Source organism: Streptomyces bungoensis, assembly GCF_001514215.1.
Classification (GTDB): Bacteria; Actinomycetota; Actinomycetes; order Streptomycetales; family Streptomycetaceae; genus Streptomyces; species Streptomyces bungoensis.
Genome location: NZ_KQ948853.1, coordinates 428,220 through 485,890 on the forward strand (window position 1 = coordinate 428,220; position 57,671 = coordinate 485,890).

Annotated in this window: 48 protein-coding genes and 1 tRNA gene (2 of these 49 cut by a window edge); 27 read left to right on the plus strand and 22 right to left on the minus strand. The window is 72.3% G+C overall.

The features are described from left to right. Together AQJ66_RS09535 and AQJ66_RS09540 are read right to left on the minus strand one after the other, a co-directional pair. Positions 1-1,381: the 5' portion of a penicillin-binding transpeptidase domain-containing protein gene (locus tag AQJ66_RS09535; protein WP_061919085.1), read on the minus strand. The gene continues 260 nt to the left of window position 1, outside the view; 1,381 of the gene's 1,641 nt are visible here — the first part of the coding sequence; it begins with the start codon at positions 1,379-1,381; its stop codon lies beyond the left edge, outside the window. A gap of 147 nt (positions 1,382-1,528) precedes the next feature. Beyond that, positions 1,529-1,975, minus strand: a complete 447-nt coding sequence (locus AQJ66_RS09540) for a MarR family winged helix-turn-helix transcriptional regulator (RefSeq protein ID WP_061919087.1) — start codon at positions 1,973-1,975, stop codon at positions 1,529-1,531. Positions 1,976-2,083: 108 nt separating this feature from the next. Between AQJ66_RS09540 and AQJ66_RS09545 the strand changes: the two genes are divergently transcribed. Next, positions 2,084-3,013 (plus strand): alpha/beta hydrolase, encoded by a 930-nt coding sequence (locus AQJ66_RS09545; protein WP_061919089.1) that lies wholly within the window; start codon positions 2,084-2,086, stop codon positions 3,011-3,013. A 24-nt stretch (positions 3,014-3,037) separates the two neighbouring features. Here AQJ66_RS09545 and AQJ66_RS09550 read toward each other — a convergent pair whose 3' ends face one another. Beyond that, positions 3,038-4,783 (minus strand): dolichyl-phosphate-mannose--protein mannosyltransferase, encoded by a 1,746-nt coding sequence (locus AQJ66_RS09550; RefSeq protein ID WP_061919091.1) that lies wholly within the window; start codon positions 4,781-4,783, stop codon positions 3,038-3,040. Positions 4,784-4,889: 106 nt separating this feature from the next. Between AQJ66_RS09550 and rsmI the strand changes: the two genes are divergently transcribed. The 10 genes from rsmI to AQJ66_RS09600 all read left to right on the plus strand — a co-directional run bounded on the left by rsmI (position 4,890) and on the right by AQJ66_RS09600 (position 17,494). Then, positions 4,890-5,747: a 16S rRNA (cytidine(1402)-2'-O)-methyltransferase gene (gene rsmI / locus AQJ66_RS09555; protein ID WP_061919093.1), complete on the plus strand. Its 858-nt coding sequence runs from the start codon at positions 4,890-4,892 to the stop codon at positions 5,745-5,747. A 277-nt stretch (positions 5,748-6,024) separates the two neighbouring features. Continuing rightward, complete coding sequence (locus AQJ66_RS09560; RefSeq protein WP_061919095.1) at positions 6,025-6,432, plus strand: hypothetical protein; 408 nt, start codon at positions 6,025-6,027, stop codon at positions 6,430-6,432. A 50-nt stretch (positions 6,433-6,482) separates the two neighbouring features. Then, the gene (locus AQJ66_RS09565) at positions 6,483-7,412 is read left to right on the plus strand and encodes a TatD family hydrolase (RefSeq protein WP_061919097.1); all 930 of its coding nucleotides are present in this window, start codon (positions 6,483-6,485) and stop codon (positions 7,410-7,412) included. A gap of 139 nt (positions 7,413-7,551) precedes the next feature. Further along, on the plus strand, positions 7,552-8,904 hold the full coding sequence (locus tag AQJ66_RS09570) for a resuscitation-promoting factor (RefSeq protein WP_061919099.1): 1,353 nt from the start codon (positions 7,552-7,554) through the stop codon (positions 8,902-8,904). A gap of 88 nt (positions 8,905-8,992) precedes the next feature. Then, positions 8,993-9,862, plus strand: coding sequence for a 16S rRNA (adenine(1518)-N(6)/adenine(1519)-N(6))-dimethyltransferase RsmA (rsmA, locus tag AQJ66_RS09575; RefSeq protein WP_061919101.1), 870 nt, complete (start codon positions 8,993-8,995; stop codon positions 9,860-9,862). Next, positions 9,859-10,755, plus strand: a complete 897-nt coding sequence (locus AQJ66_RS09580) for a 4-(cytidine 5'-diphospho)-2-C-methyl-D-erythritol kinase (protein WP_061919104.1) — start codon at positions 9,859-9,861, stop codon at positions 10,753-10,755. The genes rsmA and AQJ66_RS09580 overlap by 4 nt, the downstream gene beginning before the upstream one ends. Positions 10,756-10,872: 117 nt before the next feature. Next, complete coding sequence (locus AQJ66_RS09585; protein WP_061919105.1) at positions 10,873-12,681, plus strand: ABC-F family ATP-binding cassette domain-containing protein; 1,809 nt, start codon at positions 10,873-10,875, stop codon at positions 12,679-12,681. Between the two features lie 270 nt (positions 12,682-12,951). Beyond that, the gene (locus AQJ66_RS09590) at positions 12,952-14,739 is read left to right on the plus strand and encodes an outer membrane protein assembly factor BamB family protein (RefSeq protein WP_061919108.1); all 1,788 of its coding nucleotides are present in this window, start codon (positions 12,952-12,954) and stop codon (positions 14,737-14,739) included. Between the two features lie 64 nt (positions 14,740-14,803). Next, the gene (locus AQJ66_RS09595; RefSeq protein WP_061919110.1) at positions 14,804-16,609 is read left to right on the plus strand and encodes an outer membrane protein assembly factor BamB family protein; all 1,806 of its coding nucleotides are present in this window, start codon (positions 14,804-14,806) and stop codon (positions 16,607-16,609) included. 198 nt (positions 16,610-16,807) lie between these two features. Beyond that, on the plus strand, positions 16,808-17,494 hold the full coding sequence (locus tag AQJ66_RS09600) for a helix-turn-helix transcriptional regulator (RefSeq protein WP_079060153.1): 687 nt from the start codon (positions 16,808-16,810) through the stop codon (positions 17,492-17,494). Positions 17,495-17,539: 45 nt separating this feature from the next. Here the strand turns inward: AQJ66_RS09600 and AQJ66_RS09605 are convergent, their stop codons facing one another. Beyond that, on the minus strand, positions 17,540-17,890 hold the full coding sequence (locus AQJ66_RS09605) for a hypothetical protein (protein ID WP_061919113.1): 351 nt from the start codon (positions 17,888-17,890) through the stop codon (positions 17,540-17,542). Positions 17,891-17,911: 21 nt separating this feature from the next. Beyond that, positions 17,912-19,603, minus strand: a complete 1,692-nt coding sequence (locus tag AQJ66_RS09610; RefSeq protein ID WP_061919115.1) for a sodium:solute symporter family protein — start codon at positions 19,601-19,603, stop codon at positions 17,912-17,914. A gap of 178 nt (positions 19,604-19,781) precedes the next feature. Here AQJ66_RS09610 and galT point away from each other — a divergent pair, with 178 nt between their 5' ends. From galT to galK, 3 genes are read left to right on the plus strand one after another with little or no spacing between them, the layout of a single operon-like run. Then, positions 19,782-20,840 (plus strand): galactose-1-phosphate uridylyltransferase, encoded by a 1,059-nt coding sequence (galT, locus tag AQJ66_RS09615; protein WP_061919117.1) that lies wholly within the window; start codon positions 19,782-19,784, stop codon positions 20,838-20,840. Continuing rightward, positions 20,840-21,802, plus strand: coding sequence for a UDP-glucose 4-epimerase GalE (gene galE / locus AQJ66_RS09620; protein ID WP_061919120.1), 963 nt, complete (start codon positions 20,840-20,842; stop codon positions 21,800-21,802). Before galT ends, galE begins: the two co-directional genes overlap by 1 nt. Continuing rightward, positions 21,802-22,956: a galactokinase gene (galK, locus tag AQJ66_RS09625; protein ID WP_061919122.1), complete on the plus strand. Its 1,155-nt coding sequence runs from the start codon at positions 21,802-21,804 to the stop codon at positions 22,954-22,956. The genes galE and galK overlap by 1 nt, the downstream gene beginning before the upstream one ends. 216 nt (positions 22,957-23,172) lie before the next feature. Here the strand turns inward: galK and AQJ66_RS09635 are convergent, their stop codons facing one another. Further along, complete coding sequence (locus tag AQJ66_RS09635; protein WP_208611320.1) at positions 23,173-23,628, minus strand: GNAT family N-acetyltransferase; 456 nt, start codon at positions 23,626-23,628, stop codon at positions 23,173-23,175. A gap of 262 nt (positions 23,629-23,890) precedes the next feature. Here AQJ66_RS09635 and AQJ66_RS09640 point away from each other — a divergent pair, with 262 nt between their 5' ends. Continuing rightward, positions 23,891-24,670: a LuxR C-terminal-related transcriptional regulator gene (locus AQJ66_RS09640; protein WP_061919126.1), complete on the plus strand. Its 780-nt coding sequence runs from the start codon at positions 23,891-23,893 to the stop codon at positions 24,668-24,670. Here the strand turns inward: AQJ66_RS09640 and AQJ66_RS09645 are convergent. After that, positions 24,629-25,126 (minus strand): MarR family winged helix-turn-helix transcriptional regulator, encoded by a 498-nt coding sequence (locus AQJ66_RS09645; protein WP_061919128.1) that lies wholly within the window; start codon positions 25,124-25,126, stop codon positions 24,629-24,631. The two genes, AQJ66_RS09640 and AQJ66_RS09645, sit on opposite strands and share 42 nt — an antisense overlap. 89 nt (positions 25,127-25,215) lie before the next feature. On the opposite strand from AQJ66_RS09645, the gene AQJ66_RS09650 reads away from it, so the two are divergent. After that, positions 25,216-26,040 (plus strand): trans-aconitate 2-methyltransferase, encoded by an 825-nt coding sequence (locus tag AQJ66_RS09650; protein ID WP_061919130.1) that lies wholly within the window; start codon positions 25,216-25,218, stop codon positions 26,038-26,040. Between the two features lie 2 nt (positions 26,041-26,042). After that, a complete protein-coding gene (locus tag AQJ66_RS09655) occupies positions 26,043-26,426 on the plus strand; it encodes a VOC family protein (protein ID WP_061919132.1) in 384 nt (127 codons plus the stop codon). A 16-nt stretch (positions 26,427-26,442) separates the two neighbouring features. Here the strand turns inward: AQJ66_RS09655 and AQJ66_RS09660 are convergent, their stop codons facing one another. Continuing rightward, positions 26,443-27,120: a TetR/AcrR family transcriptional regulator gene (locus AQJ66_RS09660; protein ID WP_061919133.1), complete on the minus strand. Its 678-nt coding sequence runs from the start codon at positions 27,118-27,120 to the stop codon at positions 26,443-26,445. Further along, complete coding sequence (locus AQJ66_RS09665; RefSeq protein WP_061919135.1) at positions 27,117-28,124, minus strand: acyl-CoA desaturase; 1,008 nt, start codon at positions 28,122-28,124, stop codon at positions 27,117-27,119. The genes AQJ66_RS09660 and AQJ66_RS09665 overlap by 4 nt, the downstream gene beginning before the upstream one ends. A gap of 308 nt (positions 28,125-28,432) precedes the next feature. On the opposite strand from AQJ66_RS09665, the gene ppc reads away from it, so the two are divergent. After that, positions 28,433-31,165 carry a phosphoenolpyruvate carboxylase gene (gene ppc / locus AQJ66_RS09670; RefSeq protein WP_061919137.1) on the plus strand — a complete coding sequence of 911 codons (2,733 nt, stop codon included), beginning with the start codon at positions 28,433-28,435 and terminating at the stop codon, positions 31,163-31,165. 109 nt (positions 31,166-31,274) lie between these two features. On the opposite strand, the gene AQJ66_RS38800 is transcribed toward ppc, so the two are convergent. From AQJ66_RS38800 to AQJ66_RS09705, 8 genes are all read right to left on the minus strand, one after another. Beyond that, the gene (locus AQJ66_RS38800) at positions 31,275-31,442 is read right to left on the minus strand and encodes a hypothetical protein (RefSeq protein WP_159052552.1); all 168 of its coding nucleotides are present in this window, start codon (positions 31,440-31,442) and stop codon (positions 31,275-31,277) included. A 163-nt stretch (positions 31,443-31,605) separates the two neighbouring features. Continuing rightward, positions 31,606-32,109, minus strand: a complete 504-nt coding sequence (locus tag AQJ66_RS09675) for a hypothetical protein (protein WP_107118902.1) — start codon at positions 32,107-32,109, stop codon at positions 31,606-31,608. 52 nt (positions 32,110-32,161) lie between these two features. Then, positions 32,162-32,764, minus strand: coding sequence for an aminoacyl-tRNA hydrolase (gene pth / locus AQJ66_RS09680; protein ID WP_061919139.1), 603 nt, complete (start codon positions 32,762-32,764; stop codon positions 32,162-32,164). 75 nt (positions 32,765-32,839) lie between these two features. Further along, on the minus strand, positions 32,840-33,436 hold the full coding sequence (locus AQJ66_RS09685; protein WP_061919141.1) for a 50S ribosomal protein L25/general stress protein Ctc: 597 nt from the start codon (positions 33,434-33,436) through the stop codon (positions 32,840-32,842). A 208-nt stretch (positions 33,437-33,644) separates the two neighbouring features. Beyond that, entirely contained in the window at positions 33,645-34,625 is a 981-nt protein-coding gene (locus tag AQJ66_RS09690; protein WP_061919143.1) for a ribose-phosphate diphosphokinase, read from the minus strand. A gap of 95 nt (positions 34,626-34,720) precedes the next feature. Continuing rightward, positions 34,721-36,169 (minus strand): bifunctional UDP-N-acetylglucosamine diphosphorylase/glucosamine-1-phosphate N-acetyltransferase GlmU, encoded by a 1,449-nt coding sequence (glmU, locus tag AQJ66_RS09695; protein ID WP_079060154.1) that lies wholly within the window; start codon positions 36,167-36,169, stop codon positions 34,721-34,723. A gap of 116 nt (positions 36,170-36,285) precedes the next feature. Beyond that, positions 36,286-36,356, minus strand: a tRNA-Gln gene (locus AQJ66_RS09700). An 11-nt stretch (positions 36,357-36,367) separates the two neighbouring features. Then, positions 36,368-37,240 (minus strand): hypothetical protein, encoded by an 873-nt coding sequence (locus AQJ66_RS09705; protein WP_061919147.1) that lies wholly within the window; start codon positions 37,238-37,240, stop codon positions 36,368-36,370. 167 nt (positions 37,241-37,407) lie between these two features. Between AQJ66_RS09705 and AQJ66_RS09710 the strand changes: the two genes are divergently transcribed. Beyond that, a complete protein-coding gene (locus AQJ66_RS09710; protein ID WP_061919149.1) occupies positions 37,408-38,712 on the plus strand; it encodes a sensor histidine kinase in 1,305 nt (434 codons plus the stop codon). Positions 38,713-38,730: 18 nt separating this feature from the next. Here AQJ66_RS09710 and AQJ66_RS09715 read toward each other — a convergent pair whose 3' ends face one another. Beyond that, the gene (locus AQJ66_RS09715) at positions 38,731-39,258 is read right to left on the minus strand and encodes an SUKH-3 domain-containing protein (protein WP_061919151.1); all 528 of its coding nucleotides are present in this window, start codon (positions 39,256-39,258) and stop codon (positions 38,731-38,733) included. A gap of 74 nt (positions 39,259-39,332) precedes the next feature. Continuing rightward, positions 39,333-39,845 (minus strand): YwqJ-related putative deaminase, encoded by a 513-nt coding sequence (locus AQJ66_RS09720; protein ID WP_061919153.1) that lies wholly within the window; start codon positions 39,843-39,845, stop codon positions 39,333-39,335. Between the two features lie 263 nt (positions 39,846-40,108). Here AQJ66_RS09720 and AQJ66_RS09725 point away from each other — a divergent pair, with 263 nt between their 5' ends. The 3 genes from AQJ66_RS09725 (at position 40,109) to AQJ66_RS09735 (ending at position 45,074) form a co-directional block, all read left to right on the plus strand. Continuing rightward, entirely contained in the window at positions 40,109-41,104 is a 996-nt protein-coding gene (locus AQJ66_RS09725; RefSeq protein ID WP_061919156.1) for an SMI1/KNR4 family protein, read from the plus strand. A gap of 10 nt (positions 41,105-41,114) precedes the next feature. Beyond that, the gene (locus AQJ66_RS09730; RefSeq protein WP_061919158.1) at positions 41,115-43,973 is read left to right on the plus strand and encodes an SUKH-4 family immunity protein; all 2,859 of its coding nucleotides are present in this window, start codon (positions 41,115-41,117) and stop codon (positions 43,971-43,973) included. 213 nt (positions 43,974-44,186) lie between these two features. Further along, entirely contained in the window at positions 44,187-45,074 is an 888-nt protein-coding gene (locus AQJ66_RS09735; protein ID WP_061919160.1) for a DivIVA domain-containing protein, read from the plus strand. A 76-nt stretch (positions 45,075-45,150) separates the two neighbouring features. Here AQJ66_RS09735 and AQJ66_RS09740 read toward each other — a convergent pair whose 3' ends face one another. Together AQJ66_RS09740 and AQJ66_RS09745 are read right to left on the minus strand one after the other, a co-directional pair. Continuing rightward, positions 45,151-46,779: a sodium/solute symporter gene (locus tag AQJ66_RS09740; protein ID WP_061919162.1), complete on the minus strand. Its 1,629-nt coding sequence runs from the start codon at positions 46,777-46,779 to the stop codon at positions 45,151-45,153. Further along, a complete protein-coding gene (locus tag AQJ66_RS09745; protein WP_061919164.1) occupies positions 46,776-47,183 on the minus strand; it encodes a DUF485 domain-containing protein in 408 nt (135 codons plus the stop codon). Before AQJ66_RS09745 ends, AQJ66_RS09740 begins: the two co-directional genes overlap by 4 nt. A gap of 517 nt (positions 47,184-47,700) precedes the next feature. Between AQJ66_RS09745 and AQJ66_RS09750 the strand changes: the two genes are divergently transcribed. The 4 genes from AQJ66_RS09750 (at position 47,701) to AQJ66_RS09765 (ending at position 55,862) form a co-directional block, all read left to right on the plus strand. After that, positions 47,701-48,489 carry an ABC transporter ATP-binding protein gene (locus AQJ66_RS09750; protein ID WP_061919166.1) on the plus strand — a complete coding sequence of 263 codons (789 nt, stop codon included), beginning with the start codon at positions 47,701-47,703 and terminating at the stop codon, positions 48,487-48,489. Then, on the plus strand, positions 48,486-51,065 hold the full coding sequence (locus AQJ66_RS09755) for an ABC transporter permease (RefSeq protein ID WP_061919168.1): 2,580 nt from the start codon (positions 48,486-48,488) through the stop codon (positions 51,063-51,065). The genes AQJ66_RS09750 and AQJ66_RS09755 overlap by 4 nt, the downstream gene beginning before the upstream one ends. A gap of 246 nt (positions 51,066-51,311) precedes the next feature. Beyond that, complete coding sequence (mfd, locus tag AQJ66_RS09760; RefSeq protein ID WP_061919170.1) at positions 51,312-54,845, plus strand: transcription-repair coupling factor; 3,534 nt, start codon at positions 51,312-51,314, stop codon at positions 54,843-54,845. Between the two features lie 225 nt (positions 54,846-55,070). Then, positions 55,071-55,862, plus strand: a complete 792-nt coding sequence (locus AQJ66_RS09765) for an HNH endonuclease family protein (RefSeq protein ID WP_079060156.1) — start codon at positions 55,071-55,073, stop codon at positions 55,860-55,862. A gap of 87 nt (positions 55,863-55,949) precedes the next feature. Here AQJ66_RS09765 and AQJ66_RS09770 read toward each other — a convergent pair whose 3' ends face one another. Beyond that, entirely contained in the window at positions 55,950-56,675 is a 726-nt protein-coding gene (locus AQJ66_RS09770) for a hypothetical protein (RefSeq protein WP_061919172.1), read from the minus strand. A gap of 450 nt (positions 56,676-57,125) precedes the next feature. Here AQJ66_RS09770 and AQJ66_RS09775 point away from each other — a divergent pair, with 450 nt between their 5' ends. Next, positions 57,126-57,671: the 5' end (the start) of an N-6 DNA methylase gene (locus AQJ66_RS09775; protein WP_061919174.1), read on the plus strand. It continues 1,638 nt past the right edge of the window; the window shows 546 of its 2,184 coding nt (coding positions 1-546); the start codon lies at positions 57,126-57,128; its stop codon lies beyond the right edge, outside the window.

Here is a 57,671-nt window from a genome sequence, read left to right on the forward strand (position 1 = left end):
GCAGCCCGCGCGCCTGTGCCGGTGCGCGGTCGTCCAGGCTCAGCGGCACGATGACCGGCTGCCGGAAGACGCCGGTCTTCGCGGTCGCGGTCGCGGAGGCCATGTCCAGCGGGCTCATCTGGACCTGGCCCTGGCCGATCAGGTTCGCCGCCGTGTCCGGTCCGCCGGAGGCCGGCACCCGGCCGTCGAAGGACGGCACGCCGATCTTCCAGTCGTCGCGCCCCAGCCCGAACCGGTCCTGCGCCTCCTTGGTGAGGGCGTCCACGCCGAGGTCGTCGGCGAACTTCACGAACGCCGTGTTGCACGAGCGGGCGAAGCTCTCCGAGAGGGTGGCGTTCTCGTTCGGGGCCAGGTCCTTCATGTTGTGGAACGTCTGGCTCTGCCAGACGGCGGACGGCGGGCAGGGTGCCTTGCCGTTCGCGCTGGTCAGACCGGTGTCGATGAGGGCCGCCGCGCTGATGATCTTCATGGTGGAGCCGGGCGGGCGCTCGCCGGACAGGGCCGCGTCGAAGCCGTCGTCGCGGTGGTTGGCGACGGCCAGGATCTCGCCCGTGCTGGGCTGCACGGCCACCACGGACGCGTCCTTGTACGTGCCCACCGCCGCCTCGGCCGCCGCCTGGGCGCCGGCGCTGAGGGTCGTGCGCAGCCTGCCCGCCCTGCCCTTGGCGAGGGTCAGGAGCGTGGTGTCGGCGGCCTGACTGCCGTCCGCGCCCGCCTCGTGACGGATGGCCAGCTCCACGCCGGGCCGGCCGCCGGCCCTGCCGCCGTACCGCTTGCGCAGCTCGTCCAGGATCGGGCCGAGGGAGGGGTACTTCGCGGCCGTCAGCACCTTCCCGTTGCGGTCCACGGCCTCGATCGGCGGCGCCTCGGCCTCGCCGGTCACCAGGGTGTCCCCCTTGCGCAGCCTGGGGTGCACGACGGAGGGGTCCCAGTCGACCAGCGCGCGGTGCGAGGTCTGCCCGCGCACCACGGTCAGCCGGCTCCCGTAGCCGATCGGCTCCGACCTCCCCCCGTACGACACCACCGCCCGGACCGTGAACGGCACGGTCCGCCCCACGGGCGCACCGGGCTTGATGCGCACCTTGGTGATGTGCGCGTCGTCGCCGTACGCCGCCAGCAACTGCTCGGCCGCCTCCCGGTAGTTGGTGTAGCCCGCCGCGGCCGGGGCGTCGCCCTTCTCCCACGCGGCGAAGAACGCGCCGCTCGTCTCCGCGACCTCACCGGCACTCGGCGGCCCCGTCCTCGCGGCCTCGGTGCTCCCGCTCGCCGTGCCGCCGTCACCGTTCAGCGCGGACGCGATGTTGTAGAGCCCGTACCCGGCCCCGCTCAGCATCACCGCACACACGCCGCCGACGACGGCGACCTTGACCCCCTTGCCCATGGGCAAGTCCTCCCCGTATCCCCGTGTTTCCCCCACCTGGTCAGGTTCTGAACATGTTCAAAAGTGGGGGTGCGGAAGCACTGTATGCGCTTGCTGCGGCGCTTGGCCACGGGGTGACGCAACCGTGACGTGGGTGCGGAAGTCCCCTCACCCCGGCCGGCCGTGGGAGCCCGCCTCGAGGGCGGCGCGGAGGGTGGCCAGGGTCGAGGCGACGCGTGCCAGGTCGTCAGGGGCGACCGCCCCGGTCAGGGAGGTGAGCTCCGCTTCGACGACGGGGCGGGAAGCGGCCAGCTGTTCCTCGCCCGCGGGCGTGAGGCGGAGGACGGACGAGCGGCGGTCCTGGGGGTGCGCGACCCGCAGGCACCAGCCGGCGGCCACCAGCCGGTCGACCGCCTTGCTGACGGCCCCCACGGTGATCGCCAGTTCGCCGACGATGTCGAGCACGCGGCACCCTGGTACGCGGTCGATGATCTCCAGGAACTCGAACTGCCCCAGCCCCAGACCTCGTTCGGCGCGCAACCGGGCGCTCACCGCGTTGTAGAGCCGGGTCTCGACGCGGACCAGATCGGTGAAGACCGGGGTGACGTGACTCACATTAACCTCCGATAGATTCCCGGGAATCATCTTCCGTGGAATCTGGTTGGGGTCGAGCAGGTGGATTCCCAGGAATCCATCCTCGCACCCCGACCCTTGGAGGCCCCCATGTCCCGTCAGCAGCGCGAAGCCCTGGACGCCATGCTCCGTTCCGCCCCTCGCCGCGAGACACCGCCTACTCCCGAGGAGCAGCGCGACGGCTTCACCGCGGCTCTCACCCGGCCCGCGCCGGAGGGCGTGGTCACCCGCAGGACCGTCCTGGGCGGACGGCCGGCCCTGGAGCTGGAGCCGGCCGGAGCCTCCGGCCGCGGCCGACTGCTCTATCTGCACGGCGGCGGCTACGTCGTCGGCTCACCGGACACCCACGCGGGGCTGGTCGGTGAACTGGCCCGCCGCGCCGGGCTGCGCGCGACGTCGGTGGACTACCGGCTGGCGCCCGAGCACCCCTTCCCCGCGGCGGTCGACGACGGCCTCGCGGCCTACCGCGAGCTGCTGGCGTCGGGCACCGACCCGCGCGACCTCGTCCTGGCCGGTGACTCCGCCGGCGGCGGACTGAGCCTCGCCACGCTGCTCGCCGCCCGGGAGGCCGGGCTGCCGCAGCCGGCCGCCGTGGTCGTCTTCTCCCCCTGGGCCGACCTCACCCTCGCCGGCGCAAGCATCCGCTCCAAGGAGAGCGCCGACCCCATCTTCACCGAGGCCGACGTACGCGCCTACGCCGATCTCTACGTCGGCGCGGGCGACCGGGCGCATCCCCTGGCCAGCCCGGTGTTCGCCGACCTCACCGGACTGCCCCCGCTCCTCGTGCAGGTCGGGGCGAACGAGGTGCTCCTCGACGACGCGGTCCGGCTGGCCGGCCGCGCGGGCGCCGACGGCGTCGAGGTCACGCTCGAGGTCGGGCCCGGCCTCCCCCACGTCTTCCAGCACCACTACGGCCGCCTCGACGAGGCGGACGCGGCACTGGACCGCGCCGCCCGCTTCCTCACCGCCCACCTGAGCGCCGGGCACCCGGACGCCGGCGCTCTCGCACCGGTCCACTGACGAGGGACGGCCGTGTGTGGCCGGCTAGATCCACGTATCCAGCCACATCCGCGACCGCCAGCTGTCGATCGGGATCGCCGTCCCCGTGTACAGCGGCCAGAAGTAGATGAAGTTCCAGGCGATCAGCAGGACCAGGACGCCCGCCGCCGAGGCGCCGATGACGCGGCGGGTGTCCGTGGAGTTCGGGGGGCCGATGATCGCGCCGATCAGCATGGCCAGCGCCAGGCACAGGAACGGGACGAAGACGACCGCGTAGAACAGGAAGATCGTGCGCTGCTGGTACATGAACCAGGGCAGGTAGCCCGCCGCGATGCCGCAGGCGATGGCCCCGGCCCGCCAGTCGCGGCGGAACGCCCAGCGCCACAGGACGTACAGGAGCGCGATGCAGGCCGCCCACCACAGCAGCGGCGTGCCGATGGCCAGGACCTCCCGGGCGCACTTCTGGCCCGCGTCGGACGGGCAGCCGTCGACGCCGGGCGCGGGCGACTCGTAGAAGTACGACACCGGGCGGCCCAGCACGATCCAGCTCCACGGGTTGGACTGGTAGGTGTGCGGGGACGACAGCCCGATGTGGAACTTGTACACCTCGTGCTCGTAGTGCCACAGGCTGCGCAGCCAGTCCGGCAGGAAGGTCCAGTGGCCGCCCTTGCCGTCGGTCGCCGCCCAGTTGCGGAAGTAGCCGCCGGAGCCGTCGGTGGGGGAGAGGATCCAGCCGAGCCAGGAGAGCAGGTAGACCGCGATCGCCACGGGGACCGTCGCGAGGAACGTGATCCCGGTGTCGTGGCGCAGGGCCCCGGCGTACGGGTGCCGGGCGCCGGCCACCTTGCGGGCGCCGACGTCCCACAGCACGGCCATCACGCAGAACGCGGCAAGGATGTACAGGCCGTTCCACTTGGTGCCGAGGGCCAGGCCCAGCAGCAGCCCGGCGCCCCAGCGCCAGGGCCGCAGGCCGAAGCGGAAGGTGTCCGCCACGTCCGCGTCCGGCCGCACCCGGCCGTCCGCGTCGACCGGCAGCGCGGCGGCGAGTCTCGCGCGCGCCCGGTCCCGGTCGATCACCAGGCACCCGAACGCGGCGACCACGAAGAACATGAGCACGCCGTCGAGCAGCGAGGTCCGGCTCATCACGAAGTGCAGGCCGTCGACCGCCATCAGCGCGCCCGCCAGGCAGCCGAGGAACGTCGAGCGGAAGATGCGGCGGCCGATCCGGCACAGCAGGAGGACGGACAGCGTGCCCAGCAGCGCCGTCATGAACCGCCAGCCGAACGGGTCGAACCCGAACACCAGCTCGCCCAGGCCGATGACGTACTTGCCCACCGGCGGGTGCACCACGTAGGCCGCGTCCGTGGGGATCGCCAGGTGGCCGTGCGTCTGGAGCACCAGGTCGTTGGCGTTCTTGTCCCAGTTGACCTCGAAGCCGCGGTGGACGAGCGCCCAGGCGTCCTTGGCGTAGTACGTCTCGTCGAATATCACCTTGGCCGGGCTGCCCAGGTTCCAGAACCGCATCACGCCGGCGAGCAGCGTCACCAGCAGCGGGCCGCCCCAACCCGCCCAGCGGGCGATCCGGTCGGCCAGGACCGGCGGCAGGCCCAGCACCTGCCACAGGCGCGGGCTCGGCTCGGCGTACGGCGGCACCAGGCGGCTGCGCACGTCGCCGGGGGCGTCCTGGGCGGGCGTGTAGCCGAATCGGCGCAGCCGCTGCTGCCACGACGGCCGCTGGTCTTGCGGTGCCTGGCCCTGCCGGAGGTCCGTGGAGGACGCGGTACTGGTCACCGCGCCATCGTAGGGAACCGTTCTGTGTGCGTCCCGTGCATGACCGTTCCCGGTCGCCGTTGCGGGCGTTTTCCCCGCTCCGGGGGAGCCCTGGGAGGATGGGGGCGTGACTGGAACCCTTGTGCTGGCAGGTACCCCCATCGGCGACATCGCGGACGCGCCGCCCCGGCTGGCCGAGGAGCTCGCGGGCGCCGACGTGGTGGCCGCCGAGGACACCCGGCGGCTGCGCCGGCTCACCCAGGCCCTCGGCGTGACCGTCCGCGGCCGCGTGGTGTCGTACTTCGAGGGCAACGAGTCGGCCCGCACGCCCGAGCTGGTCGAGGAGCTCGTCGGCGGCGCGCGGGTGCTGCTCGTGACGGACGCGGGCATGCCGTCGGTCTCCGACCCCGGCTACCGGCTGGTCGCGGCCGCGGTGGAGCGGGACGTCAAGGTCACCGCGGTCCCGGGGCCCTCGGCCGTCCTCACCGCGCTCGCCCTGTCCGGGCTGCCCGTCGACCGGTTCTGCTTCGAGGGCTTCCTGCCCCGCAAGGCCGGGGAGCGGCTGTCCCGGCTGCGGGAGGTCGCCGGGGAACGGCGCACGCTGGTCTACTTCGAGGCCCCGCACCGGCTCGACGACACCCTCGCCGCCATGGCCGAGGTCTTCGGCGCGGACCGGCGGGCCGCCGTCTGCCGCGAGCTGACCAAGACGTACGAGGAGGTCCGCCGCGGTCCGCTCGCCGAGCTGGCCGAGTGGGCCGCCGAGGGCGTCCGGGGTGAGATCACCGTCGTCGTCGAGGGAGCCCCGGAGACCGGGCCCGAGGAACTCGACGCGGGGGAGCTGGTCCGCCGGGTGCGCGTGCGGGAGGAGGCGGGCGAGCGGCGCAAGGAGGCCATCGCGGCGGTCGCGGTGGAGGCCGGGCTGCCCAAGCGGGTGGTGTTCGACGCGGTCGTCGCGGCCAAGAAGGACGCCCCGCAGGGGGCGTGACAGAGGGCGCAACATGCCTCTGAGCAGGGCTCTTCTCTACTGAGCGCGCGCCCCATGGGTGGGCAAAAGGGCGGCGCCGAAGGCAAAGCGCGGACCGGCGATCCGGGGCGATTGGGCAAGCGCGGTCCAAATCGCCTCCAACACTCGACAGGCCCGCTGCGCAACCGCTGGTGGAGGCGTCCACTGGTCACAGGGACGCACCTGTCCCGCGCCCCAGGGGGATGTCCGGGGGGAGTCCCCCCGCGGGGCGCCTGTCCAGCGGACAAGAGGAGCTGGCATGACTGAGATCGCAGGGCAGCCCGGCCTCCGCGGCACGGCCGCCGCCGTCGTTCACGAGTCGTACGCGTTCGCCTGCATGCGGTGCGGGCACGGCTGGGAGCAGTCGTACGCGATAGAACACCACACGGACGCCGAGGGCCAGGAGTTCGTCATGTACGTGGCCGAGGGCCGGGTCGTGCCGTCCCCGTTGAGCCGGCCCGCGTGCGTGAACTGCGACGGGCACGTCGTACGGATCATGCGCGCGGGCCAGGTGTCCTCGGTGCGCAGCGCGGCCGAGCGCCACCACCGCGTGCCGCAGGCGGGCCCGGTCGAGGCGCCCCCGGTGCCGGGGCAGGCGGCCCCCGAGCCGCACCACTGGCACCTGTCCGACCTGCTGCACCCCTTCCAGCGCAGGGCGGCGGGCTGAGCGCCTCCTCGCCCGCGTCCGGTGGCGTGCCCCTTTCGTAGGATCGGGGCATGCCTTCGAACGCCGACAAGAGCGCTGCACCGCCGCTCCCGCCGCCGCTGCGGGTGCCCGTGGCCGACTCCCACACCCACCTCGACATGCAGTCCGGCACCGTCGCGGAGGGACTCGCCAAGGCCGCCTCGGTGGGCGTGACCACGGTCGTCCAGGTCGGCTGCGACATCAAGGGCTCGCGGTGGGCCGCCGAGACGGCCGCCGCGCACGACGCCGTCCACGCCACCGTCGCCCTGCACCCCAACGAGGCCCCGCGCATCGTCCACGGCGACCCCATCGAAGGGGCGTCGCGAAGCGACTCGGACAAGGGTGGTGGTGGGCGACGGGCGGGATGGTCGCGGCAGGGCGCCCGGGAGCCGGGCGGTGACGCCGCGCTGGACGAGGCGCTCGCCGAGATCGACCGGCTGGCCGGGCTGGCCCAGGTCAAGGGCGTCGGCGAGACGGGGCTCGACTTCTTCCGCACCGGGCCCGAGGGCAAGGACGCGCAGGAGCGGTCCTTCCGCGCCCACATCGAGATCGCCAAGCGGCACGGCAAGGCCCTCGTCATCCACGACCGCGACGCCCACGCCGACGTGCTGCGCGTGCTGAAGGAGGAGGGCGCCCCCGAGCGCACCGTCTTCCACTGCTACTCCGGCGACGCCGAGATGGCGCGGATCTGCGCCCGCGCGGGCTACTTCCTGTCCTTCGCCGGCAACGTCACCTTCAAGAACGCCCAGAACCTGCGCGACGCCCTGGCGGTGGCCCCGCTGGAGCTGCTGCTCGTGGAGACCGACGCGCCCTTCCTGACCCCGGCGCCCTACCGGGGGCGGCCCAACGCGCCGTACCTGATCCCGGTCACCGTGCGCGCGATGGCCGCCGTGCGCGGCATCGACGAGGACACGCTCGCCACCGCCCTGGCCGCCAACACCGCACGGGCCTTCGACTACTGAGCGCCGACCCCTCGGCCCGTTGAACGCGCGTTCGAGGTCGCGACAGTGCGTAGTCGAGCCGCTTTGGAGAGTGACACTCGCTCCGCTAGGTTCTGGGGGCCCGATTCCGGACCCCTCTGGCTCCCTGGAGCGTGTCGGCGTGAGCAAGTCGCAGGACGAGACGTACCGGCCCCACGGCCACGGCGCCTCCGTGCACGACGCGGAGACCCTGCCGTACGGCCTGTACGAGGACACCTACCGGCCCGCCTACGAGGCCGAGGCGTACTTCGTCACCGAGCCGGAGCCGCCCCGGCCGCCGGTGGGCGCGCCCCCGCCACCGGTGGACGCGGTCGAACCCGAGTACGAGCCGGCCGGCGGGCGGGCCGCGCGCCGGCGCCGGGCGCGCTACACCGAGCGCCCGGACTCCGCCGTACGCCGCCTGCTGCCGCAGGCACTGGTCGTCGCGTTCCTCGCCGGCGGCACCACCGCCTTCGTCGCCAACGACAAGGCGGTCGAGCTGAGCGTCGACGGCAGGCCGCGCACCCTGCACACCTTCGCCGACAACGTGTCCGAGCTGCTCGCCGAGGAAGGCGTGCCCGTCGGGGCGCACGACATGGTCGCGCCCGCCCCCGGCACCCCCCTCGCCGCCGGCGACGAGGTCGCGGTGCGCTACGGCCGCCCCGTCCGCCTCACGCTGGACGGCCGGCAGCACGAGGTGTGGACGACGGCGAAGACGGTGGACGGGGCGCTCCGCGAGCTCGGGGTGCGCGCCGAGGGCGCGTACCTGTCGGCCTCGCGCTCCCAGAGCATCGGGCGCACCGGCCTCGCGCTCGACGTCCGCACCGAGCGCACCGTCACGATCATGGCCGACGGCCGCAGCCGCACCATCCGCACCAACGCGGCCACCGTCCGCGAGGCACTCCAGGAGGCCGGCGTCACCCTGCACGGCCAGGACACCACCTCCGTCCCGCCGGGCGGCTTCCCGCGCGACGGACAGACCGTGACCGTGCTGCGGGTGCGCGGCTTCCGCGAGGTCCGCGAGGAGCAGATCCCGTTCGGCGTCCACCGGACCGCGGACCCCGCGCTCTTCCAGGGCACCGAGGTCGTCGACCAGCCCGGGCAGCCCGGACTGCGCCGGGTCACCTACTTCCTGCGCACCGTCAACGGCGTGCGGGAGAAGCCGCGCCGGGAGGAGTCCGAGGTGGTGCGCCGGCCGCGCGAGCAGGTGGTGCGGGTCGGCAGCAAGCCCCGGCCGCACTCGGTGCACGGCGCCGACCACCTCGACTGGAAGAGCCTCGCCGCCTGCGAGTCGGGCGGCCGCCCGAACGCCGTGGACGCCTCCGGGACCTACGGCGGGCTCTACCAGTTCGACGCCCGCACCTGGCAGAGCCTCGGCGGCAGCGGACGCCCGCAGGACGCCCCGGCCGAGGAGCAGACGTACCGCGCCAAGAAGCTGTACCAGCAGCGCGGGTCCACTCCCTGGCCGCACTGCGGGACGCGGCTGCACGGGTGAGCACCGGGCGGGTGCGGCGATGCGCGCGGCGGCCCGGTCCGCCGGGCACCCGGCGAACCCCCCGGGAACACCCCCGTACCCTTGTGCCGTGACCAGCCCCCTCCCCGACGCCCTCCTCGGCCCCGCCGACATCCGTGAGCTCGCGGCAGCGCTCGGTGTCCGCCCCACCAAGCAGCGCGGCCAGAACTTCGTGATCGACGCCAACACCGTCCGCCGTATCGTCCGCACCGCCGGGGTCCGCCCCGACGACGTGGTCGTCGAGGTCGGGCCGGGGCTCGGCTCGCTCACCCTCGCGCTGCTGGAGGCCGCCGACCGGGTCACCGCCGTGGAGATCGACGACACCCTCGCCGCAGCGCTGCCCGCCACCATCGCCGCCCGCATGCCCGGGCGTGCCGACCGGTTCGCGCTGGTCCACTCCGACGCGATGCACGTCACCGAGCTGCCCGGTCCGGCGCCGACGGCCCTGGTGGCGAACCTGCCGTACAACGTGGCCGTCCCCGTGCTGCTGCACATGCTGGACACCTTCCCCAGCATCGAGCGGACGCTGGTGATGGTGCAGTCCGAGGTCGCCGACCGGCTCGCCGCCGCGCCCGGCTCCAAGGTGTACGGCGTGCCCTCCGTGAAGGCGAACTGGTACGCCGAGGTCAAGCGGGCCGGGGCCATCGGCCGCAACGTGTTCTGGCCCGCGCCGAACGTCGACAGCGGCCTGGTGTCGCTGGTCCGGCGGACCGAGCCCATCAGGACGACGGCGTCGAAGAAGGAGGTCTTCGCGGTCGTCGACGCCGCCTTCGCCCAGCGCCGCAAGACCCTGCGGGCCGCGCTGGCCGGCTGGGCGGGCTCCGCACCGGCGGCCGAGGCGGCGCTGGTCGCGGCCGGCGTCCCGCCGCAGGCGCGCGGGGAGTCGCTGACGGTGGAGGAGTTCGCGCGGATCGCGGAGTGCAAGGAGAGCGGCGAGTGAGCGTCACGGTACGCGTCCCGGCCAAGGTCAACGTCCAGCTCGCGGTCGGCGCCGCCCGCCCGGACGGGTTCCACGACCTCGCCAACGTCTTCCTCGCCGTCGGCCTGTACGACGAGGTCACCGTCAGCCCGGCGGACGAACTCCGGATCACCTGCGAGGGCCCGGACGCCGCCCAGGTCCCCCTGGACCGCACCAACCTCGCCGCCCGCGCGGCCCTCGCCCTCGCCGGACGCCACGGCATCGAGCCGGCCGTGCACCTGCACATCGCCAAGGACATCCCGGTCGCCGGCGGCATGGCGGGCGGCAGCGCAGACGGCGCGGGCGCGCTGCTCGCCTGCGACCGGCTGTGGGGCACGGGCGCCTCTCAGGCCGAACTCCTCGACATCTGCGCCGAACTGGGCAGCGACGTCCCCTTCAGTCTGCTCGGCGGCGCGGCACTCGGAGTGGGGCGCGGCGAGCGGCTGACGGCCCTGGAGGTCGGCGGCACCTTCCACTGGGTGTTCGCGATGGCCGGGCGGGGGCTGTCGACCCCGGCGGTGTTCCGCGAGTTCGACCGGCTCGCCGAGGGCCGCGACATCCCGGAGCCGGTGGCCTCGGCGGAGCTGCTCCGGGCGCTGGCGAAGGGCGACGCGGACGCACTGGCCGCCGCCGTCTCCAACGACCTCCAGCCGGCCGCCCTGTCCCTGTTCCCGGAACTGGCGGACACCCTGGACGCCGGACGCGGGGCGGGCGCGCTCGCCACCCTCGTCTCCGGCTCCGGCCCGACGACCGCCTTCCTCGCCCGCGACACCGAGTCCGCCGAGAAGGTCGCCGAGACCCTGCGCGCCTCGGGGACGTGCCGGTCGGTGCGGACGGCGGCGGGGCCGGTGGCGGGGGCGACCGTCCTGTCGTAGCGCACCCGGAACCGGTGCGGACGCCGCCGGGTATCCGCACCGGTCCGCGCCAGGAGGACGACGGCCGGCCTCCGACTACTCTGGACGGGCGATCCATCCCCCGCGCACAGGAGTGAAATGGCCGTCAACCTGGTCAATGTCGAGAACGTCAGCAAGGTCTACGGCACCCGTGCCCTGCTGGACGGCGTCTCGCTCGGTGTGTCGGAGGGGGACCGAATCGGGGTCGTCGGGCGCAACGGCGACGGCAAGACCACCCTCATCCGGATGCTGGCCAAGCTGGAGGAGGCCGACACCGGGCGGGTCACGCACTCGGGCGGGCTGCGGCTCGGGGTGCTCACCCAGCACGACTCCCTCGACCCCGCCGCCACCGTCCGCCACGAGGTGATCGGCGACATGGCCGACCACGAGTGGGCCGGCAACGCCAAGGTCAGGGACGTGCTGACCGGGCTGTTCGGCGGGCTCGACCTGCCGGGGTTCCCCAAGGGGCTCGACACCGTCATCGGGCCGCTCTCCGGTGGTGAGCGGCGCCGGATCGCGCTCGCCAAGCTGCTCATCGAGGAGCAGGACCTCCTCGTCCTGGACGAGCCCACCAACCACCTCGACGTCGAGGGCATCGCCTGGCTCGCCCGGCACCTGCAGGCCCGGCGCTCGGCGCTGGTGTGCGTGACCCACGACCGGTGGTTCCTGGACCAGGTGTGCACCCGCATGTGGGACGTGCAGCGCGGCACCGTCCACGAGTACGAGGGCGGCTACTCCGACTACGTCTTCGCGCGCGCCGAACGCGAGCGGATCGCCGCCACCGAGGAGGCCAAGCGGCAGAACCTGATCCGCAAGGAGCTGGCCTGGCTGCGGCGCGGGGCGCCCGCCCGCACCTCCAAGCCGCGCTTCCGGGTCGAGGCCGCCAACGAGCTGATCGCGGACGTGCCGCCGCCCCGGGACAGCAGCGAGCTGATGAAGTTCGCCTCCTCCCGGCTCGGCAGGACGGTGTTCGACCTGGAGGACATCACCGTCCAGGCCGGCCCCAAGGTGCTGCTCAAGCACGTCACCTGGCAGCTCGGCCCCGGCGACCGGATCGGCCTCGTCGGCGTCAACGGCGCCGGGAAGACCTCCCTGCTGCGGGCCATGGCCGACGCGGCCCGGACGGAGGGCGAGGCGCAGCCCGTAGGCGGCCGGATCGCCGTGGGAAGGACCGTCAAGCTCGCCTACCTCTCCCAGGAGGTCGGCGAACTCGACCCGAACCTGCGGGTCCTGGAGGCCGTGCAGCGGGTGCGCGAGCGCGTCGACCTCGGCAAGGGGCGCGAGATGACCGCCGGGCAGCTGTGCGAGACCTTCGGCTTCACGAAGGAGAAGCAGTGGACGCCCGTCGGCGACCTCTCCGGTGGTGAGCGGCGCCGGCTCCAGCTCCTGCGGCTCCTCATGGACGAGCCCAACGTCCTCTTCCTGGACGAGCCCACCAACGACCTCGACATCGAGACCCTCACCCAGCTCGAGGACGTCCTCGACGGCTGGCCCGGCTCGATGATCGTCATCTCCCACGACCGGTTCTTCGTGGAACGCACCACGGACCGGGTCTACGCCCTCCTCGGCGACGGCACCCTGCGCATGCTGCCGCGCGGCATCGACGAGTACCTGGAGCGGCGGCAGCGCATGGAGGAGGCGGTCGCCGCGCAGACGGCCGCCGCGGCGCCCAAGCCGGCCACGCAGGACCGCAGCGCCGCCGACCAGCGCGCCGCCAAGAAGGAACTCCAGCGGATCGAACGGCAGCTGGACAAGGTCTCCGAGAAGGAGTCCAAGCTGCACGCCCGGATCGCCGAGAACGCCACCGACTTCGCGAAGGTGGCCGAACTGGACGCCCAGTTGCGCGAACTGACCGGGGAACGCGAGGAACTGGAGCTGCGCTGGCTGGAGCTGGCGGAGGACGCGTAGCCGCGTCGGTACGAGAGCGCCCGGCGCGCGCGGCTGGATTCCGGCCGCGCGCGCCTGTGTTGCGCGCGCCGCGTGAAGGGGGCGTGAAGGCGCGTAACGGCGGCATCACAGCCCGGTCCTCCGTTGGGAACAGGCGCGGAACCGAAGCCCTGGAGCGTCGGTGCCGGGTGATAGAAAGAGCGGTCTGAGAACTGTCTGAGTACGACCTTGGGTCCGCGAGCGAACCTCGGGGCGTGGCTAAAAATCAGTGAACGAGGGGGAAGAGCGCTGATGACTCAGCCGCCCAACCAGCCGCCCAACCAGCCACCGCAGGGCGGTTTCGGCCCGCCGCAGGACCAGCCCGCGCACGGCGGCGGATTCGGCGCCCCGCAGCCCCCTCCGCAGTCCCCGCCCACGCCCCCGGCCCAGCCGCCGCAGCCCCAGCCCGGCTACGGCTACCCGCAGCAGCCCGGCCCCTACGCCCAGCCCGGCCCGTACGGCGCGCCGCCCGCCGGCCCCGGCGCCCAGGGCCCCTACGGCGCCCCGCAGCCCGGCCCGAACGCCCCGCAGCCGGGGTACGGCTACCCGCAGCAGCCGCAGTACCCGGGCGGCCCCGGCATGCCGCCGCCCGCCGGCGGCCCCGGCGGCGGCCCGGCGGGCAGGGGCCGCACCGCGCTGATCATCGGCGCCGCCGCGGCCGCCCTGCTGGTCATCGGCGGCACGGTGTACGCCGTGACGAGCGGGGACGACGGCGGCCAGAAGAAGCCGGTCGCCCAGCAGAGCGGCGACGGCAAGCACTCCGCCTCCGACGCGCCGGTCAACCCCGGTGACGGCAGCGGCGACGGCGGCGCCGACCCCGAGAACCTCAACGACGGCCGCAAGCCCGGCGAGTCGAAGGTGCTCTGGTACAAGACGGCACCCGACGCGCCCGGTTCCGGCGCCGACGCCCCCGGCATGTGGATCACCGGCAGGACGGCGGTGAAGGCGGCGTACAAGCAGCTCTTCGCCTACCGGGTCGGCAACGGCGACCCCGCCTGGGACCCCATCGGCTTCCCGCAGAAGATCTGCGCGGTCAGCCCGCAGTCGGACGACGGCAAGATCGTCGTGGCGTACATGAGCGGCGTCAGCGACCGCGCCAAGTGCAACCAGCTCCAGCAGGTCGACCTCGACACCGGCAAGAAGGGCTGGAGCGGCCAGGTCGGCGAGGGCGCGCTGTTCGACAGCACGCTCAGCCTCGAACTGACCGTCAGCGGCCGGACCCTGATGGTGGGACGCTCCCAGTCGGGCACGGCGTACGACGTCGACAGCGGCAAGAAGCTGTACGACAAGAAGAAGTACGGCTCCGCGTGCTTCCCGACCGCGTTCGCGGGCGGCTCGGGCCGGCTGGTCCAGGTCGCCTCCTGCGGCGCCGGCACCGGCACCGAGCACGACGAGATCCAGGAACTCGACGCGGCCACCGGCAAGGTGAAGTGGACGCAGCCGGTCAAGAAGGGCTGGACGGTCGCGCGGACCTACTCCCTCAACCCGCTCGTGGTGTACCTGACCAACGAGAAGAAGAAGGCCTGGAACATCTCCGCCTTCACCGACGCCGGCAAGTTCCGCTCCGAGGTCAAGGTCGACGAGAAGTTCGCCCCCGGCTGCGGCTGGGCGATCCTGGAGCGCGACCTGCAGGGCTGCAACGGCGTCACGGTCGACGCCGACACCCTCTACCTGCCCACGGCCGCCACGACGGGCCCCAACGAGATCGTCGCGATCAGCCTCGCCACCGGCAAGGAGAAGTGGCGGGTCAAGTCGCCCGCGGACGAGTCGATGTCGCCGCTGAAGACCGAGGGCGGCCGTCTCATCGCCTACGTCCAGCCGTCGTACGACAAGGGAGGCCAGGTCGTGGCCGTCCCGACCGCCGGCGGCTCGCACACGCCGGTGAAGCTGCTGCAGAACCCGGCCGGCACCGCGCAGATAGAGAACTCGTTCTTCGACGGTGCCGTCGCCTGGGCCGACGGGCGCTTCTTCATCTCCTCCACCCGGCTGTCCGGCAACGACGACGCGAAGGAGAAGCTGATGATGGCCTTCGGCAAGTGAGCCCCGGTCCGTCCTCCGTCGTCCCCCCGCCGCCCGGCCCGAGCTCCACCGAGGTACCTCCGTCATGACCCAGCCGCCCGAGCCGCCGAACCAGCCCCCGCAGCAGGGCGGTTTCGGCCCGCCCCAGGACCAGCCGCCGACCCCGCCCGCCACCCCGCCGGGCCTCCGGAAGAACCCCCCGCCGCAGCCGCCGCCCGGCTACGGCTACCCGCAGCAGCCCCCGGCGCCCCAGCCCGGTTACGGCTACCCGCAGCCCCCGCAGCCCCAGCCGGGCTACGGATACCCCCAGGCGCCGCAGCCCCAGCCCGGGTACGGCTACCCGGGCGCGCCGCAGAACCCGTACGCCCAGCCGACGCCGCCCGCGGGCGCGTACGGCTACCCCGGCGGGCCCGCCGGGCCGGTGCCGCCGCAGTACGCGCAGCCCGGCGGCGGCCGGAACAACACCGCGCTCGTCGTCATCGTCGCCGCGGTCGTCGTCATCGCCCTGATCGTCGGCGGCGGCATCTGGTACGCCAAGTCCTCCGGCGGCGACGGCAAGAAGCACGACACCGCGAGCTCCAGTGGGGGCACTGGCGGCAAGAACGGCCAGGACGGCTCCGGCGGCACCTCCTCCGGCGGCACGGAGAAGGCTCCGTCGAACCCGGCCGCCAAGCTCCTGTTCAAGGTCCCGATGCCCGGCACCAAGGACACCGTCGCGACCACCGGCTCCTGGCTGACCGACAAGGTGTACGCCAAGAGCGGCGTCGCGCAGATCGTCGGCTACGACCCCGCCACGGGCGCCAAGCTGTGGACGGTCAAGCTGCCCGGCCCGGTGTGCGCGGCCAGCAAGTACGTCACCGCCGACGACAAGACGGCCGTCGTCTTCCAGCCGAAGACGCCCGCCCAGGACAACGGTGCGGCATGCAGCCAGGTCGCCGCCATCGACCTCGGCAAGGGCACCCGCCTGTGGACCAAGACGGTCAAGAACGGCGACTACGCGGGCAACCTGGAGAACGTGACGGTCTCCCAGCACACCGTCGCGGTCGGCAGCACCAACGGCGGCGCCGCGTTCGACATCGACACCGGCAAGGTCCGCTGGCAGCCCAAGCCGGAGGACTCCTGCTACGACGCCGGGTACGGCGGCGGCCCCAAGCTCGTCGCGGTGCGCAAGTGCGGCAGCTACGACAACCGCCAGCTGCACATCCAGACCATCGACCCGGTGTCCGGGAAGGTGATCTCCGACTACAAGATGGGCGCGGGCATCGAGTACGCCAGCGTCGTCTCCAGCGACCCGCTCGTCGTCGCCGCCGACATCGGCGACAGCGCCAAGGACGGCAGCGGCATCTCGGACTACTTCTCCATCGACAACAAGACCGGCAAGCTGCTCGCCCGCATCTCCGCGCCCTCCGACCGCTACGGCGGCCGGTGCGACGGCGTCACGCGGATCGAGGACTGCCGGGAGGTCGTCGCCGGCAACGGCAGGCTGTACGTGCCGACCGAGGAGCAGGACGGCAACGGCACCTACGGCAGGACCAACGAGATCATCGCGTTCGACCTGGCCACCGGGAAGCAGACCGGCCAGCGGGCCGAGGCCGGCGACGGCTACACCTTCTCCCCGCTGCGCATGGACGGCGGCAACCTGATCGCCTACAAGCACCCGCCGTACGACAAGGGCGGCCAGGTCGTCAGCATCGACGGCGGCTCCTTCAAGGTCACCGAGCTGCTGGAGAACCCGGCCGCGCGGGACGTACGGCAGGCGGAGACCAGCATGCTCCCGGAGTACGCGGAGATCCGCTTCGGGCACGGCCGGCTCTACATGTCGTCGGTGTTCGCGCACAAGGTGTCGTACGGCAAGGAGTACCTGCTGCTCGCTTTCGGCGCGGGCGCCTGAGCGCACGCCCCCGTGCGCTTCCGGGCGCCGGGGGGTGAACGCCAGGTATTACCAGGGAGTGCCCCGGATGTCATCGATCCGGGGCACTTCTCTTTCAAGGGGCAGCGCGACGTCGAACAAGCGTGTAGCTTCCGGGGGCATGAAGACGGGGTGCCGGGGGGCCTTCCGTCGTGGTGGGGGGACTGGGGGGTTGCTCTGATGGGGGTACGGCTCATGGTCGTCGACGACCATCGCCTGCTCGCGGAGGCGCTGGCCTCGGCGCTGAAGCTGCGCGGGCACCGGGTGCTCGCGGCGGCGGCGCCGGCGGCGGGCGCGGCGGACCTGGTGATCGCGCGGGCACCGGAGGTGTGCCTGCTCGGTACGGCGGCGCCGGCCGAGCCGGGGGCCTTCGACCCGGTGGTGCGGATCAAGCGGGAGCGGCCGCAGGTGGCCGTGCTGGTGCTGGGGCCGGTGCCGTCCCCGCGGGGCATCGCGGCGGCGTTCGCGGCGGGGGCCTCCGGCTACGTACGGCACGACGAGCGGATCGAGGGCGTCGAGCGGGCGATCATGAAGGCCCGGGCGGGCGAGGCGGCGGTGGCTCCCCAGCTGCTGCAGGGCGCCTTCGGTGAACTGCTCAATCCCGCCGCCCAGCCCGACGACGAGGGCCGGCGGCTGCTGCAGATGCTGACGCCGCGCGAGGTGGAGGTGCTGGTCCGGGTCGCCGACGGCGAGGACACCCGGCTGATCGCGGCCGGCATGGGCATCGCCCCCAGCACCGCCCGCACCCACGTCCAGCGGGTCCTGATGAAGCTGGGCGTGGGCTCCCGCCTGGAGGCGGCGGCGCTGGCCGCGCGGACAGGCCTGCTGGACCGCGCGGGGCGGCGCCCGGCGGACGAGGACGTCTAGGCCGGCCCCCGGCCCACCGCCCGCACCCGGCTCACGACCGCACGTTCAACGGCCCTCCTCCGAGTCCGCGGACTCCTCGGGCGGAGCCGGCGGCGTAGGCCTCAGCTTCAGCCACACCAGGAAGAAGACGCCCAGGACCAGCATGCCGATCCCGGTCCACAGGTTGATGTTGACGCCCTGCGCCTTGTCGATCGCGGCCTGTGAGTCGGTGATCCCGGTGATCGTGACGATGACGCCGTACAGGACGAACAGGCCGCCGATGATGCGGCGCAGGTCGAAGATGCGGGCGGCGGTCGCCGACTTGGTCTCCAGGTCGGAGACCTCCTCCGCGACGTCCGCCTCGGTGTAGTGGTGGTGCCGGCCGGGGTGGTCGGGGTGTCCGGGCTGCTCGGTCATGGTTTCCTCGATCCTCCCGCGTCAGAGCGAGAACGGGATGTAGCAGGCGGCGGCCAGGACGACCGCGCCCCAGCCCAGCAGCGCCGGCCTGCGGTACCACGCGTCGTCGCCGGGGGCGGGCGGTTCGGCCATGCCGGGGGAGCGGGTGCCGTAGACCAGCCCCTGCAGCTCCTCCGCCGGCTTCGGCCGGGTGAACAGGGACACGGCGACCATCACCACCGCGCCGGCTACGAAGCCGGCGATCGCGGAGACGAAGTTGGCGCCCTGGTCGCTGGGGATGGAGACGATCCCCTTCTTGTAGAGGACGAAGTAGTTGATCATCGCGGTCGTGGTGCCGGCGAGCAGGCCCCAGAAGCCGGACTTGGCGGAGGCGCGCCGCCAGAACATGCCGACGATGAAGACGACGAACATCGGCACGTTGAAGAAGGAGAACAGGGTCTGCAGATAGGCCATGATGTTCGAGAACGACGAGGCCAGGAACGCCGTGCCGATGGACGCGCAGACACCGACGATGGTGATCAGGCGGCCGAAGCGGACGTAGTACCCGTCCTCGCGGCCCGGCACCACGTACTTCTCCCAGATGTCGGTGGTGAACACCGTGTTGAACGACGACACGTTGGCCGCCATGCCGGCCATGAAGGCCGCGAGCAGGCCGGTGACCGCGATGCCGAGCACGCCGTTGGGCAGCAGCTCCTGCATCAGGTAGGGAATGGCGTCGTTGTACTGCAGCCCCGAGGCGGAGCCGCCGATCTTCGGCACGAGCGCGGCGGCGACCAGGCCCGGGATCATCACCAGGAAGACGATGAAGATCTTCGGGTAGGCCGCGATCAGCGGGGTGCGCTGCCCGGCGGAGAGGTTCTTGGCGGACAGGGCGCGCTGCACCTCGGCGAAGTTGGTGGTCCAGTAGCCGAAGGACAGCACGAAGCCGAGGCCGAGGACGATGGTCAGCCAGTTGGCGCCGAGCGGGTTGGCGCTGCCGATGCCGGTGCCGCCCCAGGCGGTGGTGAAGTTCGGGCCGTGGGTGGCGGTGAGCTTGTCGGTCAGGCCGCCCCAGCCGCCGACCTTCCGCAGGCCGAGCACGGTGATCGGGATGAGCGCGGCGAGGATGACGAAGAACTGCAGCACCTCGTTGTAGATCGCCGAGGACAGGCCGCCGAGCGTGATGTACGCGAGCACGAAGGCGCCGGCGACGACGATGGCGACCCACTGCGGCCAGCCGAGCAGGGCCTCGACGACGATCGCGAGGGCGTAGAGGTTGACGCCGGCGATCAGGATGGCGGCGAACGCGAACAGGATGGAACTGAGCAGGTGGGCGCCCCGGTCGAAGCGCAGCAGCAGGAACTCGGGGACCGAGCGGACCTTGCTGCCGTAGTAGAAGGGCATCATCACCAGGCCCAGGAAGACCATGGCGGGGATGGCGCCGATCCAGTACCAGTGCACGGTGTACGCGCCGTACTGGGCGCTGTTGGCGGCCATGCCGAGGATCTCGGTGGCCGCCAGGTTCGCCGAGATGAAGGCGAGACCGGTGATCCAGGCGGGCAGCGAGCGTCCGGACAGGAAGAAGTCGAGGCTGGTCTTGACGGAGCGGCGGGCCGCGAAGCCGATGCCGAGGACGACGACGAAGTAGATCGCCAGGATCGTGTAGTCGAGCCAGTTGGTGGGGAGACGCAGCTCCACCGCCAGATACGTGGGGGCGTATGTGGGGGTTTGCATGAGAACTCGCTTCGTTGCGCGAACTGGTCCGGTGCGGAACCTACGCCTCCGTGTTCAGTTGTCGAACACGTCGGGTGGTGTTCTTTGTGCGATCGTGATGCTTCAAGGTGTTGTGGAGTTGTGGTCTGTTATGTTTGTTTGTGTTGAGTGATTGCTGCGGGACATTGAGGAGTCCGGCGTGAAGAAGACCTCGACCCGGCTGGCCGACGGTCGTGAGCTGATCTACTACGACCTCCGGGACGACACCGTGCGCGACGCGGTGGACCGCCGCCCGCTGGACCGAACGGTCACCACGTCCGAGATCCGGCGCGACCCGCTGCTCGGCGACCGGGTCGCCGTCGCCTCGCACCGCCAGGGCCGCATCTATCATCCGCCCGCGGACGAGTGCCCGCTGTGCCCGACCGAGGGCGAGCGCCTCAGCGAGATCCCGGACTCCTGGTACGACGTCGTCGTCTTCGAGAACCGCTTCCCCTCGCTCGCCGGCGACTCCGGCCGCTGCGAGGTCGTCTGCTTCACCTCCGACCACGACGCCTCCTTCGCCGACCTCACCGAGGAACAGGCGCGACTGGTGCTGGAGGCGTGGACGGACCGCACCTCGGAGCTGTCGCACCTGCCCTCCGTGGAACAGGTGTTCTGCTTCGAGAACCGGGGTGCCGAGATCGGCGTCACCCTGGGTCACCCGCACGGACAGATCTACGCCTACCCCTTCACCACGCCCCGCACCGCACTGATGCTCCGCTCGCTCGCCGCCCACAAGGAGGCCGCCGGCGGGGAGAACCTGTTCGACGCCGTCCTGGAGCAGGAACTGGCCGGTGAGCGGGTCGTCCTCGAGGGTGAACACTGGGCGGCCTTCGTGCCGTACGCCGCGCACTGGCCCTACGAGGTCCACCTCTACCCGAAGCGCCGCGTGCCCGACCTGCTCGCCCTGGACGAGGCCGCGCGCACAGAGTTCCCCCAGGTCTATCTGGAACTCTTGAGGCGCTTCGACCGGATCTTCGGCGAGGGTGAGCCTCCGACCCCGTACATCGCGGCCTGGCACCAGGCCCCGTTCGGCCCGCTGGAGGAGTTCGACGGCGTCACGCGGGACGACTTCGCGCTGCACCTCGAGCTTTTCACCATCCGCCGCACTTCCGGCAAGCTGAAGTTTCTCGCGGGTTCCGAGTCCGGCATGAACGTGTTCATCAACGACGTGCCGCCGGAGCGCGCGGCCGAGCGACTGCGAGAGGTAGCGAGTTGATGAAGTACCTGGTGACGGGCGGCGCGGGTTACGTCGGCAGCGTGGTGGCCCAGCACCTGCTGGAGGCCGGCCACGAGGTCACCGTCCTCGACAACCTCTCCACCGGCTTCCGCGCGGGCGTGCCCGCCGGTGCCGCGTTCGTCGAGGGCGACATCCGCGACGCCGCCAAGTGGCTCGACCCCTCCTACGACGGCGTGCTGCACTTCGCGGCGTCCTCCCAGGTCGGCGAGTCGGTGGCGAAGCCGGAGAAGTACTGGGAGAACAACGTCGCGGGCTCCCTGGCCCTGCTCGGCGCGATGCGCGAGGCCGGCGTCCGCACGCTGGTCTTCTCCTCCACGGCCGCCACGTACGGCGAACCGGAGCAGGTCCCGATCCCGGAGACCGCCCCGACCCGGCCGACCAACCCCTACGGCGCCACCAAGCTCGCCGTCGACCACATGATCACCAGCGAGGCGCACGCCCACGGGCTGGCCGCGGTCTCGCTGCGCTACTTCAACGTGGCCGGCGCCTACGGCACCCACGGCGAGCGCCACGACCCGGAGTCGCACCTGATCCCGCTGGTCCTCCAGGTCGCCCAGGGCCGGCGCGAGGCGATCTCCGTCTTCGGGGAGGACTACCCGACCCCGGACGGCACCTGCGTGCGCGACTACATCCACGTGGCGGACCTGGCCGAGGCCCACCTGCTGGCGCTGACGGCGGCGGAGCCCGGCCGGCACCTGATCTGCAACCTCGGCAACGGCAGCGGCTTCTCCGTGCGCGAGGTGATCGAGACCGCCCGCAAGGTCACCGGCCACCCGATCCCCGAGGTGGTCGCCCCGCGCCGCGGCGGCGACCCGGCCGTCCTGGTCGCCTCGGCCGGCACGGCCCGCGAGAAGCTGGGCTGGAACCCGTCCCGCACGGACCTCGCGGGCATCGTCGCGGACGCCTGGGAGTTCGCGCAGCACATCACAAGGGAGCAGTAGTGGGGGCACAGCAGGTCCGGGAGCGCTTCGCCGAACTGTACGGAGCCGATCCCGAGGGAGTCTGGGCGGCGCCCGGCCGCGTCAACCTGATCGGTGAGCACACCGACTACAACGACGGCTTCGTGATGCCCTTCGCGCTGCCGCACCAGACCACCGCGGCGGTCTCCCGCCGCACCGACGGCGTCCTGCGCCTGCACTCGGCGGACGTCGGGGGCGGCGTCGTCGAGCTCGGCCTCGACGCCCTCGCGCCGCAGAGCGACACCGGCTGGACGGCGTACCCGGCGGGCGTGGTCTGGGCCCTGCGCGAGGCGGGCCACGCGGTCACCGGCGCGGACGTCCACCTCTCCTCGACGGTCCCCACCGGCGCGGGCCTGTCCTCCTCGGCGGCCCTGGAGGTCGTCGTCGCCCTGGCCCTGAACGACCTGTACGAGCTGGGCCTGCAGCCCTGGCAGCTGGCCCGCCTGTGCCAGCGCGCCGAGAACTCTTACGTCGGCGCGCCCACCGGCATCATGGACCAGACGGCGTCGGCCTGCTGCGAGCAGGGCCACGCCCTCTTCCTGGACACCCGCGACCTGTCCCAGCGGCAGATCCCCTTCGACCTCGCGGCCGAGGGACTGCGCCTGCTGGTGGTCGACACCCAGGTCAAGCACGCCCACAGCGGCGGCGAGTACGGCAAGCGCCGCGCCGGCTGCGAGAAGGGCGCGGCGCTGCTCGGCGTCGACGCCCTGCGCGACGTCCCCTACGCGGGCCTCGACGCGGCCCTCGCCCGCCTCGGCGGCGACGAGGAGGTCGTCCGCCTGGTGCGCCACGTGGTGACGGAGGACGAGCGGGTCGAGCGGACCGTGTCCCTGCTGCGCTCCGGCGACACCCGCGCCATCGGCCCGGTCCTCACCGAGGGCCACGCCTCGCTGCGCGACGACTTCCGCATCTCCTGTCCCGAACTCGACCTGGTCGTCGACACCGCCCTCGCCCACGGCGCCCTCGGCGCCCGCATGACCGGCGGCGGCTTCGGCGGCTCCGCGATCGTCCTGGCGGAGGCCACCGACGTGGACACCCTCACCAAGGCGGTCGAGGAGGCCTTCGCGGCGGCAGGCCACACCGCTCCCCGGGTGTTCGAGGCGGTGCCTTCGCCGGGGGCGCGGCGGGTGGTCTGAGCCTTCGGCGGCTTGCGGGGGAGGGGGAGCGGTGGACGACGACGCGCTCAGGGCGTGTTTCGACGGGCGTGGCCGGGTCGAGATGCGGGTCGACGACGCGACGGTGGCGGCCAGGGCCGGGCAGATCGCGCACGCGCTCGGCTACCGCCGGCTGTCCAGCCGGCGCAGCAGGCACGTCGGCCTCCGGCGTCCGGCCCCCGGACTGACCCGATCCGGTCAGCCCAGCCGCTTCGTCAGTGTGTACTCCGTGATTCCCGGCGGATAGTCGGGGATCACGCACACCACCTCGTACCCCTGCTTCCGGTAGAAGCCGGGCGCCTGGAAGTCCCACGTCTCCAGGCGGGCCCCGGTGCAGCCGCGGTCGGTGCGGGCGAGGTGCTCCGCGCGGGCGAGCAGGTGGGTGCCGAGGCCGGTGCCGCGGTGGCGGGGGTCGACCCAGAGGTAGGTGACGTGCAGCCAGGTGGTCCAGGTGTGGCCCACCAGGCCGCCCGCGAGGCCGCCGGCCGCGTCCAGGGCCCACACGTGCAGCGGCACCTCGCGTTCGCCGGGCGTGCCGCGCAGCGCCGCCAGGACCGGGGACGCCGAGGTGTTGGTGTCCCGCAGCCGCGAGCGGAGCAGATCACGTCGGCCTCTGTCGACTTCCGCCTCAATACGAAACATGCGGCACACCATAAACGTGCCGGACGGCCAGTTCTGTAAATCGCCTTCCGCTCGCTGCCGCCGTCCGTACTCTGATGAGCAGCACCGGTGGGGGCCGGTGCCGCTCAGGGGGCGAGACAAGCGGGTTCGGTGCCCGCGGTGGGGGTAGCAGTCTCCGCAACGGCGGCGGTCGTGCGGTGCGCGTCCTCGTCGTGGGTGCCGGCCCGTGCGCGTCTTTCGTTCTCCGGACCTGAGGTATCCCCTGCTCCACGCGGAGCCTGGGGAAGGGGGTTTCGTGGTTCGTATCCGAGTCCTGGTCGTCGACGACCACCGTATCTTCGCCGAGTCGCTCGCCGCCGCACTGGCCGCCGAGCCCGACGTCGACGTCTCCGCCGCGGGCAGCGGCCCGGCCGCGCTGCGCTGCCTGGAGCGCGCCGCCACCGAGGGCCGCCGCTACGACGTCCTCCTCGTCGACGCCGACCTCGGCGGCAACCTCCCCGGGGCCCGCCCCGCCGTGCCGGTGCACGACGGCGACGAGGACGGGCTGGTCGACGGGATCTCCCTGGTCACCGGCGTCCGGGCGGCACAGCCCGGGGTGCGGATCGTGGTCCTCGCCGAGAAGGACGACCCCCGGCGCGCGGCCCTCGCCCTGCAGGCGGGCGCCTGCGGCTGGGTCGCCAAGGACTGCTCGCTGTCCCGGCTGCTCACGGTCGTCCGGGGCGTGCTGCGCGACGAGACCCATCTGCCGCCCGCCCTGCTCACCGGCGTCCTGAAGGAACTGACCGCCGCCCGCAAGCACCGCAGCGAGAGCGAACGGCTGGTGGAGTCCCTCACCCCCCGGGAACGGGAGGTGCTGCGCTGCATGGTCGCGGGGCTCGGCCGCAAGGCCGTCGCCGAACGGCTGTTCCTCTCCCCGCACACCGTGCGCACCCACATGCAGAACGTCCTCGGCAAACTGGGCGTCCACTCCACCCTGGCCGCCGTCGCGCTCGCCCGGCGGGCCGGCGTGGGCCCCGCGGACCTGGGACCCGCCCTAACCGGGGATGTTGTCGAACGGGGCGGTCAACTGGCGTAGCAGGCTCGCCAGTTCGGCCCGCTGGGCGCGGGACAGCTCACCGAGGATCGCCCGCTCCTGCTCCAGCAGCCCCGCCAGCGCCTCGTCGGCCTGGTCCCGGCCCGTGCCGGTCAGCCGGACCAGCACCCCGCGCCGGTCGCTCGGGTCGGGCAGCCGCTCGACCAGGCCCTTCTTCGCGAGCCGGTCGATCCGGTTGGTCATCGTGCCCGAGGTGACCAGGGTCTGCGTGAGCAGCTGACCGGGGGAGAGCTGGTACGGCGTGCCCGCGCGCCGGAGCGCGGTCAGCACGTCGAACTCCCAGGGCTCGAGCTGGTGCTCGGCGAAGGCGAGCCGGCGCGCCCGGTCCAGGTGCCGGGCCAGCCGGCTCACCCGGCTGAGCACCTCGAGCGGCTCCACGTCGAGGTCCGGGCGCTCCCGGCGCCACGCTGCGACCAGCCGATCGACCTCGTCCTCCATGGAGATCAGTGTAGTGGTTGTGTCGACGTGAAGTCTCTTGACTTCAAGTCTCTTGACATCAAGATAATCGGGGCGGGAAAGTGAGCCGTATGACGACGCCCACCTGGGACCCCGCCCAGTACCTCCGCCACGCCGGCCACCGCGCCCGCCCCTTCACCGACCTCCTCGCCCGCGTCCCCGACCTGCCCGCGCGACCGCCCGCCGGACCGCCCCGCATCGCCGACCTCGGCTGCGGCCCCGGCAACGTCACCGCCCTGCTCGCCGAGCGCTGGCCCACCGCCCACATCACCGGCTACGACCACTCGCCCGAGATGCTCGACAAGGCCCACGTCGACCACGAGGGCCCGACGCCGGGCGGCGGCCGGCTCGACTTCACGGTCGCCGACGCCCGCACCTGGACACCCGGGGAGCCGCACGACCTGATCATCAGCAACGCCACCCTCCACTGGGTGCCGGGCCACGCCGACCGCTTCCCCGACTGGATCGCCGCCCTGAAGCCCGGCGGCACCTTCGCCTTCCAGGTCCCCGACAACCTCGACGCCCCCCTGCACGCCCTGATGCGCGACCTCGCCGCCACCCCCCGCTGGCGCGCCCGCCTCGACGGCGTCCTGCGCCGCACCGACTCCGTGCACGCACCGGGCGACTACCTCGACCGGCTCGCCCGCCTCGGGTGCGCGACCGACGTGTGGCAGACGACCTACCAGCACGTCCTGCGGGGCGCGGACCCGGTGCTCGACTGGGCCAAGGGCACCGGCCTGCGGCCCGCCCTGACCGCCCTCGCCGACGACCCCGAGGCCCGCGACGCCTTCCTCGCCGAGTACCGCGACCTGCTCAGGGACGCCTACCCGAGCGCCGCGTACGGCACCGTGCTCCCCTTCCGGCGGCTGTTCGCCGTGGCCGTGAAGGAGGCCTGAGCATGCTGGCCGCCGTCGACCACGTGCAGCTCGCCGCACCGCCCGGCTCCGAGGACGCCCTGCGGGCCTACTACGCCGGCGTCCTCGGCATGACGGAGATCCCCAAGCCGCCCGCCCTGGCGGCCCGCGGCGGCTGCTGGTTCCAGGCGGGCGCGGTCCAGCTCCACCTGGGCATCGAAGCGGCCCCCGCCGGAGACGGAGCATGTGACTGTCGCCCCGCGAGGAAGGCCCACCCCGGCCTGAGGGTGACGGACATCGAGGCGTACGCGGCCCGGCTGGCGGCGAAAGGGGCCCCGGTCACCTGGGACGACGCCCTCCCGGGCCACCGGCGCTTCTACTCGCGGGACCCGGTGGGCAACCGGCTGGAGTTCCTCCAGCCCCGGTAGGCCCGTACGGCGAACGTCAGCTCTTCCGGTGCCCGATCAGCCGCGGCTTCTGCTCCAGGCCGTCCAGCCCGTGCCACGCCAGGTTCACCAGGTGCGCCGCGACCTCCGCCTTCTTCGGGCGGCGCACGTCCAGCCACCACTGGCCGGTCAGCGCGACCATGCCGACCAGCGCCTGGGCGTACAGCGGCGCCAGCTTCGGGTCGAAGCCGCGGCTCTTGAACTCGCGGCCCAGGATGTCCTCCACCTGCGTGGCGATGTCCGAGATCAGGGACGCGAAGGTGCCCGTCGACTGCGGGATGGGGGAGTCGCGGACCAGGATGCGGAATCCGTCCGTGTACTCCTCGATGTAGTCCAGCAGAGCGAACGCCGCCTGTTCGCACAGCTCACGCGGGTGGCCGGCCGTCAGCGAGCCGGTGACCATGTCCAGCAGGCGCCGCATCTCGCGGTCCACGACCACCGCGTACAGCCCCTCCTTGCCGCCGAAGTGCTCGTACACCACCGGCTTGGACACCCCGGCCTTCGCCGCGATCTCCTCCACCGACGTGCCCTCGAAGCCCTTCGCCGCGAAGAGGGTGCGACCGATCTCCAGCAACTGCTGGCGGCGCTCGGCACCGGTCATACGAGTGCGACGCGCACGCCGCGGCTTGTCGTTCGTCGGGGTGCTGCTGGAGTCGGTCGCCACGGCTTCCATCATGCCGCCTCGGCCGTCTCCCTCCGGCGCCGGGAGCCGCCTTCGCCGTTGTCACGGCGCGAATCGATACGCGAGCGTGACGGCCAGCGCACGTCGTACGCCCAGCCCAGCAGCTCGAAGATCCGGATGAACCGCGCCGAGGAGTCGATCTGCCCGCGCATCACGCCGTGCCGGGCCGAGGTCGGGTCGGCGTGGTGCAGGTTGTGCCAGGACTCCCCGCACGACAGCACCGCCAGCCACCACACGTTGCCCGAGCGGTCCCGCGACTTGAACGGCCGCTTGCCCACCGCGTGGCAGATCGAGTTGATCGACCAGGTCACATGGTGCAGCAGGGCCACCCGGACGAGTGAACCCCAGAAGAACGCGGTGAACGCGCCCCACCACGACATCGTCACCAGCCCGCCGATCAGCGGCGGCAGCGTCAGCGACACGACCGTCCACATCACGAACTGGCGTGAGATCGCCCGGAGCGCCGGGTCCTTGATCAGATCCGGCGCGTACTTCTCCTGCGGCGTCTGCTCCTCGTCGAACATCCAGGCGATGTGCGCCCACCACAGGCCCTTGAGCAGCGCCGGAAGCGTCTCTCCGAACCGCCACGGCGAGTGGGGGTCGCCCTCGGTGTCCGAGAACTTGTGGTGCCTGCGGTGGTCGGCGACCCAGCGCACCAGCGGCCCCTCGACCGCCAGCGAACCCATGATCGCCAGCGCGATCCGCAGCGGCCGCTTGGCCTTGAACGAGCCGTGCGTGAAGTACCGGTGGAAACCGATCGTGATGCCGTGGCACCCGAGGAAGTAGAAGAACACCAGCAGGCCCAGATCGAGCCAGCTCACCCCCCAGCCCCAGGCCAGCGGTACGGCCGCCACGAGTGCCAGGAACGGCACGGTGATGAACATCAGCAGCGCGATCTGCTCGATCGAACGCTTCTGTTCGCCGCCCAGCGTGGCGGAGGGGTCGGACGTGTCGCCGGCCTTACGGGCTTTGTCGATCACATCGGAACTTGAGGTCATGCGCGTCCCCTGTGGGGTCGAGGGTTGAGGCAGATGCCGCTGGGCAGAACGGACCGGACGGGATGTGAACGGGACCTCCCTACGGTTCCGTAACCTACGGCGTCGTAAGTATGGCAGCGTGTCGTCCGGCGGCAAGAGCCCCAGAGCCTGCGCGTCCGAGTGGACACATATCCTGGAAGTCGGTCGGACAGCGCGGTCCGCTCTGATTCCTCCCGGACGCTCCGGCCCCTGAGCGGCACCTGCCGCGCGGTGGTGGTAGCACCGGGTTCCCTCCCAGACGAGCTTCAACACTGCAAGGAGCCGCACCTGTGAGCAGTGCCGACGACCAGACCACCACGACCAGCAGCGAGCTGCGAGCCGACATCCGCCGGCTGGGCGACCTCCTGGGCGAGACCCTCGTACGGCAGGAAGGCCCCGAACTCCTCGACCTCGTCGAGAACGTCCGCCGCCTCACCCGCGAGGACGGCGAGGCCGCCGCCGAGCTGCTGCGTGGCATCGAACTGCAGACCGCCGCCAAGCTGGTCCGCGCCTTCTCCACCTACTTCCACCTCGCCAACGTCACCGAACAGGTGCACCGCGGCCGTGAGCTGCGCGCCCGCCGCGCCGCCGAGGGCGGCCTCCTCGCCCGCACCGCCGACCGGCTCAAGGACGCCGACCCCGAGCACCTGCGGCAGACCGTCCACAACCTCAACGTCCGGCCCGTCTTCACCGCCCACCCCACCGAGGCCGCCCGCCGGTCCGTCCTCAACAAGCTCCGGCGCCTCGCCGCACTCCTGGACACCCCCGTCCTCGAATCCGACCGCCGCCGCCACGACGTCCGCCTCGCCGAGAACATCGACCTCGTGTGGCAGACCGACGAACTGCGCGTCGTGCGCCCCGAACCCGCCGACGAGGCCCGCAACGCCATCTACTACCTCGACGAACTGCACGCCGACGCCGTCGGCGACGTCCTCGAGGACCTCACCGCCGAACTCGAACGCGTGGGCGTCCACCTCCCGGACGACACCCGCCCCCTCACCTTCGGCACCTGGATCGGCGGCGACCGCGACGGCAACCCCAACGTCACCCCCCAGGTCACCTGGGACGTCCTCATCCTCCAGCACGAACACGGCATCAACGACGCCCTGGAGATGATCGACGAACTGCGCGGCCTGCTCTCCAACTCCATCCGCTACACCGGCGCCACCGAGGAACTCCTGACCTCCCTCCAGGACGACCTCGAACGCCTGCCCGAGATCAGCCCCCGCTACAAGCGCCTCAACGCCGAGGAGCCCTACCGGCTCAAGGCCACCTGCATCCGGCAGAAGCTCGAGAACACCAAGCAGCGCCTCGCCCAGGGCACCCCCCACACCGCAGGCCGCGACTACCTCGGCACCGCCGAACTCCTCGACGACCTGCGGATCATCCAGACCTCCCTGCGCGCACACCGCGGCGCCCTCTTCGCCGACGGCCGCCTCGCCCGCACCATCCGCACCCTCGCCGCCTTCGGCCTCCAGCTCGCCACCATGGACGTCCGCGAACACGCCGACGCCCACCACCACGCCCTCGGCCAGCTCTTCGACCGCCTCGGCGAGGAGTCCTGGCGCTACGCCGACATGCCTCGCGAGTACCGCGCCAAGCTCCTCGCCAAGGAACTGCGCTCCAGAAGGCCCCTCGCCCCGACCCCCGCCCCCGTCGACGCCGCCGGGGCCAAGACCCTCGGCGTCTTCGAGACGGTCAAGCGCGCCCTCGCCGTCTTCGGCCCCGAGGTCATCGAGTCCTACATCATCTCCATGTGCCAGGGCGCCGACGACGTCTTCGCCGCCGCCGTCCTCGCCCGCGAGGCCGGCCTCCTCGACCTGCACGCCGGCTGGGCGAAGATCGGCATCGTCCCCCTCCTGGAGACCACCGACGAGCTGCGCGCCGCCGACACCATCCTCGAGGACATGCTCTCCGACCCCTCCTACCGGCGCCTCGTCGCCCTGCGCGGCGACGTCCAGGAGGTCATGCTCGGCTACTCCGACTCCTCCAAGTTCGGCGGCATCACCACCAGCCAGTGGGAGATCCACCGCGCCCAGCGCCGGCTGCGCGACGTCGCCCACCGCTACGGCGTGCGCCTGCGCCTCTTCCACGGCCGCGGCGGCACCGTCGGCCGCGGCGGCGGCCCCTCCCACGACGCCATCCTCGCCCAGCCCTGGGGCACCCTCGAAGGCGAGATCAAGGTCACCGAACAGGGCGAGGTCATCTCCGACAAGTACCTCATCCCCTCCCTCGCCCGGGAGAACCTGGAACTCACCCTCGCCGCCACCCTCCAGGCCTCCGCCCTGCACACCGCACCCCGCCAGTCCGACGAGGCCCTCGCCCGCTGGGACGCCGCCATGGACGTCGTCTCCGACGCCGCCCACGCCGCCTACCGCCGCCTCGTCGAGGACCCCGACCTGCCGACGTACTTCCTCGCGTCCACGCCGGTGGACCAGCTCGCCGACCTGCACCTGGGCTCCCGGCCCTCCCGCCGCCCCGGCTCCGGCGTCTCGCTCGACGGCCTGCGCGCCATCCCGTGGGTGTTCGGCTGGACCCAGTCCCGGCAGATCGTCCCCGGCTGGTTCGGCGTCGGCTCCGGCCTGAAGGCCCTGCGCGAGAGCGGCCTGGACACCGTCCTGGACGAGATGCACGAACAGTGGCACTTCTTCCGCAACTTCATCTCCAACGTCGAGATGACCCTCGCCAAGACCGACCTGCGCATCGCCCAGCACTACGTCGACACCCTCGTCCCCGACGAGCTCAAGCACGTCTTCGACACCATCAAGGCCGAACACGAACTGACGGTCCGTGAAGTCCTGCGGGTCACCGGCGAGAAGGAACTCCTCGACGCCGCGCCGGCCCTCAAGCAGACCCTCAGCATCCGCGACGCCTACCTCGACCCCATCTCCTACCTCCAGGTCACCCTCCTCAAGCGCCAGCGCGACGCGGCCGCCGCCGGCGCCTCCCCCGACCCGCTGCTCTCCCGCGCCCTGCTCCTCACCGTCAACGGCGTGGCAGCGGGCCTGCGCAACACCGGCTGACGCCCGCAGCAGCGCACGACAAAGGGGGTGCCCCCGGGGTCCGTACGACCCCGGGGGCACCCCTCTTTCCTGCGGCTTCTGCGGCTTCCCGCGCCTTCCCGCGGCCGGATCAGCCCTGCTGGGCCCTGCGGTGCCGGACCACCAGACAGCCGCCCGCACCGACCAGCGCGGCCGCCGCACCCGACAGCACACCCACCGGCACACCGTTGCCGGTCTCGGCCAGGCCACCGCCCGGCGCGGACGGCGCGGACGACGGAGCCGCGGACGCGGCGCACACGTGCGGCTCGTTGCGGCGCGGCTCCTCACCGGCCCCGGCGAAACACCAGTGGCGAACGGGGAAGGGGTGGGGGAGGCGGTTCAGCGTGGGGCTCCGCGCTGCCGCAGGTCAACCACCAAGCGGACACACGTCGTTTCCCCGCACGTTCACCTTGTGGAGCGCCTCACACCGCCACGAAAGCCGCCGTCAGCAGCGCCACACCGCAGCCCGCCAGCACCCACCCGGCCCGGGTCAGCCGCATCCCGCCGGCCACCACCACCGACGCCAGCAGCAGCGCACCGCCGAAGGGCACCCACGCGTACAGCACCCCGCCCGGCCCGGACCGCACCACCTCGTCGGTCCCCGGCTTCACCACCACGTCGTACGTCCGCCCCCGGCGCACCGCCACCGGCTGGGCGATCTTCACCACCGCCCGCGCCCGGGCACCCGGCGAACCCGGCGTGAACGCACCACTGCACACGTGCCCCGCGCACCGCGTCACCCGGACCGTCCCGCGCTCACGCCCCTTGGACAGCATCACCTGCTGCGCCGTCCCCCACGAACCCCACACGCCGCCCAGCAGGATCAACGCGGCGAGCACACCCGTCACCGCGACCCGGCCGAACCGCAGGGCGGTCACGGAGGCAGGACGGGAGGAGGCGGCTGAGGCAGGCATGGCCGGGATCATTGGCCATACCCGCACACCCGGTCAACCTCGGTGGCCGCCTTGCGCGGACAAGTCAGGAGTTGTACGCGCTCTGCGCCCGCTCCAGCCCCTCGGCCAGCAGACACTCCACCGAGTCCGCCGCCCGGTCCACGAAGTAGTCCAGCTCCTTGCGCTCCGCCGACGAGAAGTCCTTCAGCACGAAGTCCGCCACCTGCATCCGCCCCGGCGGCCGACCGATCCCGAACCGCACCCGGTGGTAGTCCGGACCCATCGCCTTCGTCATCGACTTCAGCCCGTTGTGCCCGTTGTCCCCGCCGCCCAGCTTCAGCCGCAGCGTCCCGTAGTCGATGTCCAGCTCGTCGTGCACCGCCACGACGTTCGCCAACGGCACCTTGTAGAAGTCCCGCAGCGCGTTCACCGGACCACCCGACAGGTTCATGTACGACGTCGGCTTCACCAGGATCACCCGCCGGTTCTCCGGACCCACCGGACCGATCCGGCCCTCCAGCACCTGCGCCTGCGCCTTGCCGGCCCGCTTGAACTTCCCCCCGATCCGCTCCGCGAGCAGATCCACCACCATGAACCCGACGTTGTGCCGGTTCATGGCGTACTCCGGCCCCGGATTGCCCAGCCCGACGACGAGCCAGGGGTCATTGGCGGCGGTGGTCACGTCCATGTCTCCTTGATACGCGGCAGCCGCCGCTCCCCGCGAGGGAAGCGGCGGCTGAACAACTGACGACGACGGGGAGGATCAGGCCTCCGCCGCCTCCTCGCCCTCGGTCTCCTCGCCCTCGGCGGCCTCCTCGGCCTGCGCGGCCAGGACCTGGAGGACGACCGCGTCCTCCTCGACGGCCAGGGTCGTGCCGGACGGCAGGGTGATGTCCTTGGCGTGGATGGAGGCACCGGCCTCCAGACCCTCGACGGAGACGGTGACGGCCTCGGGGATGTGCGTGGCCTCGGCCTCGACCGGCAGCGCGTTCAGCACGTGCTCGAGCAGGTAGCCGCCCGGGGCCAGCTCGCCCTCGGTGTGCACCGGGATCTCGACCGTGACCTTCTCGCCGCGCTTGACCAGCAGCAGGTCGACGTGCTCCAGGAAGCCCTTCAGCGGGTCGCGCTGCACGGCCTTCGGGATCGCCAGCTCGTTGGTCTTGCCGTCGATGTCCAGGGAGATCAGGACGTTCGGCGTACGCAGCGCCAGCAGCAGCTCGTGGCCCGGCAGCGTCAGGTGCAGCGGCTCGGTGCCGTGGCCGTAGAGGACACCCGGGACCCTGTTGTCACGACGGACACGGCGGGCGGCGCCCTTGCCGAACTCGGTACGCGTCTCGGCGCTGAGCTTGACCTCAGACATGTTGATCACTCCTCGGAACTGGGAACGGACGTGGTCACCCGGCCACGAACGGCCTGCTACGAAGAGCGCGTCGATAACGGACCACCGTGACCCCCGTGCAACACGGAGTACGGCCTCCCTCGCCGAGCAACTTCAGCAGTCTACTCGGCAAGGGAGGCCGCACCCAAAACGATCACCGGCTAACGCCGGGAAGAGCTGTGCAGAAACCTCACTGCTCGTCGAAGAGGCTGGTCACAGACCCGTCCTCGAACACCTCACGCACCGCGCTCGCGATCGTCGGAGCGATCGACAGCACCGTGATCTTGTCCAGATCCCGGCCCAGCTCCGCCGGCGTCGGCAGCGTGTTCGTGAACACGAACTCACTCACCCGCGAGTTCTTCAGCCGGTCCGCCGCAGGACCCGACAGCACACCGTGCGTGGCCGTGACGATCACGTCCTCCGCACCGTGCGCGAACAACGCGTCCGCAGCCGCACAGATCGTCCCACCGGTGTCGATCATGTCGTCCACCAGCACGCACACGCGGCCCTCGACCTCACCCACGACCTCGTGGACGGTCACCTGGTTCGCCACGTCCTTGTCACGCCGCTTGTGCACGATCGCCAGCGGCGCACCCAGCCGGTCGCACCACCGGTCCGCCACCCGCACCCGGCCCGCGTCCGGCGACACCACCGTCAGCTTCGACCGGTCCACCTTCCGCCCCACGTAGTCCGCCAGCAGCGGCAGCGCGAACAGATGGTCCACCGGACCGTCGAAGAAGCCCTGGATCTGATCCGTGTGCAGATCCACGGTCAGGATCCGGTCAGCCCCCGCCGTCTTCATCAGATCCGCGATCAGACGCGCCGAGATCGGTTCACGACCCCGGTGCTTCTTGTCCTGCCGCGCGTAACCGTAGAACGGCACGATCACGGTGATGGAACGAGCCGACGCACGCTTCAGCGCGTCGATCATGATCAGCTGCTCCATGATCCACTTGTTGATCGGAGCCGTGTGGCTCTGGATCAGGAAGCAGTCCGCCCCACGCGCCGACTCCTGGTAACGGACGTAGATCTCACCGTTGGCGAAGTCGAAGGCCTTCGTCGGGACGACCCCGACACCCAGCTGCTCGGCGACCTCCTCGGCAAGCTCGGGGTGGGCGCGGCCGGAGAAGAACATCATCTTCTTCTCGCCGGTCGTCTTGATCCCGGTCACAGCACTGTCTCCTCAGAGGTGTCTCAGCAGCGGGTATGCACTCGTGCGGATGTGCACTTATCACGGTACGCCGTGTTTGGCGGACCCGTTTCCGGTCAGTCCTCGCCCGTCCCCTGCCGGGACGCGGCCTCAGCCGCCTTCGCGGCCGCGCTCCCAGGACGCTTACGGGCCACCCAGCCCTCGATATTCCGCTGCTGGCCTCGGGCCACGGCCAGCGAACCGGGCGGCACGTCCTTCGTGATCACGGACCCGGCAGCGGTGTAAGCACCGTCCCCGACCGTGACAGGAGCCACAAACATGTTGTCCGAACCCGTCTTGCAGTGCGACCCGACGGTCGTGTGGTGCTTGCTCTCACCGTCGTAGTTCACGAACACACTCGCCGCACCGATGTTCGTGAAGTCACCGATCGTCGCATCCCCCACGTACGACAGGTGCGGAACCTTCGTCCCCTCACCGATCGACGAGTTCTTCGTCTCCACGTACGTACCGATCTTGGCCTTCGTCCCCAGCCGCGTACCGGGCCGCAGATACGCGTACGGCCCCACCGACGCCCGCTCACCGATCCGCGCACCGTCCGACACCGTGTTGTCCACCCGCGCCCCCGCACCCACCCGGGTGTCGTTCAGCCGGCTGTTCGGACCGACCTCCGCACCCTCGGCGACATGCGTCGACCCCGTCAGCTGCGTGTTCGGATGCACGATCGCGTCCTGCCCGAAGGTGACCGTCACGTCCACCCACGTCGACGCCGGATCCACCACCGTCACCCCGTCCAGCATCGCCCGCACCAGCAAGCGGTCGTTCAGGATCCGACGGGCCTCCGCCAGCTGGACCCGGTTGTTGATCCCGGCGATCTCCCGGTGATCCGCGGCCACCGACGCACCCACCCGGTGCCCCGCCTCCCGCAGGATCCCCAGCACGTCCGTCAGGTACTCCTCACCCTGACTGTTGTCCGTCCGCACCTTCTTCAGCGCATCGGCCAGCAGCGCCCCGTCGAACGCGAACACCCCGCTGTTGATCTCCCGGATCGCCCGCTGCGCGTCCGTCGCGTCCTTGTGCTCCACGATCGCCGTCACGGCACCGGTCGCCTCGTCGCGCACGATACGGCCGTACCCGGTGGCGTCCGGCACCTCGGCGGTCAGCACGGTGACCGCGTTGCCGTCGCTCTCGTGCGTGGCCGCGAGCCGCTTCAGGGTCTCGCCGGTCAGCAGGGGCGTGTCCCCGCACACCACCACGACGGTCCCGTCGACCGAACCGCCCAGCTCCTCCAGGCCCATCCGCACGGCGTGCCCCGTGCCGTTCTGCTGCTCCTGCACGGCGGTGCGGGCGGCGGGGTCGATCTCGCCCAGGTGCCCGGCGACCTGCTCCCGGGCGTGGCCCACGACGACGACCAGGTGCTCCGGCTCCAGCTCACGGGAGGCGGCGAGCACGTGCCCGACGAGGGAACGGCCGCAGATCTGGTGCAGGACCTTCGGTGTGGCCGACTTCATACGGGTGCCCTCACCCGCTGCGAGAACGACGACGGCTGCCGGGCGAATGGCGCTCACGGGGTTGCCCTTCGGCTCTGGATGGGTGGGGGTGACAGCCGCAGGATACCGGGGTGAATTTCGGGGGGTACGAGTGCGGGCCCTGACAGTGCAGTCAGGGCCCGCTGTTCTCAAGGCTCCCGGAGAAGGAATCGAACCCTCATTCAACGGACCAAAACCGTTTGTCCTACCGTTAGACGATCCGGGATCCTAAATCCGCTATGTCCGATTCTTTTTATCGGTCGCGGAAGCAGCACCTACTATGCCGTACCACCAGCCCTCGATGCGACGGTACAGCTCTGCACCCTGCAGAACAGTGACCACGAGACACCCCCGGTAGTTCTCACCCACGTTCTTGCGGACCGTCTTGGGGTTGTGCTTCTTGATGGTCGTCCGTTGGAACACGGAGACATCCACGCCGATGAGGTCGGCCCAATACTGCTGGGTGCCCTCGACATCGCCCGTCTCGTGGATCATGAGCCGGTACCGGAGCCGTTCGCGCTCGACGCCAAGCAGGTCCAGCCAGGCGAGGTAGATCCGGATCACTCCGGGGTCGCTGTTGACGAACTGCAACTTCTCGCGCCGGGCGTACGGCTTGTCCTTGGCTCCCTCGGCCCAGTAGAGGGCGACGCCCGTCACGAAGAGCTCGCGCCCGGTCATCGAGCCGATCTCGCTTGCGGCCGCCGCTTTCGTCCTCTGCCGCTCCTCGTCACGCACAGCCGGTTCATGCTCCCACCGCTTCCGGGCCGCGAGCTTTGCCTGCTCCGACGGGTCACGTCGCTCCGGCCGCGGCAGATCCCGCACCCACAACGAGATCGAGCTCTTCGAACACCCCAGCTCCACCTGGATCCGGTCGTACGTCCAGCCCTGGAGCCGTAGCTCCCGCGCCCTCTCCCTCAGGTCGTCCTTCGCGTTCGGGCGCTTGGTCCACTCGGGAGGCGGCTCGCCCTCCAGCAGTCGGTTGAGGATGTCGTTGTTGTCGACGTGCAGTCGGTCGCGGATCTGCCGCCGGCTGAGCCCCGCCCGCCGTAAGGCGGCCGCCCTCTCGCGCAGTACCTCGAAGTCGGCGTATTTGCTCGGTGCGTGTGTCATACCGCATACCGTCCGGACGGAATGCCCCATTCCGCAGTCGAACGGCCCACGTTCAGCAGTTCGATGGATATGGGGGAGTTTCGAGGTCGGGCCGTCACGGGATGTGCACACCGCCGGTAGGCGAAAGTCACCGGAAATGGCCGCGCCCCCGCCCGTAGGCTGGAGGCATGACCACGACGGGGGAAGAGCACGCCAGGGCCCTGACCGGCCCCTGGTGGTGGGCCAGGTGGCGCAGTGCGGTGCTCGACGGGAGTCTCGCGCTGGTGTCGGCGGTGGAGTGCGGTGCCGAGGGGATTCCGTTCGCGCGGGACGCGGGGATCCCGCTGCCGGTGGGGATCGTGTTCGGGCTGGTCGCCGGTTCCGTGCTGCTGGTGCGGCGGAAGTGGCCGATCGCCGTCGTGCTGGTCGCGATCGCGATCACGCCGGCCCAGATGGGTTTCCTGATGGGCATCGTCGGCCTGTACACGCTGGCCGCGTGCGAGGTGCCGCGGCGGATCGTCGTGGCGCTGGCGGGGATGAGTCTGCTGGGCACGATGATCGTGACGTTCGTGCGGGTGCGGCAGGACATGGCGCGGGGTGATCTGACCCTCGGCGACTGGTTCGTGCCGTTCGCCTCGATCACGACCTCGCTCGGGCTGACGGCGCCGCCGGTGCTGCTGGGGCTGTACGTGGGGGCGCGGCGCCGGCTGATGGAGAGCTTGCGGGAGCGGGCCGACTCGCTGGAGCGGGAGCTTCAGCTGCTCGCGGAGCGGGCGGAGGAGCGGGCGGAGTGGGCGCGCAACGAGGAGCGGACGCGGATCGCCCGGGAGATGCACGACGTGGTGGCGCACCGGGTGAGTCTGATGGTGGTGCACGCGGCGGCGTTGCAGGCGGTGGCGCGGAAGGATCCGGAGAAGGCGGTGCGGAACGCCGCGCTGGTGGGGGACATGGGGCGGCAGGCGCTGACCGAGTTGCGGGAGATGCTCGGGGTGCTGCGGGCGGGGGAGGACGCGGGCCGGCGTGCGGCGTCGGTGTCGCTGGCGGCGATGGGGGTGGCGGCGGCGGAGGCCGCGGCGCGGGTCGCGGAGGAGGTGGAGGGGCCGTGTCTGGAGGAGCTGGAGGAGCTGGTCGGGCAGTCGGCGGCGGCGGGCATGGTGGTGGATCTGTCGGTCGAGGGGGACGTGCGGTCGTACGCGCGTGAGGTGGAGCAGACGGCGTACCGGGTGGTGCAGGAGGCGTTGACGAACGTCCACAAGCATGCGGCGGGTGCGAAGACGTACGTGCGGCTGGCGCACCGGGGGGCGGAGATCGCGATGCAGGTGGAGAACGAGCCGCCCCCGGAGCCGGGGTCGGCGTCGGCGGCGCGGTTGCCGTCGGGTGGCAACGGCCTGGTGGGGATGCGGGAGCGGGTGCTGGCGCTGGGCGGGGTGTTCGTGTCGGGGCCGACGGACGCGGGGGGTTTCCGGGTGTCGGCGGTGATTCCGGCGGTGTGACGCGGGGGGCGTCGGGGGTCAGCCGGTGGTGAGGCGTACGGGGGCGGTGCCGGCGACGAGGGTGGACAGGGCGTGGTCGATGTCGGGGCCGACGTACCAGTCGCCGGTGTGGTCGAGGGTGTAGACGCGGCCTTCGGCGTCGATGGCGAGGAGGGCGCCGGTGTCGGTCTCCTCGCCGAGGGGGCTGACCTCGGTGGCGAGGGCGCGGCCGAGGTCGCCGAGGGTGCGGGCGCTGTGGAGGCCGTGCAGGGGGTCGAGGTGCAGGACGGCGGGGGCTACTTGGCGGCCGGGGCCGGTGGGGGTGATGCGCAGGCCGCCGAATTCGGCCCAGGCTTCGACGGCGGCGGGGAAGACGCTGTGCCGGTGTCCGGCGGGTGAGGTGTGGTCGCGCAGGGTGTCGGCCCAGATCTCCGCTTGTTTTATGTCCCAGCGTCCGGGTTGCCAGCCGGCGGCGCGCAGGGCGGCGTCGACGGGTACGGGGAAGCGGGTTGAGGGTCCCCCCGGTCGAGCGGAGCCGAGACTGGGGGAGGTGCGGTCGGGGTGCATCGGCCCTTCGATCGTGGTGCGGGGTGGTGGGTTCTGTACGGCCGGGTGCCGGCTCGCGCGGGGTGGTTCGTGGGTCAGGTGCCGGCGGGGTCGACGATGCGGACGCCGAAGTGGGCGCTGAGCGCGGTGCAGGCGCGGCAGGGGGTGGCGAAGCTGCCGTGGAGGGGGTCGCCGTCCTCGCGTATGCGGCGGGCGGTGAGTTTGGCCTGCTTGAGGGCTCTGCGTGCTTCGCCGTTGGTCATGGGTTTGCGGGCGGCGCGTTTGCTGCGGGCGGCGTCGGCGGCGGTGAGGTGGCGTGAGATGAGGATCGTCTCGGCGCAGCGGCCGGTGAAGCGGTCGCGTTGGGCGCTGGTGAGGGTGTCGAGGAAGTCCTGGACGAGGGGGTGCAGGGGCGGGGGCTGGTCGCCGCGGGCGGCGGTGCCGGTGAGGGTGGCGCCGCGGACGGAGAGGGCGGCGGCGACGGTGGGCAGGATGCCGTCGCGGCGGTGCTGGAGGGTGGGGGCGGGGGGTGCGCCGGGGCCGCTCCACCCGATGCGGGGGTCGCCGGACCGCACGTCGGAACCTCCGGTCCGCAGTGTGTCGTTCATGCTCGTCTTCCCCTCCTGTTGCATCCCCCGGAGGGACACAGAGTGCCAAATGCCGTGGCCGGTCGGGAAGCTGGGGCGCCGCGACACGCCAGGGGCGGGTTGGGTGGTGACGGTGGGGTGACGGCTGGTCACGGAGGCGGGGGCGGGTCGGGGCGGCTGGGACGGCGGGCCGGTGACCGGGGTGCGTGTACCGCATAGGCTGTCGGCATCCGCGATCGACAGCGCCGTACAGGCCAGAGATGACGCCGCAGGGGGCAACCGCCATGACGACAGGTCGGCTCGGGCAGCAAGCCGCGCCGCCGAACGCGGCCTATGCCGGGCAGGTCGTGCATTTCCCGGATCCGGTCCGGGCGGCACGTCACCCGAGAGGGGTACGGGTCGACGAGGGTGGTTACCCGGATTTCTCACCCTATGCGCGTGCGGCGGCGGAGATCGCCGAGCCGCCGGAGGGTTTCGGGGTCGACGAGTTGCGGCTGACGGACTACGTGTCGGCGAACGCGGCTTTGGCGGCGTCGGGGCACGAGTTGTGGGACACGGTGCCGGATGTGGCGACGCCGCACGGGTGGACGTGGCATCACGTGGTGGGGTCGCGGCGGCTGGAGCTGGTTCCGGTCGAGGTGAAGGCGTTGCTGCGGCACCACGGTGGGGTGGCGACGGCCCGGGTGGACCAGGGCAAGCGGGGGACGCGGCCGTTGCAGGAGACACGTCCGGCGCACTTCGGGCTGCCGAAGTCGGGTGTGGCGGTGTCGGAGGCGCAGGTGCAGGGGGTCGAGGAGGACCTGGGGTACCGGTTGCCGGGTGCGTACCGCTCGTTCCTGAAGGCGGCGGGCGGGTGTGCGCCGGTGGGTACGGCGCTGGACGCCGAGTTGGGGTTGCTGCTGGACCAGCCGTTCTTCACGGTGCGGGACGAGGCGGCGGTCAACGACCTGGTGTACGTGAACAAGTGTCTGCGCGACCATCTGACGAAGGACTACCTGGGCGTCGGTTTCGTGCAGGGGGGTCTGCTCGCGGTGAAGGTGCGCGGTGAGCGGGCCGGTTCGGTGTGGTTCTGCGCGTACGACGATGTGCGGGACGTGGATCCCGGCTGGTCCCCGGCGGAGCGGGTGGAGCGGTTGCTGCTGCCGTGCGGTGAGGACTTCGACGTGTTCCTGTCGCGTCTGGCGGGCAGTCCGCCGGAGTTGGAGACGGTGGCGAATCTGATGGTGGACGGTGGTTTCGCGCGCCCCGTCCCGGTGTCTTCCGGTGCGGTGGGGGAGTGAGCTGCGGGCGATGGTGACCTTCGCGCAGGCGCAGGAGCGCGCCGAGGAGTGGATCAACGGGGACGTCCCGGCGTACCAGCACCGTGAGGTGCGGGTGCGGGAGTTCGAGCTGGGTTTCGTGGTGTGGGGTGAGGACCGTGCCGAGGGTCCGCGTTCGGACGCGGGTGGGCAGCGGCTGGTCATCGCCCGGGACAGCGGTGAGGCGACGCTGTGGCCGGCGCTGCCGGTGGGTGAGGTGATCCGCCGGTACGAGGAGGAGTACGGGCGCGGTGACGAGGTCGAGGACGCGGTGCCGGTGCCGGCCGCGGCGCGGGTGGATCTGAACCAGACGTCGTTCCTGCTGAGTCCGCCGGAGTGGTTGCAGGAGGCGGCGGACAAGCTGGGTATTCCGGATCGGCGGCCGGGGGCCGCGGACGCGGGTGCTGGTGCGGGTGTCGCCGCTGCCGGTGGGTTTGCGGGGGCGCCGGCCGATGGCGCCGGCGGGCCGGGGAGTGGTGCGTCGTGGCCGGCTGCCGGGGCTGCCGATGCGGGTGCCGGGCCGGGTGCGGGTGTCGCTGCGCAGGCGGGGGTGCCGGCGGCCGGTGGCGCCGGGAGCGGTGCGTCGTGGCCGGCTGCCGGGGCTGCCGATGCGGGTGCCGGGTCGGGTGCGGGTGTCGCCGTTTCCGGTGGGCTCGCGCGGACGCAGGCCGGGGTGCCGGTGGGGGCGGACGCCGGGGCCGGCGAGGAGCCGCGGGACCGGGTGCCGGGTGCGCCGGAGGTGCCCGCCGGGGCCACGCCGTGGGCCGGTACGGACACCAACGCCGATGCCGGTGAGGATCGTTCGGTGCCGTTGCCCGAGACGGTGTTCGCGCCGCCGTTGAGCGATCGGGACGGTGTCCCGCCGCGGCCGCCGGCGGCGGCGGACGCGAAGACGGCGCTGATGTCGGGTGGCAGTCAGCTGCCGCCCACGGCGGTCGCTCCGGCGCTGGACACCCCGCAGGGCGGTACGGCTCCTCCTCCGCCGCCGTCGGGTGCGCCGTCGTACGGCTATCCGGCGCCGCCTCCGGCCGTTCCGGGCACGCCCCCGCCGGGCGTGCCCTCGTACGGCTACCCGCAGGCCCCGGGTGCGCCCGTGGCCCCGCACGCGCCGCAGCCTCCGGCCGGGCCGGCCGCTTCGGGGCGGTCGCCGGCGCCGAACGCCGCGGACATCGCGGACGCCGCGACGAGCAAGGCCGCGCCGCCGCCGCGCAAGGGGCGCGGTGGGCTGGGTGCGCCGCCTCCGCCTCCGCCGCCGGGTGCTCCGGGGGTGCCGGGCGCCCGTCCGGCGGGCCCGCCCGCGCCGGGGACGCCTCCGGGCGGGTACGTGCCGACGCAGCTGGTGTCGTCGCTCGGCCCCGAGGGGCCGGAGGGGACCGGCGGTCCGGGCGCACCGGGTGCGCCCCGGCCGCCCGCCGCGCCGGGCGTGCCCGGTGGCACGCCGCCGGGCAACGCGTTCCACCACGCGGCCACCATGTTCGCCGATCCGGGTCAGCAGGCGCCGCAGCCTCCCGGGGCTCCCGGCGCTCCGTTCGCGCAGGGTGCCCCGGGCATGCCGCCCGTGCCCGGCGCGCCGCAGCCGCCCGCGGGCCCGGGTGCCCCGCAGCCGCCGGGGGTCCCGGGTGTGCCGGGCGGTGGCTCCGGTGGCGTGCACCACGCGGAGACCGTGCTGGCCGCGCCGCCCGTGGCCGGCCCGGGTGCGCCTCCGCCGCCAGCGCCCGGCATGCCGCCCGGCGCTCCGGGTGTCCCGGGTGCTCCGCAGCCCGTGCCGCCCGGTGCGGTGCCTGCGCCGGGTGCGATGCCGCCGCCCGGTGTGATGCCGCCGCCGGGTGCGCCGGTGCCGGGGCAGCCTCCTGCGTACGGGTATCCGCAGCAGGGGCAGCCGACGGTGGGTCCGGGGTACCAGGCCGTGCTGCGCTACCGCGCGCAGGACGGTTCGGAGCAGCAGCTGATCCGGCGTTCGGCGCCGGGCACGCCGCACCCGGAGTGGCAGATCTTCCACGAGCTGCGGGCGATGAACGTGCCGCCGGACCAGGTGCTGGAGCTGCACACGGAGCTGGAGTCGTGCGAGCTGCCGGGGGCGTACTGCGCGCGGATGATCCGGGAGCAGTGGCCGCAGGCGCGGATCACGTCCATCGCGCCGTACGGCACGGATCACGCGAGCCGGCAGCAGGGCATGCGCCAGTTGCTGGCGCACCAGGGCGAGTTGCACCAGGTGGCGGACGGTCCCGCGCGGCCGGCGCCGGTGCGGGCGCCGTTGCCGCCGGTGCAGGCGGCGCCGCCGGTTCCGCCGGAGGCGATCGGGCAGGAGCTGGCGTCGGTGTTCGGGCCGGGGGTGTTCCGGTTCGAGCAGCAGGCGGTGTCGCGGCAGGGTGTCCCGCCGATCGTGGCGCACACGCTGGTGGTGGCCGGGCTGCCGGTGGATCTGGGCCCGTTCTTCTGGGCGCAGGCCCAGCCGGGTCGTCCGGTGCCGACGCTGGCGGAGCTGGCGGCCGAGCGCGGGGTGCAGCCGGCCCCGGACGCGGGGTCGTACCTCGTGATGGGGACGGACTTCGGCAAGGCGGTCTGTGTGCAGTACGGGACGGCGAACATCGTCGCGGTGCCCGTGGAGGCGGGCCCGGGCGGTGGGCCGGTGCCGCCGCAGTTCGTGAACACCGGCCTGCCGGAGTTCGCGCGGTGCCTGGCGCTGCTGGGCCGGATGTGGCGGCTCAGGCACGGGCTGAACCAGGAGCAGGCGGGCCGCTGGACGGTGGACTTCCAGGCCCAGTTGGCCTCGCTCGACCCGGCGGCGCTCGGTTCGCCGGAGAGCTGGTGGTCGGTGCTGCTGGAGCAGATGTGGGACGGGCTGCTGTGACGTCCGCCTGAGGAGCCGCACCCCTCGTGGGTCGCCGTGGGTCCCTTCGTGCCCTTCACGCGCGTGCGTGGAGGGCACGTTGCGTTCGCGTTCCGTGAGATTTCGACCGTGACATGCCCGCGGAGTGTCGCGTTATGTCCATTTATGCCCCATCCATCAAGATGTGCGCGAACTCATCGTGTCGTGCAGGTCCGCCGGAGAGGGGTTCCCAGGGTGAGCAGCGCAGCGACGAGGCCGCACGGCCTCGTGCGGGTCCGGGGGCGTGGTTACCGCCCCGCACAGGTCGACGCCTTCCTCGAGGTGCTGTCGCAGGAGCGCGACGCCGCCTGGGAGCGTGCCGCGCGGCTGACCGTGCTGGCCAAGGAGATGGAGGCGGAGCTCGCGCGGCTCGGCGGGGAGGTGGCGGCGCTCGCGCCGCAGACGTACGAGAGCCTCGGGGACCAGGCGCGGCGCCTGTACCAGCTGGTGCTGAGGGAGGCGGCGGAGGTCCGGGAACGGGCGCGGCGCGAGACGCAGGAGCAGGTGGCGCGGGCCGAGGCGCGCGCCCTGGTGGTGTGCCGGGAGGCGCGGGAGGCGGCGGACGCGCTCCGCGTGGACGCCGAGGAGCACGCCCGCCGGCGCGTGCTCGCGGCGCACGCCGAGGCCGAGGACATCCGCGTCGGCACCCGGCGCGAGGTGAAGGCCGGACGCGGTGAGGCGCTCGCCCAGTTGCGCGAGGTACGGCGGCGCACCACCCGCCTGCTCCCCGAGCAGGCCGCGGAGCAGGCCGAGCGCTGGGCCGCGCAGGAGCGCGAGGAGACCGAACGGCTGGCCGCGTTCGAGGCCTGGTACGCCGGGGCGGTCACGCGCGCGGAGAGCGCCCTGGCGCAGGCGGAGCGGACGCTCGCCGAGACCGAGGAGTCGGCGCGCCGCTGCCAGGAGGAGGCACGCGCGTGTGCCGCCGAGCTGCTCGTCGCGGCGCGCCTGCACGAGGAGCGCGTCACCCTGGAGACCGAACAGGTCCTGCGGGAGCACGGCGAGACCTGGGACGACGTCCAGGCGCACATGGACTCGGTGCGCGACAGTCTCATCTCCCTGAAGGGCCGCGCCGCCTTGGACTAGGGCGGGCGGACGGCGCACAGCCCCCTCGGACGGCGGACACCCCTTCGGACGGTGAACACTCCGCGGGCGGGCGCCCTCATCTCCCCCGGCGCACCGCCCCCGCCAGGATCCAGCCCTCCACCGCCTCGTACTGCCGCCGCTGCTCCTCGGCCGTGCGGCGGCCGGAGGCGATCGTGCCGAGCCAGCCGAGGAGGAATCCGGCCGGGATGGAGACGATGCCGGTGGTGGTGAACGGGAACCAGTTGAATTCGGCGTCCGGGAACGCCGAGACGGGGGAGCCGGAGACGAGGTTGGTGCCCGGCATGAGCAGCAGCACGGTCAGCGAGCCGCCGATCAGCGTGGCCATGAGCCCGAGGCGGGTGTAGCGGCGCCAGAAGAGGCTGTACACCAGGGCCGGGGCGATCGCGGAGGCGCCCAGGCAGAAGGAGAGGGTGACCAGCGGCTGCAGGCTGTGGTGCTGCACCAGGGTGGCCAGCAGGATCGTCGGGACGCCGATGGCGAGGGCCGACAGCCGGGCCAGGGTCATCTCCCGGCGGGCCGGCATCTGCCGTCCGCGGGCGGCGAAGACGTCGTGGGCGAGGGAGTTGGCGCAGGCGAGGATCATTCCGGCCACGGAGGCGAGCAGGGTCAGGAAGATGGCGGTGGTGACCAGGGTGAACAGGAAGGTCTCCGCCGTGGACACGCCGGCGCCGAACGCCGCCCGGGAGCCCAGCAGGTAGGCGGTGTTGCCCTGCGGGTCGGCCGTCGTGATCGCCGTGCGGCCCACCAGGGCGGTGGCGCCGAGCGCGACCACCGTGACGACGAGGACGAACAGCGCCACCAGCGACACCGCCCAGGACAGCGAGCGGCGCACCTGGCGGGCGCTGGAGGCGGTGTACATCCGCATGGTGATGTGGGGCAGGCAGGCGCCGCCGAGGACGACGGTCAGTTCCGAGGCGATCATGTCGAGGCGGGACCGGCCCGCGGTGCCGAACTCCAGCCCGGAGTGCAGGAAGGCGGGTCCCGCCCCGCTCTGCCGGGCGGCGGCGGCGAACAGGGCGCCCGGGTCCCAGTCGAAGCGGTGCAGGACCAGCAGGGCGACCACGGCGCCCGAGCCGACCAGCATCACGATCTTCAGGATCTGGATGAGGGCGGTGCCCTTCATGCCGCCGATGGCCGCGTAGGCGATCATCAGGGCGCCCAGTCCGACGACGCAGCCGGTCTGCAGGGACTCGCCCGAGAAGCCGAGGATGAACGCCATCAGCTGCCCCGTGCCGGCGAGCTGGACCAGCATCAGCGGCAGCAGCGAGGCGATGGTCACCGCGCACGCCGTGATCCGCACCCAGCGGCCCGGCATCCGGCGGGTCAGCGCGTCGCCCATGGTGAACCGGCCCGCGTTGCGCAGCGGTTCGGCCAGCAGGAACATCAGCAGCAGCAGCGACAGCGCCGTGCTGAGGGCGAGGACGACACCGTCGTAGCCGCACAGGGCGATCACCCCGCCGGTGCCGAGGACGGTGGCGGCGGAGATGTAGTCGCCGGCGATGGCCAGGCCGTTGCGCAGCGGGGACAGGGAGCCGTAGCCGGTGTAGAACTCGTCGAGGTCGTCGCGGTCCGGGCCGGTCATCACGCACAGCAGCAGGGTGAGGGTGGCGACGGCGGAGAAGGCGACCAGGGACATCTCCTGGGCGGAGCCGCTGAAACCGGTAGGTCCGGCGGGGACGGTCATCGGGCGGCCCCCCGTCGCGCGTCCAGTGCGGCCTCCTTGCGGATGCGCTCGGCGAGCGGGTCGACCCGGCGGCGCGCGGTGTGCTCGTACAGGGCGATCGCCAGCCAGGTCACGGGGAGTTGGAGCAGGGCGAGCAGCAGGCCGGCGGGGATGCCGTCGGTGACGGTGTGCGTCATGACGCCGGGCGCGCACGCGGACAGGACGAGGAAGAGCGTGAAGTAGCCGAGCGCCGTGAGGGTCGCGGTGCGGCGCTGGCGGCGGTAGGCGCCGCGCAGCACCCGCAGGTCGCTGTGGTGTCCGAGGGACGCGCGGGGCGGTGTGCGGCGCGGGTGGGGCGGTTCGGGGGGTGGCGGCTGCCAGGGGTAGGTGAGGTGGGAGGGCTGGTGCGGCGGGTCGAAGGACATCCCGGGCTCCTTGCGCGGCTTCGGTCCGTGGCGGCGGACCGCAGGGAGGGGGGTGACGGGCGAGTCACGCACGCTACTCGCGGGGTCGGCGCCGCGCGGGGTTTTCACCAAACTAGCCAGTCGGTATGCGCTTACTGCACGGATCTCCCGTCCGGCCCGGGTTGACCCTGACGCGGCGGAAGGGTGGAGCCTGGCCGGGCCCGGGGGTGGAGCGGACCCCGAGGAGGTCTCCACCCGGCGGTGGAGGTCCCCTAGGGGTTCCTCCGTACCAGGGGTCGGGGAGGGTTCGTCCCCCCGGAGGACGAGACGGACCGGGTGCCGTCCTTAACCTGGCTTTACGCCGCTGGGGGGCGGCCGACCGAACCGGCGGGGGTGGGGTTTACCCCCGCACAAGAGGGGGCTTCGCACCAGCGCGCGGCACGCCGGTCGCACGCGAGACTCGACGGCGTAGCCGGCACGACGCTCCGCGACTGAGGAGCGCATCCACCGACGTGTAGACCGACATAGGAGACATACCGTGACTTCGGCTGTGACCATTCCCAGGCACGGGGGCACTGGAGGGCCTACGGCCGTTGCCGCGCGGGCCCGGCAGGTAGTCAAGGCGTACGGGTCCGGTGAGACCCGTGTCGTCGCCCTCGACCACGTCGACGTGGACATCGCCCGCGGGCGTTTCACCGCGATCATGGGCCCCTCCGGGTCCGGCAAGTCCACGCTGATGCACTGCCTCGCCGGCCTCGACACCGTCACCAGCGGGCAGATCTACCTGGACGAGACCGAGATCACCGGCCTGAAGGACAAGAAGCTCACCCAACTGCGCCGCGACCGCATCGGGTTCATCTTCCAGGCCTTCAACCTGCTGCCGACGCTGAACGCGATCGAGAACATCACGCTGCCCATGGACATCGCCGGCCGCAAGCCGGACAAGGCCTGGCTGGACCGCGTGGTGGAGACCGTCGGGCTCGCCGGGCGGCTCAAGCACCGGCCCACCCAGCTCTCCGGCGGCCAGCAGCAGCGCGTCGCCGTGGCCCGGGCGCTCGCCGCCCGCCCGGAGATCATCTTCGGGGACGAGCCGACCGGAAACCTCGACTCGCGAGCGGGAGCGGAGATCCTGGGCTTCCTGCGCCGCTCGGTGGACGAACTCGGCCAGACCATCGTGATGGTCACCCACGACCCGGTGGCCGCGTCGTACGCGGACCGGGTGCTCTACCTCGCCGACGGCCGGATCGTCGACGAGATGCACCAGCCGACGGCCGAGCAGGTCCTGGACCGGATGAAGGACTTCGACGCCCGGGGGCGCACGTCATGACCGTCCTGAAGACCTCGCTGCGCAACTTCTTCGCGCACAAGGGCCGCATGGCCCTCTCGGCGGTCGCCGTGCTGCTGTCGGTGGCCTTCGTCTGCGGGACGCTCGTCTTCACGGACACGATGAACACGACGTTCGACAAGCTGTTCCAGGCCACCTCCTCCGACGTCAAGGTCACCGCCAAGGGCTCCTCCGACACCGGCCAGACGACCTCCCGCACGGGCCGGCCGCCCGTGCTGCCGGCCTCCGTGGTGGGCGAGATCCGCAAGGTCCAGGGGGTGAAGGCGGCCGAAGGCACGGTGTTCTCCACCTCGGTCACCGTCGTCGACCGCGACCTGGACAAGCTCTCGCCCAACAGCGGCGCCCCGACCATCGTCGGCAGCTGGAACGGCAACGACGCCCGCACCATGAAGATCACCTCCGGTGCGGCGCCGCACGGCTCCGGCCAGATCATGGTCGACGCCGACACCGCCGAGAAGCACCACCTGAAGCTCGGTGACGACATCGGCGTCATCACCGCCCTCGGCACGCACCACGCGCGCGTGTCCGGCATCGCCACCTTCACCGTCACCAACCCCGGCGCGGCGATCTTCTACCTGGACACCAGGACCGCCCAGCAGACCCTGGTCGGCCGGACCGGCGTCTACACCGACGTCAACGTCACCGCCGCCAAGGGCGTGACCGACGCGCGGCTGAAGAAGAACGTGATCGCCGAACTCGGCCGCGGCTACCGGGTGCAGACCGCCAAGGAGGTCGCCGACGCCAACCAGAAGAGCGTCGAGAGCTTCCTGAACGTCATGAAGTACGCGATGCTCGGCTTCGCCGGGATCGCCTTCCTGGTAGGCATCTTCCTCATCATCAACACCTTCTCGATGCTGGTCGCGCAGCGCACCCGCGAGATCGGCCTGATGCGCGCCATCGGCTCCTCCCGCCGCCAGGTCAACCGCTCCGTGCTCATCGAGGCGCTGCTGCTGGGCGTCATCGGCTCCGTGCTCGGCGTCGGCGCGGGCGTCGGGATCGCGGTCGGGCTGATGAAGCTCATGGGCCAGATCGGCATGCACCTGTCCACCGACGACCTGACCGTCGCCTGGACGACTCCGGTCCTCGGCCTGCTCCTGGGCGTCGTGGTCACCGTCCTGGCGGCCTACCTGCCCGCCCGGCGCGCCGGCAAGGTCTCCCCGATGGCCGCCCTGCGCGACGCGCACGCCCCGGCCGACGCTCGCGCGGGAGTCGTGCGGGCCGTCGTCGGCCTCGTCCTCACCGGCGCCGGCGGCGCGAGCCTGTTCGCCGCCGCCACCGCCGACAAGGCCAAGGCCGGCTCCTCCCTGCTCGGACTCGGCGTGGTGCTGACCCTGATCGGCTTCGTCGTCATCGGCCCGCTGCTGGCCGGCGGCCTGGTCCGCGTCCTCGGCGCGGTCCTGCTGCGGGTCTTCGGCCCCGTGGGCCGCATGGCCGAGCGCAACGCGCTGCGCAACCCGCGCCGCACCGGAGCCACCGGCGCCGCCCTGATGATCGGCCTCGCCCTGGTGGCCTGCCTGTCCGTGGTCGGCTCCTCCATGGTGGCCTCCGCCACCGACCAGCTCGACAAGACCGTCGGCACGGACTTCATCGTCATGAGCGACCGCGGCGAGGTCATCACCCCGCAGGCGGTGCGGGCCGTCAAGGACACCCCGGGCCTGGCGCGGGTCACCGAGTACCGGCCCACCGTCGCCGACTTCACCACCCCCGACGGCAAGACGCTCAAGGACACCGACATCACGGCGGCCGACCCGAGCTACGCCACCGACCTGCGCAAGAAGACCGTCGCCGGCGACCTGTTGGACGCCTACCTGCCCGACTCGATGTCCGTGCACGAGAAGTTCGCCAAGGCCCACGGCATCCACCTCGGCTCGAAGATCACCGTGGCGTTCCGGGACGGCGCCACCGCCCACCTGACGGTCCGCGCGATCACCAGCAGCGACGAGGTGATCGACCAGGGCGCCAAGTACACCTCCATCGCCACGCTCGCCAAGTACGTGCCGGCCGGCAAGATGCCCCTCGACCAGATCGTCTTCGCCAGCGCCAGGGACGGGCAGCAGGACACCGCGTACAAGGCGCTCAAGTCGGCCCTGCACAAGTACCCGCAGTACACCGTGCGCGACCAGACCGACTACAAGCAGGCGCTGAAGGACCAGATCGGCCAGCTGCTGAACATGATCTACGGCCTGCTGGCCCTGGCGATCATCGTCGCGGTCCTGGGCGTGGTGAACACCCTGGCCCTGTCGGTGGTCGAGCGGACCCGGGAGATCGGCCTCATGCGGGCCATCGGCCTCTCCCGCCGCCAGCTGCGCCGCATGATCCGCCTGGAGTCCGTGGTGATCGCCGTCTTCGGCGCCCTGCTGGGCCTCGGCCTCGGCATGGGCTGGGGCGCGACCGCCCAGCGGCTCCTCGCCCTCAGCGGCTTCGACGTCCTGGACATCCCCTGGCCGACGATCATCGGTGTCTTCGTCGCCTCGGCCTTCGTGGGCCTGTTCGCCGCCCTGATCCCGGCGTTCCGGGCGGGCCGGATGAACGTGCTGAACGCGATCGCGACGGAGTAGCCCCGGGGAACCGTCCGGGACCGTTCAGGACGGGGGACACGGGGGACACGGGGGACGGACCCGGCACCGAGAAGCCACGGGGGGCTTCTCGGCGCCGGGTTCCGTCGTGCGGGGACCGCCGTGACGTCGTACTCCGTTCACTCCCGCGGGTGATCCGCCCCCGGGCGACGTACCCTGGGAACCCCCGGCCCGCCCCGCGTGTCGGGTGGTTCGCGTTGCCCGCCCCACGGACGAAAGCCGCCCCGAATGAGCCTGCACGGTCTGCTCGACGCCGTCGTCAAGGACCCCGCCCTCGCGGAAGCCGTCACCGCGGCCGCGGACGGCAACCGCATGCACGTCGACCTCGTCGGCCCCCCGGCGGCCCGCCCCTTCGCGGTGGCCGCCCTGGCCCGCGAGGCCGGCCGCCCCGTGCTCGCGGTCACCGCGACCGGCCGCGAGGCCGAGGACCTCGCGATGGCCCTGCGCTCGCTGCTGCCCCCCGAGGGCGTCGTGGAGTACCCCTCCTGGGAGACCCTCCCGCACGAGCGGCTCAGCCCCCGCAGCGACACCGTCGGCCGCCGCCTCGCCGTCCTGCGCCGCCTCGCCCACCCCCGCCCGGACGACCCCGAGACCGGCCCGGTCTCCGTGGTCGTCGCGCCCGTGCGCTCCGTGCTCCAGCCGCAGGTCAAGGGGCTCGGCGACCTGGAGCCGGTGGCCCTGAGAACCGGGCAGACCGCCGACCTGAACGAGGTCGTGGAGGCCCTCGCGGCCGCCGCCTACGCGCGCGTGGAGCTCGTCGAGAAGCGCGGCGAGTTCGCCGTGCGCGGCGGCATCCTGGACGTCTTCCCGCCCACCGAGGAACACCCCCTGCGCGTCGAGTTCTGGGGCGACGACGTCGAGGAGATCCGCTACTTCAAGGTCGCCGACCAGCGCTCCCTGGAGGTCGCCGAGCACGGCCTGTGGGCCCCGCCCTGCCGCGAACTGCTGCTCACCGACGACGTGCGCGCACGCGCGCGTGCCCTCGCCGAACAGCACCCGGAGCTGGGCGAACTGCTCAACAGGATCGCCGAGGGCATCGCCGTCGAGGGCATGGAGTCCCTCGCCCCCGTCCTCGTCGACGACATGGAACTGCTGCTCGACGTGCTGCCCAAGGGCGCCATGGCCGTCGTGTGCGACCCGGAGCGGGTCCGCACCCGCGCCGCCGACCTGGTCGCCACCAGCCAGGAGTTCCTCCAGGCCTCCTGGGCGGCCACCGCCGGCGGCGGCGAGGCGCCCATCGACGTCGGCGCGGCCTCCCTGTGGTCCATCGCCGACGTGCGCGAGCGGGCCCGCGAGCTGGACATGATGTGGTGGTCCGTCTCGCCCTTCGCGGCCGACGAGGAGCTCGACGCGGACACCCTCAAGCTCGGCATGCACGCCACCGAGACCTACCGCGGCGACACCGCCAAGGCGCTCGCCGACACCAAGGGCTGGCTCGCCGACGGCTGGCGCACGGTCTACGTCACCGAGGGCCACGGCACCGCCGCCCGCACGGTCGAGGTGCTCGGCGGCGAGGGCATCGCCGCCCGCCTGGACACCGACCTCGGCGAGCCCACCCCGTCCGTCGTGCACGTCGCCTGCGGCTGCATCGACCACGGCTTCGTCGACCCCGCCCTCCGGCTCGCCGTCCTCACCGAGACCGACCTCACCGGCCAGAAGGCCGCCGGCCGCGACGGCGCCCGCATGCCCGCCCGGCGCCGCAAGAGCATCGACCCGCTCACCCTCGAAGCGGGCGACTACATCGTCCACGAGCAGCACGGCGTCGGCCGCTACATCGAGATGGCGCAGCGCACCGTGCAGGGCGCCACCCGCGAGTACCTGGTCGTGGAGTACGCCCCCGCCAAGCGCGGCCAGCCCGGCGACCGCCTGTACATCCCCACCGACCAGCTCGAGCAGATCACCAAGTACGTCGGCGGCGAGGCCCCCACCCTGCACCGCCTCGGCGGCGCGGACTGGACGAAGACCAAGGCGCGCGCGAAGAAGGCCGTCAAGGAGATCGCCGCCGACCTGATCAAGCTGTACTCGGCCCGCATGGCGGCCCCCGGCCACTCCTTCGGCGCCGACACGCCCTGGCAGCGCGAGCTGGAGGACGCCTTCCCCTACGCGGAGACCCCCGACCAGCTCACCACCATCGCCGAGGTCAAGGAGGACATGGAGAAGACCGTCCCCATGGACCGCCTGATCTGCGGCGACGTCGGCTACGGCAAGACCGAGATCGCGGTGCGCGCCGCCTTCAAGGCCGTACAGGACGGCAAGCAGGTCGCCGTCCTGGTGCCCACGACCCTGCTGGTGCAGCAGCACTTCGGCACGTTCTCCGAGCGGTACGCGCAGTTCCCGGTCAGCGTGAAGGCCCTCTCCCGCTTCCAGACCGACACCGAGGCCAAGGCGGTCCTGGAGGGCCTGAAGGAAGGCTCGGTGGACGTCGTCATCGGCACCCACCGGCTGTTCTCCTCCGAGACCAAGTTCAAGGACCTGGGCCTGGTCATCGTCGACGAGGAGCAGCGCTTCGGCGTCGAGCACAAGGAGCAGCTGAAGAAGCTGCGCGCCAACGTGGACGTGCTGACCATGTCCGCGACCCCGATCCCGCGGACCCTGGAGATGGCGGTCACCGGCATCCGCGAGATGTCCACCATCACCACCCCGCCCGAGGAGCGCCACCCGGTGCTCACCTTCGTCGGGCCGTACGAGGAGCGGCAGATCGGCGCGGCCATCCGCCGCGAACTGCTGCGCGAGGGCCAGGTCTTCTACATCCACAACCGGGTCGAGTCCATCGACCGCGCGGCGGCCCGCCTGCGCGACATCGTCCCCGAGGCGCGCATCGCCACCGCCCACGGCCAGATGTCGGAGTCGGCGCTGGAGCAGGTCGTCGTCGACTTCTGGGAGAAGAAGTTCGACGTCCTCGTCTCGACGACGATCGTCGAGTCCGGCATCGACATCTCCAACGCCAACACCCTGATCGTGGAGCGCGGCGACACCTTCGGCCTGTCCCAGCTGCACCAGCTGCGCGGCCGCGTCGGCCGCGGCCGGGAGCGCGGCTACGCCTACTTCCTCTACCCGCCGGAGAAGCCCCTGACGGAGACGGCCCACGAGCGCCTGGCGACCATCGCCCAGCACACCGAGATGGGCGCGGGCATGTACGTCGCCATGAAGGACCTGGAGATCCGCGGCGCGGGCAACCTGCTCGGCGGCGAGCAGTCCGGCCACATCGCCGGCGTCGGCTTCGACCTGTACGTGCGCATGGTCGGCGAGGCCGTCGCCGACTACCGGCGCCAGCTGGAGACCGGCGAGATCGAGGAGGAGGCGCCGCTCGAGGTCAAGATCGAGCTGCCCGTCGACGCGCACGTCCCGCACGACTACGCGCCGGGCGAGCGGCTGCGCCTGCAGGCGTACCGCGCCATCGCGTCGGCGAACTCCGAGGAGGACATCAAGTCCGTCCGCGAGGAACTCACCGACCGGTACGGCAAGTTGCCCGAGCCGGTGGAGAACCTGCTGCTGGTGGCGGGGCTGCGGATGCTGGCCCGCGCCTGCGGGGTCGGCGAGATCGTCCTGCAGGGGACCAACATCCGCTTCGCGCCGGTGGAGTTGCGCGAGTCGCAGGAGCTGCGGGTCAAGCGCCTGTACCCGGGCACGGTCATCAAGCCGGCCGCCCACCAGCTCCTGGTCCCGCGCCCCAAGACGGCGAAGGTCGGCGGCAAGCCGCTGGTCGGCCGCGAACTGCTGGGCTGGGCCGGTGAGTTCCTGGCCTCGATCCTGGGATCGTGAGCCCGGCGGCCAGGACCTGCCGCTCCTGGCCGCTTCCCCCCCCCGGTCCTCCACGGCCGTCCGCACCGCGGGCGGCCGTACCGCTGACCACGCCCCAACTCGCGCCTGTTTCACCCCTGATGCCCCCTTTGAGCCCCGGTTTCCGCCCGCCTCGGGCCGGTTACCTTGAAGGGCAACGACGTTCCGCCCGCACCGGCGGACCAACACCAGCAAGGGGAACGCATCGTGAGGCGTCTGAGGCACAGCGGCGGAAGCCGGCGCGTACTCCTGGCATCCGCCGCGGTGGTGGCCACCGGCGGCCTGCTCGCCGGCTGCAAGGACATCGCCCCGCCCGCGGACGGCGGACCGTCCGGTTCCGCCGTCTCGACAGCCGGTGACGGCCGGGCCGTGAGCCCTCTGGACAATCCGGACGGCACCAAGCCGGGCCTGGCGGCGATCACGTCCGCCGGCGACAGGGCGAAGGCGCGGGCGCTGATCGGGAAGGTGGCGACGAAGGGGCGCGGGCCGAAGACGGGCTACGAGCGGGACAAGTTCGGCTACGCCTGGATGGACTCGGCGCCGGGCGGCATCCCCTTCTCGCACAACGGCTGCGACTCGCGGAACGACCTGCTGAAACGTGACGGCGAGAAGGTCCGCTTCCGGGCGGGCTCCACGTGCGTCGTCACCTCCATGACGCTGCGCGACCCGTACACCGGCAAGACGATCGAGTGGGTGAAGTCCCATGCGATCACGGTCCAGATAGACCACGTCATGCCGCTGTCGTACGACTGGCAGATGGGCGCCTCGCACTGGGACAAGGGCAAGCGCGAGGACATCGCCAACGACCCGCTCAACCTGATCCCCGTGGACGGCCCCGCCAACGGCGCCAAGAGCGACTCGGGCCCGGCCGCCTGGCTGCCCCCGAACAAGCTCGTCCGCTGTTCCTACGCCGTGCGCTTCGCCCAGGTGTCGCTGAAGTACGACCTGCCGGTGACGACCGCGGACAAGCGCATGATGCTGAGCCTGTGCGGCGGCTGACGAGGACGCGGACGCGGAAGGTGTGACGGAGCGGCCGGCGGGCCGCCCGCACCGGCGGGTGCGGGCGGGCCCGCGGCCCTCGGTGGATCAGGCGGACTTCTTGGCCTTCAGGGCGTCCACGATCCGGGCCGTCAGCTTCTTCGCGCTCGCGGCGCCGTTGTCGCTGCCCTGCGTGGACAGCACGGTGACGACGGCGCTGCCGGAGCGGGCCGCGACGAGCGTGGTGCCGTTCTGCCAGGCGCCGCTCGTCAGGGTGATCGTGTAGGCCTCGTCGCCGAGCCCGGAGGCGGACCGGCCGGTCGTCTTCACCTTGGCGTGCATGTCCGTGTCCGTGAAGGTGGCGCACTCGGCCGCGACGGACTCCAGCTGCGCCATCACCTTGTGCGCCGTGGTGCCCTGGAACTCGTCGACCTCCTGGGCCAGCGTCTCGGTCTTGTCGTGGTTCGCGTAGTCGTTCTGCGCGAACGACACGCCCCCCTTGTAACCGGTCACCTGGATCCAGGAAGTGCCCTCCAGCCGCGTGCAGTCCGGCTTCGCGGCCTTCCGGCCGGACGGGGAGAGGAAGTCGCCCGCGCTGTCCGAGGAGCCGTCGGCCTCGGCGGTGAACCCGGCCGGGAAGGCCGACGCGGGCGCCAGCACCTGCTTGAGCTGCGCACCGGTCAGCAGGCCGGCGTTGGGGTCCTTCTGCTCGGCCCGCTTCGCGTGCGCGCCGGAGTCCGAGGAGGAGCCGGAGGAACCGGAGGAGCAGGCGGACAGGGCCAGCGGAAGTGCCGCGACGGCGAGCAGCGTGACGGCACGGGACGAGTGGCGCATGACAGTCCTTCGGGGAATGAGTGGATCGGGGGATGGGCGTACGGCGTGCGTGCGGTGTCCGCGGCTCGCGTCGGGCGTGCGTGCCTGGGCGCTGGGCGCTGAGCCTCGGGCCTGCGGGCTTCGGCTCCGGCGAGCGTGCTCGGACCGGGTGGGGACGACGGCGTGGACGGGCGGCGACGGTCAGGGTGCGATGTGCAGCGCGGGCCGCGCCTGCCGCGGCGGTGGTGGTGTCCGGCGCGCGTTCGTGTCGTGCACAGCCATGGCGGGACCCCTCCCCGACGCGGCGGCCGCCCCCTCCGGCTGGCCGCTCGTTCGCTGGGTCAATGAGATCAAAGCCTGTGAACCGAGTCAACACGATGAACAGAATCAGTTGTGTACACGTCGTGAAAGTCGGGATCTTGTGTACGTCGGTATGCTCTGCGCACACATGGGACGAGGGGAGCGGGGCCTGTGCAGGACAACGCGACTGAGGTGACCGCCGCCGGCATCGCGCGACTCGCCGGCGTGGGCCGGGCCGCCGTGAGCAACTGGCGCCGCCGGCACGCCGACTTCCCCAAGCCGGTCGGCGGCACCGAGACCAGCCCCTCCTTCGCCCTCGCCGAAGTGGAGGGCTGGCTGCGCAAGCAGGGAAAACTCGCCGAAGTGCCGCTGCGCGAACGAGTCTGGCAGCAGCTCGCCGGGCATCCCGAAGGACCCGTCACCGCTCTCGTGCACACCGGCTGCGTCCTGCTGCTCATCCACGAGCGCCCCACCGTCTGGCTCGACGTGAGCGCCGGCTCCGACGAGCGGCTGGCCGCGATGCTGCCCGGCGCGCTGGACCAGGTGCTCGGCCCCCGCCTCGGCGCCACGCACGGCCGCGACGTTCACACGGTGCGGGCCGAGATCGGCTCGGCGGCTGTGAACTCACCGGCGCCTGTGAACACTGCTCCGGCCGACCACGCGCAAGCCGGCCCGCAGCTCCCCGGCGCTGTGAACACCCCGGGTCCCGCCGGTCCT

Excerpts from the sequence above, each read along its gene's own strand:
- AQJ66_RS09660 (WP_061919133.1), bottom strand. The coding sequence starts at position 27,120 with ATGATGGAAGCCGTGGCGACCGACTCCAGCAGCACCCCGACGAACGAC.
- galE (WP_061919120.1), top strand. The coding sequence starts at position 20,840 with ATGAAGTACCTGGTGACGGGCGGCGCGGGTTACGTCGGCAGCGTGGTG.
- AQJ66_RS09610 (WP_061919115.1), bottom strand. The coding sequence starts at position 19,603 with ATGCAAACCCCCACATACGCCCCCACGTATCTGGCGGTGGAGCTGCGT.
- AQJ66_RS09590 (WP_061919108.1), top strand. The coding sequence starts at position 12,952 with ATGACTCAGCCGCCCAACCAGCCGCCCAACCAGCCACCGCAGGGCGGT.
- AQJ66_RS09755 (WP_061919168.1), top strand. The coding sequence starts at position 48,486 with ATGACCGTCCTGAAGACCTCGCTGCGCAACTTCTTCGCGCACAAGGGC.
- AQJ66_RS09655 (WP_061919132.1), top strand. The coding sequence starts at position 26,043 with ATGCTGGCCGCCGTCGACCACGTGCAGCTCGCCGCACCGCCCGGCTCC.
- AQJ66_RS09665 (WP_061919135.1), bottom strand. The coding sequence starts at position 28,124 with ATGACCTCAAGTTCCGATGTGATCGACAAAGCCCGTAAGGCCGGCGAC.
- AQJ66_RS09675 (WP_107118902.1), bottom strand. The coding sequence starts at position 32,109 with ATGATCCCGGCCATGCCTGCCTCAGCCGCCTCCTCCCGTCCTGCCTCC.
- AQJ66_RS09720 (WP_061919153.1), bottom strand. The coding sequence starts at position 39,845 with ATGAACGACACACTGCGGACCGGAGGTTCCGACGTGCGGTCCGGCGAC.
- AQJ66_RS09585 (WP_061919105.1), top strand. The coding sequence starts at position 10,873 with ATGGCCGTCAACCTGGTCAATGTCGAGAACGTCAGCAAGGTCTACGGC.
- AQJ66_RS09595 (WP_061919110.1), top strand. The coding sequence starts at position 14,804 with ATGACCCAGCCGCCCGAGCCGCCGAACCAGCCCCCGCAGCAGGGCGGT.
- AQJ66_RS09600 (WP_079060153.1), top strand. The coding sequence starts at position 16,808 with ATGGGGGTACGGCTCATGGTCGTCGACGACCATCGCCTGCTCGCGGAG.
- AQJ66_RS09645 (WP_061919128.1), bottom strand. The coding sequence starts at position 25,126 with ATGGAGGACGAGGTCGATCGGCTGGTCGCAGCGTGGCGCCGGGAGCGC.
- AQJ66_RS09560 (WP_061919095.1), top strand. The coding sequence starts at position 6,025 with ATGACTGAGATCGCAGGGCAGCCCGGCCTCCGCGGCACGGCCGCCGCC.
- AQJ66_RS09715 (WP_061919151.1), bottom strand. The coding sequence starts at position 39,258 with ATGCACCCCGACCGCACCTCCCCCAGTCTCGGCTCCGCTCGACCGGGG.
- AQJ66_RS09730 (WP_061919158.1), top strand. The coding sequence starts at position 41,115 with ATGGTGACCTTCGCGCAGGCGCAGGAGCGCGCCGAGGAGTGGATCAAC.
- AQJ66_RS09770 (WP_061919172.1), bottom strand. The coding sequence starts at position 56,675 with ATGCGCCACTCGTCCCGTGCCGTCACGCTGCTCGCCGTCGCGGCACTT.
- AQJ66_RS09635 (WP_208611320.1), bottom strand. The coding sequence starts at position 23,628 with ATGGTGTGCCGCATGTTTCGTATTGAGGCGGAAGTCGACAGAGGCCGA.
- AQJ66_RS09725 (WP_061919156.1), top strand. The coding sequence starts at position 40,109 with ATGACGACAGGTCGGCTCGGGCAGCAAGCCGCGCCGCCGAACGCGGCC.
- AQJ66_RS09710 (WP_061919149.1), top strand. The coding sequence starts at position 37,408 with ATGACCACGACGGGGGAAGAGCACGCCAGGGCCCTGACCGGCCCCTGG.
- AQJ66_RS09745 (WP_061919164.1), bottom strand. The coding sequence starts at position 47,183 with ATGTCCTTCGACCCGCCGCACCAGCCCTCCCACCTCACCTACCCCTGG.
- pth (WP_061919139.1), bottom strand. The coding sequence starts at position 32,764 with ATGGACGTGACCACCGCCGCCAATGACCCCTGGCTCGTCGTCGGGCTG.
- AQJ66_RS09565 (WP_061919097.1), top strand. The coding sequence starts at position 6,483 with ATGCCTTCGAACGCCGACAAGAGCGCTGCACCGCCGCTCCCGCCGCCG.
- mfd (WP_061919170.1), top strand. The coding sequence starts at position 51,312 with ATGAGCCTGCACGGTCTGCTCGACGCCGTCGTCAAGGACCCCGCCCTC.
- AQJ66_RS09705 (WP_061919147.1), bottom strand. The coding sequence starts at position 37,240 with ATGACACACGCACCGAGCAAATACGCCGACTTCGAGGTACTGCGCGAG.
- AQJ66_RS09740 (WP_061919162.1), bottom strand. The coding sequence starts at position 46,779 with ATGACCGTCCCCGCCGGACCTACCGGTTTCAGCGGCTCCGCCCAGGAG.
- AQJ66_RS09545 (WP_061919089.1), top strand. The coding sequence starts at position 2,084 with ATGTCCCGTCAGCAGCGCGAAGCCCTGGACGCCATGCTCCGTTCCGCC.
- AQJ66_RS09685 (WP_061919141.1), bottom strand. The coding sequence starts at position 33,436 with ATGTCTGAGGTCAAGCTCAGCGCCGAGACGCGTACCGAGTTCGGCAAG.
- AQJ66_RS09650 (WP_061919130.1), top strand. The coding sequence starts at position 25,216 with ATGACGACGCCCACCTGGGACCCCGCCCAGTACCTCCGCCACGCCGGC.
- AQJ66_RS09605 (WP_061919113.1), bottom strand. The coding sequence starts at position 17,890 with ATGACCGAGCAGCCCGGACACCCCGACCACCCCGGCCGGCACCACCAC.